This is a genomic window from Plasticicumulans acidivorans, from assembly GCF_003182095.1.
GTDB classification, from domain to species: Bacteria; Pseudomonadota; Gammaproteobacteria; order Competibacterales; family Competibacteraceae; genus Plasticicumulans; species Plasticicumulans acidivorans.
The window spans coordinates 1-57671 of sequence record NZ_QGTJ01000001.1; the positions used below are offsets into that span (position 1 = coordinate 1).

Sequence of the window (57671 nt, forward strand, 5' to 3'; positions counted from 1 at the left end):
CACAAACCACTCAGCCATGCTGTTAATGATCTTCGCTGACCCGTTCCGTTCAGCGAGGCGCGCATTATACTCGCCTTTTCCTGCTACGCAAGCACTTTGTTATCCTCAGTGCTCGCTCTCAATCCGCTTCGACAAACCGCCAACTCACCGGCGCCGCCGAGGGGTGCGCATTATCCCGATTCCTTCGACAGTTGCAAGCCCTATCTTTCCAGACTCGCTATCGACCTCAACATCAAGACCTTTAACACCCCGCTCAATCAGCCTTTCAGCAGGACCAACCAAGCAAGAGCCGCGCATTTTACGAATCGATTAATCCACGTCAAGTGCTAAATAAGGAATCGACACACAATCAAATATTTTTAAACACAAACTAATTTTTGATAATGGTTTTTTATGTAACAAATTCAAGTGGTTCATAAATCATAAAGCCGACTGTCAATCATCTATTGGATTCAGGCATGCTGAACGTGTGCGCAAACCCTCAGCCAAAGCTTCGTTGAGCGCGCGGATACGGGGTGTATGACGAATGTCGGCATGCACTGCAAGCCACAGCTCGCGCTTTGGCGCAACGCGCCCGGTTTTCAGTCGCACCAGCCCCTTGCCATCGGCCAGATAACGGGCAAGACACGCGATCCCCATGCCTGCCTGCACCGCAGCAAGGCAGGCAAAACGGCTGTTACTGCGCAGAGCGACGCCTGCCCGCCGACTCAAATCGCCAAACCAGGCCATTTCCGGCAACCCCATCGCCTCTTCATGGGGCAAGACCAGCCGATGTCCTGCGGCGCCAGCGGTGAAGTCAGGCTGACCATGCTGTTCAAGGTACTCCGAGCTGGCATAAATGCCGAAACCAAGCTCAGCCAGTTTGCGCACGACTAGATCCTGCTGGGTGAACCGCGCCAGACGCAGTGCAACATCCGCCTCCCGCTTGTTCAGACTCAGGCTGCGCTGCTCAGCGAGCATTTCCAGCGTGATACCCGGATAACGTGAACAAAACTCGGCAAAGACCGGCGTCAGCACTTCTACGGCCAAGGTCTCGATCGTGGTGATGCGGATCGAACCTTCAAGGCGCAGATCAGCCCCGGTGATCGTACGCTCTACGGCCTGCGCTTCGACTTCAATACGCTCGACATGAGCGAGGATGGCCTCGCCTGCCACCGTGAGCACATATCCATCCGGGGTTTTCTGCAGCAGTTGCGCACCGGCACGCTGCTCAAGTGAGTCAAGCCGCCGACTCATCGTCGACTGCTGGACCGCAAGCGTCCGCGCTGCACCGGACAACGTGCCATGACGGGCAATGGCGAGGAAATAACGCAGATCGTCCCAGTCGAATCGTTTCATAGCACTCATGACTATGCGTTTTTGCAAAAATGATGCGCGGTATTTGCGTATTCTAATGCAAAAACGCCAAGGTTATCGTGCTTCCCACAGACCGTTAGCGCAGTGCTACCGGCTCAATCAGGAGAAGCACATCATGATCGACACTCGCACCGCCCCCTACGCTGCCCTGCTGTTGCGTGTCAGCCTCGGCATTCTTTTTCTGGCACATGCCGGAATGAAATTCTTCGTCTTCACGCCTGCTGGCACTGCGAAGTTCTTTGAGTCTCTCGGTCTGCCCGGGCCGCTCGCCTACGCAACGATGCTCGTCGAAACGCTGGCCGGCATCGCCTTGATCCTCGGCGTCTATGCACGTATCGCTGCACTGGTGACGATTCCGGTGCTGCTCGGCGCCATCTTCACCGTACATCTGCAGAATGGCTTTTTCTTCACCAATGCCAATGGTGGCTGGGAATACCCTGCTTTCTGGGCCGTCGCGCTGGCTGTGCAGGCCTTACTCGGTGACGGTGCCTACGCTCTCAAGCCGTCCGCGCGTTCCTGAGCTGAACACTGCCTGCGTGGCGGAACCCAAGTTCCGCCACGCCAGAGACTCGACACATATATATGTATCCGGAGACAACCATGCTCCCGACTTTATTCATCAGTCACGGTTCACCGATGCTGCCCCTGCTGGACACGCCAGCACGCCACTTCCTCGAAGGGCTCGCTGTCACGCTGCCACGCCCGCGCGCCATCCTCGTTGCGTCGGCACACTGGGAAACCCTGCAGCCAACAGTCAACGCTGTCAGCGTCAACCAGACGATTCACGATTTCTACGGCTTTCCGCAGGCACTGTTCGAGATGCAGTACCCGGCGCCGGGATCGTCCGAACTTGCGGACCAGATCAGTGACCTGCTGTGTGCAGCCGGGCTCCCCTGCCGTACTGATACACGGCGTGGCCTCGACCACGGCGCGTGGTCAATCCTGCGTCTGATCTATCCGCAGGCCGATATTCCGGTCGTTCAGATTTCGCTGCAGCGCGGTCCCGGCCCGGCCCACCATCTGCAGCTCGGTCGCGCCCTGGCATCACTGCGCGAACGCGACGTGCTGGTGATCGGCTCTGGCAGCTTCACGCATGATCTATCGCGCTTCCGTGGTCAGAATCTCAATGCACCGAGCGATCCCGACATCGCGCCTTTCTGCGACTGGATGGACGCCGCACTGCGTGAAGGTCGCACCGCCGACTTGCTGACCTATCGCCACAAGGCACCCTTTGCGGTCGACAACCACCCGACCGAAGAGCATCTGCTGCCACTGTTCGTGGCTCTCGGTGCCGCCGGCGAAGGTGCCAAGGCTGAGCGCATCCATAACAGCAACACCTACGGCATGCTGCGCATGGATGCCTACGCCTTTCAGTGAGGGGCCTGGCAGGTCGAAAAAATTTTTCAGGACAGCGCAGGAAATCGGACAGCTCAACGTTCAAGGGACATGCGAGATCATCGCAGTCACCTTTTCTGTCCAAGGAGAGCCTCCATGTCCAAGCGCCCCCTGCTGTTTGTCATCGCACTTGCCGCCGGCCTGTCGACCATCGCCATCGACGCCGGCGCCCGCGAATTCACCCGCCAGGGCAGCGTCACCGGTGCCAATGGCAACACCTGGTCGCGCTCGATCAACCGCAGCGTCGATCCGGCCACCGGCAGCGCCAGCCGCAGCGTCACCGGCCCCGGCGGGCGCACGCGCAGCGCCAACAGCCAGTGGAACTCCGCCACGCACGGCTTCGATACCACGGTCACCGGCCCGAACGGCAACACCGCGAGCCGCAGTGCCAGTACCAGCGTCAGTCAGGGTAGCGTTTCACGCAATATCACCGGCTTCGGCGGCCGCAGCCGCTCGGTCAATGTGACGACGCAGCCCTGAACCTGCCCGCGCACGACGACGCCCGCGACGCCGCCGACATGCGCGCGCTGGCCGCTGGCGATCAGACGGCGCTCGGACGACTCGCCGAGCGCCATCTGAACTGGGCGCTGCGTTTCGTCGAGCGCATGGTCGGCGAAAGAGCACACGCCGAGGATCTGGTCCAGCAGGCGTTTATGCGCGTATGGCAGGCAGCCGAGCGCTGGCAACCCGACGCGCGCTTCCGCACCTGGTTTTATCGAGTGCTGCACAACCTCTGTCTCGATCATTTCCGCGCCAGCGGCCGCATGGAAACCGAGGCACTCGACGAAAACCTCACCGACGGCACGCCCAACGCCGAAGCCCACTGGTTACGTGCCGAGCAACAGGCCGACATACGCGAGGCCCTGCAGGCGCTCGCGCCGCGCCAACGTGCCGCCGTGGTACTGCGCTATTACGAGGAACTGAGCCAGGCTGAAGCGGCGGCGCTGCTCGGCATCAGCGAGAGCGCGCTCGAATCTCTGCTGACGCGAGCCCGCAGCCGTCTGCGCCAGCGCTTGCTGCCCACGCTGCACTGAGGGAGCAATACAGAATGACGACCGATGATTCCTTCGAGCGCTTTCGCGCCTGCGCGCAGGCCTACGGCCATGCCATGCACCGTTGGCCGGCGGACGATCAAGCCCTGCACACCCGTTATGCCGACACCGCTGCAGGTCGTCACCTGCTCCGCGAAGCTGCCAGACTCGATGAGCTGCTCGACCGCGACGCACCGGCGCCCGCCCGCCCGGAACTGCTGGCCGCCATCCTCAGGCAGTCCGCACCGCACGCGATGATGCGTACGCCACCGCGTCACCGTCGCTCCTGGCTCACAGCGGCTGCCGTCACGCTGACGTTGATCGTCGGTTTCGCTCTCGGCTGGCAGCAGCAAGCCGCCGATGAACCGGAAACCGCTTTACTGCTCGGTGCCATCGGCCCGCTGGCCATGCTGCCATGAGTACGCGCATCACGAGTCCACGCTGGCTGTGGCTGGTGCTGATCCTGTCACTGCTGGTCAACGTCTTCTGCGTCGGCCTGATCGCCGGCCGCTTCGGTCACCGCCTGGCAGGTTTTTTGGAAATCCACCGCCAGGTCAATGACGTACTGGCGCCGCTCCCGGCCCCCACCCAGCAACGTTTACGCGCGGAACTGCGCTCCGCGCTGATCGACAGCCGCGCACAGTTCGCTGCCCTGCACACAGGACGACAACAGCTGCTCGATCATCTGGCCGCCCCGACGCTCGATCCGACGGCGATCGAAGCCGATTTCAGCCGTAACCGCCAGCAGTTGCAGGCATTACAGACAGCCTTACAGCAGCACCTGCTGCAGACCGTCAGCACACTCGATCCCAACGAGCGCCAGCTGTTGATCGAAAGCCTGCGGCGACGTCTGCCCGCTTCCGGCATCGGCCAGCTGGATCGACTCGCCCACTGAGCGAGCACAAGCCGATACCGCACGGCCCCCGCTGCGGCGATGGCGCACATTGCCGCACAAGCAAGTGCAGCACCCTGGCAATCCGGACCGACGGTCAAATCCGCTCGGCTCCCGGCGACGTGTGCACGTCAACCCCGCTCGACAACCACCACACCGTGCGACGTCGTGCCCCACGGCCGGCTCGGAGCCGGGCAGCCGGTGATGGCTTAACTCGCAGGCGCCCCCACTGCAACAGCCAGCCAAGCATCACGCCGACACCACGCCGAGTGATGCGGCATCGCCATCGAACCGGGCAACTCCCGAATGCAATACACCGCCTTGCGCGTCGCCGTGTCCAACGGCGTCGCCCGGTGAACACTGCTGCCATTCACAGAAGCCATATGACGAAAATGGTTTTCACACACTAGAATGCAGCTAAGCGCATGCACCATCAGACGAACCGACCCTTCGATACAGACGGGCGGCGTGCGCACCACCAAGGAGTAGAGCATCGCGATGGTTGAACCGATTTTGCGCCTGGCGCGCGCGTCGGAGCCGCATCATCACCGCAAGGTGATGGAGGCTTGGCAGCGCTTCGTCACCGATGGCGTGCTGCCGCCACGCAGCATCCGTACCCTGGTCGAGGAATCCTGGAGCCGTTGTGCCGGCCAGGGTGTCGATCCCACCCGCCGTGCCGCACCGGTGCAGCCCACGGAGGACGCGCTGTCCCGGCTGTGCGAGCGCAATCGCGATTTCATCGTTGCCGCGCGTCAGGTCTGTGCTCAGGCCCGCGAGTTCCTCGCCGAATCCGGCACGATCATGGTCGTCACCGATGCCGAAGGCGTGATTCTGCATGTCGAAGGCGACCCGAGCACGGTCGATGCCGCCCAGGAAATCCAGCTCGCCCCCGGTGGTAACTGGGATGAAGGCGTCGCCGGCACCAATGCGATTGGCACGGCACTGGCCGCCCGCCAGCCGGTGCAGATCCACGCCGCCGAACATTTCTGCGAGGGCATCAAGCGCTGGACCTGCTCGGCAACGGTGATCGAAGACCCCTTCGATCGCGGTGTGCTCGGCGCCATCGACATCTCCGGCCTGCGCAGCACCTACGATCCGCACTGCCTGGCGCTGGCGGTCACCACCGCCTCGCGCATCGCCGAGCGACTGATGCGCCTGGCGCTGGAGCGGCGCGCCAAGCTGCTCGACGCCACACTGCTGCGCTTCGTCGGGGGTACGCGCGATGGCCTGATCGTGTTCGACGACCGCGGCCGTCTGGTCAAGGTCAACGAGTATGCCGGCCCCGCTCTGCTCGCCCGCGGCGTGCAGGCCGAAGGCCCGGAAGGGCCGATCATCGCCAGCCTGCGCGACAACCGCCTGGTCGACGCCGCCGGTCGCCCGCTCGACACCGTGCGCCCGGAATGGACCGAGACGGTGCTCGATGGCCGCGAGGCGCTCGGTACGTTAGTCATCATTCCGCAACCCGGTCCGCCCCGACGCACCACCACCAGCCCACCGGCACAGACACCGCGGCATCCCGGTTTCGAGGCGATCCTCGCCGCTAGCCCGGCAATGGCCGAACAGGTCGAGCGCGCCCGCCGCCTCGCCGGGCTGCCGGTGCCGGTGCTGCTGCTCGGTGAAACCGGCACCGGCAAGGAAGTTTTCGCCCGCGCCATCCACGCCGCCAGTGCCTTCCGCGACGGGCCGTTCATCGCCCTCAACTGCGGTGGCCTGCCCCGCGAGCTGCTGGCGAGCGAGCTGTTCGGCTACGCCGAAGGCGCGTTCACCGGCGCGCGGCGCGGCGGCCTCAGCGGCAAGATCGAAGCCGCTGATGGCGGCACGCTGTTTCTCGATGAGATCGGCGAGATGCCGGCCGACCTGCAGCCGCACTTTCTGCGCGTGCTGCAGGAGGGCGAGTTCTACCGCCTCGGCGAGACCACACCGCGCAAGGTACGCTTTCGCCTACTGGCGGCGACCCACCGCGATCTGCGCCGCGAAGTCGCCGAAGAACGCTTCCGCATGGACCTGTTCTACCGGCTGTCGGTGATGACCCTGACCCTGCCGGCGCTGCGCGAACGGCGCGCCGATATCGTGCCGCTGGCGCGGCATTTCATGCAGCAGGCGGCGATTACCTACGGCATTGCCCCCAAGCCGCTCGCCGCCGAATTATGTACGGCACTGGTCGAGCACGACTGGCCCGGCAATGCCCGCGAGCTGCGCAATGCTGTCGAGGCAATGCTGCTGATGAGCAGCGGGCCTGCGCTGACGCTGGCCGACCTGCCCGCCGAATATCACAGCCACCCCACCCTCCCCGCAGTCGGGCACGATGCCGTGCCGGCACCGGCCAACGACGCGGTGCGCCTGGAAGACGCAGAACGTCAGGCGATCGTCGCCGCCATCGAACGCGCCGGCGGCAACCTGACGCAGGTCGCCCGCACGCTCGGCATCGCCAAGAGCACGCTCTACGTCAAGCTGAAGAAGTTCGACATCGGTCGCTGAGCGCAACGCTCAACTGCGTTGCCGCAATGCCAGCGCCAATGCCGGCAGCACCTGCAACAGTTGCGCGCACAGTTCGCGGAACGCTGCGAGCGCACTCGCATCGACGCTGTGCTCGGCCGCCGGCACCAGTGCCATGACGCGCTCGTGCAACCCTCTGAAAGCCTGGAATACCTCCAGCGTGCCGCACAGCTGCTGACCTTCGCCGTCCAGCCAGCGACCAAGGCGGTCCTGCCAGACCTGCAGCGGCGGCAGGTACGTGACGGTATCGGTCGCCGCGTCGAGCAGGTGCAGCCAGTGGCGCACTTGCGCCTCGGCATAGACCAGCGGCAGCTCCTCGTGCACCGGCGGTAACTCACGCAGCGCCTCCCAGGACGCCGCCGGCTGCCAACTCGCCGCCCAGGCCGGCAGATCCTGCGCTGGCATCGGTCGGGCGATGCCGTACCCCTGCGCCAGCTCGCAGCCCAGGCGCAGCAGCAGCTCGCCGTGCTCCGCGGTTTCGACGCCCTCGGCGATGACCTCGCGATGGAAGGTGCGCGCCAGGCCGACCACACCCTCGACGATCGCCAGATCCTCGGCGTCCCAGAGCATGTCGCGCACAAAGCTCTGATCGATTTTCAGCACCGTCGCCGGCAGCCGCTTGAGGTAGGTCAGCGAGGCATAGCCGGTACCGAAATCGTCGAGTGAGAAACTCACACCGAGCGCACGGCAACCATGGATGAACTGCGAAATGCGGCCGATGTCATCGAGCGCCGCGGTTTCCAGCACTTCCAGCTCCAGACTGTGATGCGGCAGTGTCGGATGACGGGCGAGCTTTTCGCGCAGGCGCGGCAGGAAGTCCTCCTGCTGCAGATGGGCGGCCGCGATGTTGACGCTGACGCTCAGTTCGAGACCGCTGGCGTGCCAGCGGTCGAGCTGCTCCAGCGCGGTGTCGAGCACCCAGTCGCCAACGCGGGCGATCAGCGGCGTGTTTTCGATGACCGGCAGGAACGCCAGCGGCGGCAGCAGGCCGCGCTGCGGATGCTGCCAGCGAATCAGCGCCTCGGCGCCGACCACCTCGCCGCTGCGCATGTTGACCTTCGGCTGGTAATAGAGCACGAACTCGCGCCGCTCCAGCGCCTCGGCGATACGCTGCAGGTTCTCGCGCTGCGTGCGCGTCTGCCGGTCACTTTCCGGATCGAACAGGTGATAGCGGTTCTTGCCGGCAAGCTTGGCCTGGTACATCGCCTGATCGGCGTGCCGCAGCAGCGTATCAGCATCGCCGTTGTCCTCCGGAAACAGTGTGACGCCGCAGCTCGCCGACAGCTGCAGACGCAGACCGTCGATGTCGACCAGTCCGGCGGCCGCCTGCAGCAGACGTTCGAGGATGCCCACATACTCCTCGGGCGTGGTCAGATCGTTGAGCACGGCGACGAATTCATCGCCGCCGAGTCGCGCCAGCGTATCGGCGGCGCGCAGTGTTTCATGCAGGCGCTGAGAAATGGCGATCAGCAGCCGATCACCGACCTCATGCCCGTAACTGTCGTTGACCGCCTTGAAACCGTCGAGGTCGAGATACACCAGCGCCATGCAGGTATTGCGGCGGCGGGCGTGGGCGATGCCCTGCTGCAGACGGTCGGCGAGCAGGAAGCGGTTGGGCAGCCCGGTGAGGATGTCGAAATGCGCGATGTGCTCCAGCTGGCGCTGATGCTCCTTCTGCTCGGAGATATCGGCGAACAGCGCCACGTAGTAGCGGCAGTCACCGCCACCATCGCGCACCGCCGCGATATTGAGCGCCTGCGGGTAGACGTCACCGTTCTTGCGCCGGTTCCAGATCTCGCCCTGCCAGCGCCCCTCGGCGATCAGCGCGCTCCACATCGCCGTGTAGAAATCCTCGCCGTGACGCCCCGAGCACAACAGGTTGGCATTGCGGCCGACCGCCTCGTCACGCGTATAGCCGGTGATGCGGGTGAAGGTCGCGTTGACATCGAGCATCACGCCGTCATCGTCGGTGATCATGATGCCTTCCTGGGCATGCGTGAACACGCTGGCCGCCAGACCGAGCCGGGCCTCGACGCGCTTGTGCTCGGTGATGTCGGTGGAAATACCGCACAGCGCGTAGATTTCGCCGCTCTGGCGGCGCAGCGGCAGCTTGATCGACAGGAAAGTGCGCTGCAGGCCATCGTCGGCCTGGAAGTGGGTTTCCTCGATTTCGACGCGCTCACCGTCCTCGATCACCCGCCGGTCGTTGGCGCGCAGCCCGGCCACCGTCGCCGCATCGAAGAACGCCGTATCGTCGCAGCCGAGGATGCGATCGGCCGACATCCCGGTCAGTTCACTGACCGCCGTATTGACGTAGGTGTAGCGGTAGTCTCGATCCTTGATGTAAATGCAGGCACCGACGTTATCGAGAATCGCCGATACCCGCGCCTCGGACTCGCGGGCGCGTTCGAGCTCCAGCTCACGCTGACGGGTGATGTCGATATGGCAGCCGACCATGCGCAGCGGCTCACCCTGCTCGCCCCACTGCACGACGCGACCGGCACAGATCACCCACACCGTCGAACCGCCTTTGTGCCGATAGCGCACCTCGCCGTAGTAGCGCTCGCGGCCGCGGCTGCGCACATGGCGCTCGAACAGCGTTTCGAGCTTCACCCGATCCTCAGGAAAGATCAGCGCCTGCAGCGCCTGCGGGCGATGCTCCAGCTCGTCATCGGCGTAGCCGAGCATGCGCTTGAAGGTCGGGCTGAAATACTCGGTGTCGGCAGTGAGATTCCAGTCCCAGTAGCCGGCGAGCGTGCTGTCGAGCAGCTCGTGCAGCAGGCCGAGTTCGGCAGCCAGCGCCTCGCTGCGCTGGCGACGCTCGGCGGCGAGCTTGCGCTCGGAAATATCGAGGACGATGCCGAGGTAGCGATCCAGTCGGCCGGACTCATCGAACAGCGCCCGGCCGCGCGCGAACAGCCAGCGCTCCGGATGACCCGGCGGCAAATTGACCCGCCAGTCGATCTCCAGATCACGCCCGGCCTGCGTCGCGTCGAGCACTTCGGTGGTAACGCGCTCACGGTCGCGCGGATCGAGCGTCTCGCACCAGTCGGCGAAACTCGGTTGCGGCAGCGGCTGCTCCAGGCCGTACATCGACCACAGGCGCTCTGACCAGAACAGATCGCCACTGGCCAGCTCCCACTGCCAGTAGCCGGCATGGGCGGCGTCGAGCGCCAGGCGCAGACGCATCTCGCTGTCGCGCAGCGCCAGCTCGGCGGCACGCCGTTCACTGATGTCACTGACCGAGGCCAGCGCGTAGCCCACGCCCTCGAAGCTGAAGCGGCTCAGACCCACCTCGACCGGGAAGGTGCTGCCGTCCGCCCGCCGGCCACGGATGTTGTTCAGCTGCCCCATCGGCCGGGCCAGCGCCGGACCGTGCATGTACTGCAGGCGGTGACGGCCGTGCTGTGCGCCGAGATCCTCCGGCACCAGCCGTTCGATACCGAGACCGGGCAGTTCGTCGGGGCCGTAGCCGAACATGCGCTGCGCCGCCGGATTGACCAGCACGATGCGCCCCTGAGCGTCGACGACGACCAGCCCCTCCAGACAGGCATCCCAGACGTGGTGGAAACGCGCCTCGCTGCTGCGGTGGGCTTCCTCGGCGCGCTGCAGCTCCGAGACATCGGTGAAGCTCAGCAGCGCTCCCGCGCGCTCGCCGAGCTCATCGATGTACGGCGCCACCTGCATCAGATAGTGGAATTCGCCGGCATGCACGCGCTCGACACTGGCACTGCCGCCGGCGACCACCGCGGCAATGCGCGCGCGCAGCTGCGGCAGCTCGATACGGCTCGGAATGCCATAGATGAACTGGCCGATGTCCTTGTCGACCAGCCCGAACACGCGCACCGCCAGGGTGTTGAAGCGGGTGACGCGGCCATCGCGATCCACCACCACCAGCCCCATCTGGATCGAGTTCTGCACGTTGGCGAGCACGGCATTGAGCTGCATGGCCTCGATCGACTTGGCGCGCAGCTCGTCATTGAGCGTACTCAGCTCCTCGTTCGAGGACTGCAGCTCCTCATTCGAGGACTGCAGCTCCTCGCTGGAGGACTGGATCTCCTCGTTCAGCGACTGCAGTTCCTCGTTGGAGGCTTCGAGTTCCTCGATTACCGCCTGCAGATGCTCACGGGTATCGGCCAGCTCCTTGCGCAGTGCCGCCCGTTCATCGTCGGCGTCGATTTCAGCTTCGGTGAGGCAGCCCAAGCCGCTGGGGGTCTCCTCGAAACAGATCAGGAAGGCCTCGCCGGTCCCCGGCGTCGCGAGCGTCACCCGGCGCAGCACCGGACGCACGCGGACCTCCTCCTCGCCGTGACGCACCACCGACACACAACCGCGAATCTCGCTGACGGTCTCCTGCATCCAGCGGTAGGCCATCGCCTTGAGTTCGGCGCGCAGCTCGGGGATGCACAGCGCGAACACCGAAAAATCGGCGCCATCGGTCGGCAGTGCGAAATAGCGCTGTGAACGGCCAAAAAAATGCAGCGGCTCGAACGCCGAATTGACCAGCACACCGGGCGGACCGTATTCGCGCACGATCATGGCCTGCGCCGCCTCGCCGAGCGTCTGCTGGCGCGCGGCTCCGGCATGCTTGGGCGAAATCACCGCGTTGCCGAGCGGCACCATGCCGAAGCGGGCCAGCTTGCCGGCCTGCGGACTCGGACCCGGCCGCCGCCGGTACAGCTTCAATGCCGGGTCGAGCGTCTCGAACAGCCGCGAGCCGAAGCCGGTGGATTCCGACTTGCCGAGCAGCAGCAGACCGTCACCGTTGAGCGCATGGTGGAAGGTGCCGAGCAGCTCCTCCTGCTGCTGGGGCTTGAAGTAGATCAGCAGGTTGCGGCAGCTGATCAGATCCATATGAATGAACGGCGGATGACGGAGCACGTCATGGGCCGAGAACACGCACAGATCGCGCACCGTCTTCACCACCCGCCAGTGGCGATCCTGCTGCACGAACCAGCGCTGCCGGCGCTGCGGATCGAGCATCGCCACCGCTTCCGCCGGATAGCGGCCGCTGCGCGCGAAATCGAGTGCCTCGCGGTCGATGTCGGTCGCGAACACGCGCACGTCGAACTGCCCGAGACGTTCACCGAGCAGCTCGGCGAGCACGATCGCGATCGAGTACGCCTCCTCGCCGCTGGCACAGGCCGGCACCCAGACGCGGATGGAGTCGCCGTGATGGCGCTGCATCACCAGCGGGCGCAGAGCCAGCTCCAGCGCCGCGAACACGCCAGCATCGCGAAAGAACGACGACACCGAGATCATGAAGCACTGCTGCAGCTGCACCAGCTCCTGCGGCTCACGGCGCACGTGCTCCAGGTATTGCGCCAGCGTGTCGTAGCCGAGACCGCGCAAACGCCGCAGCGTCTGCCGGCGCAAGGTGTTCTCCTTGTACTGGCCGACGTCGAGCCCGGTCTCCTGCGCCACGCGGTGCAGCAACTCCTGAAATACGCCGCCGTCATCGCCGCCGCGATGGCGGGTGCTGGCGATGGCATTGAGCCAGCCGGCAATCTCGGCGATACCGCCGCACAGATCGGCCTGCGCCGCCGCCAGCACCGCGCTCGGCATGCCGCGCTGCAGCGCCTCGTCCGGCTGCTGCACGATGACGGTGCCGCCGGCGGCACGCACCGCCGCGACGCCGGCGCTGCCGTCATTACCGGCACCGGAGAGCACCACCGCCACCACCGCGGCGCCGTGGCTGGCGGCGGCCGACGCAAACAGGCGATCGATGCTCGGTACGCTGTAAGCGCTGTCAGTGGGGGCCACCAGCAGCACGCGCTCGCCATCGATGCAGATATCGACGCCGGGCGGGCACACCAGCAGACATTTGTCGCGCAGGGGCATGCCGTCTTCGGCGGCCAGCACATCCAGCCGCGACTGCGCCGCCAGCAGCTGCACCAGCAGGCTCGGCTGCGTCGGCGACAGATGCTGCGCCAGCACCCAGGCGATGCCCGCCTGCGGTTCGAGCCGCGCCACCAGCGGGCGCAAAGCCTGCAACCCTCCAGCCGAGGCCCCGATGACGACCAGACGTGTCGCCGGCGTCTCGGTGGATGGCGGGATCGGCTCATCCGTTACCGCCATCATCCACCTCGCCCATGCGCAGCTCCTCTCCCTGTGCTCCTTTGCGATTGCCTGTCAGTCCGCAGTCTTATCGCCGCGGTCGGGCCGGCGCCGGATTATCTGTCGCGACCGTCAGGCGGCCGTACCACCATCAGATCGCAGGCCGAGACATCGCCCTCACAGCAATGCTCGGTCAGGTAGCTCAGCAGCGCATTCACGCGCTGGTAATTGGGGGCATAGATCAGCGAACGCCCGTCGCGCCGCTGCGTCAGCAGCCCCCCCTGACGCAGGGTCTTCAAGTGAAATGACAAGGTCGCGGGTGCCAGGCCCAGACGCTCCCCGATCTGGCCGGCAGCCAGCCCTTCGGGACCAGCGCATACCAGCAGGCGGAAGATATCGAGGCGTGAGCCCTGTGCGAGTGCTGAAAGTGCAATGACGGCGTCTTCGGAATCCATGGCCGCGAGCATAGCGGAGCACACCCCGCTTGGGTTCATCGACGTAGCCCGACATGGCCACCGCCATCACATCGCGTGATCCAGCGCACCCATATTCGACAAAAAAAAGCCCCCATGCGGGGGCTGATGTGTCACGAACGCCTTACACGCCTCAGTAGGTCTTGTACGGCAGGAACTTGCCGGAGAGCACCACATGCACGCGATCGCCCTTCGGATCGGGCTCGCGCTGGATGTCCATCGAGAAGTCGATGGCACTCATGATGCCGTCGCCGAACTCCTCGTGGATCAGCTCCTTGATCGTCGAGCCGTAGACATTGACCACCTCATACCAGCGATAGATCAGCGGGTCGGTCGGCACCGCCGTCGGCAGTGAGCCCTTGTACGGCACGATCTGCAGCCAGGCGACCGCCTCGTCAGACAGGCCGAAGATGCCGCCGACGGTCTCGGCCTGCGCCTTGTCGAAGGTCATCTGCCCGAGGCAGGCGGCCGTCGTCCATTCCTTGCTCTTGCCGAGCTGCTCGGCGACGTCCTTCCACTTGATGCCTTTGAGCACCTTGGCGGAGAGGATCATCTTGGTGACTTCACTGCGATCGGAAATCATGGCGTTTACTCCGGGGGCTGGGACAAACATCAGGAATGGACACGGCCTGCCGCACTGACCATGCGCCTCGCCGGCACCGGCATGCGCACGGGACCGGGCTCTGCGGATGCATCGCCCGTGCCTTCGCCAGCGAACTGCACCAGCCGCGGTAGCGTGGCGCTGCGTGCTTCGGCACCGGCGGCGCGATGCACCAGGAAGTCCACCAGGTGATTGCGCAGGCCGTAGAACAGCGGGTCGTGATGCAGGGTTTCGCGCTGGCGCGTGCGCGGCAGCGGGTTGACGACGATCTCGGCGATGCGTGCGCGCGGGCCGTCGCTCATCAGCAGAATCTTGTCGGCGAGCAGGATCGCCTCGTCGACATCGTGGGTAATCATGAACACCGTCTGTCGCGTCGCCGCACAGATACGCAGCAGCTCGTCCTGAATGGTGCCGCGCGTGAGTGCATCGAGCGCACCGAACGGCTCGTCGAGCAGCAGCATCCGCGGCTCGACGGCAAAGGCACGGGCGATGCCGACCCGCTGCTTCATGCCGCCGGACAGCTCCGCCGGCTTGCGCCGCGCCGCGTGCGCCAGGCCGACCATCTCGATGAAACGCGCGCCGTGCTCGCGCACCTGACGCCGCGACCAGTCCGCATGGCGGGCGCGCACGGCGAAGGCGATGTTGTCCTCGACGCTCAGCCACGGCAGCAGCGCATGGCCCTGGAACACCACGCCGCGGTCGAGACCGGGGCCGGTGAGCTGGCGGTTGGCCATGAACACATAGCCCTCGCCCGGCGCTTCGAGGCCGGCCAGCACGTTGAGGATCGTGGTCTTGCCGCAGCCGGAGTGGCCGATGATGCAGACGAACTCACCGCGGGCGATGCTGAAACTGACACCCTCGAACACCGGCGGCTGATCCGCCCGGTAACGCTTGCCGAGGCCTTCGATCTTGACGAAGTGCGCATCCACGCAGGTTTCAGTCGCCATAACTCACCCTCCGCTGCAGGCCGGCGAGCAGCAGATCGAGCGCCATGCCGACCAGGCCGATCAGCAGCACCGCGAACAGCACATTGCTCAATTTGAGGTTGTTCCACTCGTTCCAGACGAAGTAACCGATGCCGGTACCGCCGACCAGCATCTCGGCGGCGACGATCACCAGCCAGGCGATGCCCATCGAAATGCGCATGCCGGTGAGGATCGTCGGCGCCGCCGCCGGCAGGATCACGGTGAAGGCCGTGCGCAGGCGGCCGAGCTCCAGCGTGCGGGCGACGTTGAGCCACTCGCGGCGTACCGTGGCCACGCCGAAGGCGGTGTTGAGCAGCATCGGCCAGGCCGAGCAGATGAAGATCACGAACACGCCGGAGATCGTCGAATCGCGGATCGTGTACAGCGCGATCGGCATCCAGGCCAGCGGCGAAATCGGCTTGAGCACCTGAATGAACGGATCGAGCGCGCGCTGCAGCAGCGGCGACATGCCGACGACGAAGCCGAGCGGCACCGCCACCGCCAGCGCCAGCAGATAGCCGACGGCGACGCGGCCGAGCGAATGCGCGAGCTGGATGCCGATGCCCTTGTCGTTCGGGCCGCGGTCGTAGAACGGATCGGCGAGCTGCCCGGCCACCGTCGCGGCGAACTGCCACGGCGTCGGGAAGCCATTGCTCTTTTCGGCCTCGCCGGTGGCCGCTGTCTGCCCCATCAGTTCGGCGTATTCGGCCTCGGCAGCGCTGAGCGGCCGGGCGGCGGTGTCGGCCACCGGGCGCGTGGCAAGCTGCCAGATGCCGAGCAGCACGCCGAACAACAGCAGCGAAAGGAGCGCCGCCTGTATGCGTGGAGGTGCCTGCATGGTCATCGCCTCCCGCCTCAGCTGCGCCGGATGGCGAAGCCATCGACATAGGCCTGCGGCTGCGCCGGATCGAACTCGCGGCCCATCACGCGGATCTTGCGATAGCCGATCTGTGCCTGCGGCGGCAGCGGCTCGCCGAGTTCCTGCATCAGCCGGCGCGCGTCGGTGAGCAGGAACACCTGCTCGGCCAGCCCGCGGTAGTCGAGCTCGCCCTTGACGTAACCCCAGCGCTGCATCTGCGTCAGCATCCACACCGCCATCGAATACCACGGCAGCGGCGCGAAGTCGGCGCGATCGGGCACGTCGCAAACATTGCCGAGACCGTCGGCGTAGCGCCCGGTCAGCGCCTGGCGGATCACCACCTCCGGCTGGTTGAGGTAGTTCTGCGGCGCGATCGCCTTGGCGATCATCGGCCGGTTGGCCGGATCGCTGGCCATCGCCGCTGCCTTGAGCACCGCACGGTACAGCGCCGCATAGGTGTTCGGATTGGCGCGGATGAACTCCGCCGACAGGCCGAAGGCGCAGCACGGGTGCCCGTCCCAGATGTCTTTCGAGAGGATGTGGATGAAGCCGATCTCGTCATACACCGCCCGCTGGTTGAACGGATCGGGCCCGAGAAAGCCGTCGATGTTGCCGGCGCGCAGATTGGCGATCATCTCCGGCGGCGGCGTCACCCGCAGCTGCACGTCGCGGTCGGGATCGAGACCGTGCTCGGCGAGGTAGTAGCGCAGCAGGAAGTTGTGCATCGAGAACTCGAACGGAATCGCGAACTTGAAGCCCTTCCAGTTGCGCGGATCGCGATTGTTCCGGTGCTTGAGCGCCAGCGTGATCGCCTGACCGTTGACGTTCTGAATGGTCGCCACGCGCATCGGCTGCGGCGCCGAACCGAGCCCCATCGAGATCGCCAGCGGCATCGGCGAGAGGAAGTGCGAGGCGTCGAGTTCACCGTTGAGGACGCGGTCGCGCACCAGCGCCCAGCCGGCGGTCTTCTGCAGCGTCACCTCCAGCCCCTGCTCGCGGTACAGGCCGAGCGGATCGGCCATGATCAGCGGCGTCGCGCAGTTGATCGGAATGAAGCCGATGTTCAGGTGCTTTTTCTCCAGCGCCCCGCCGCTCTCCTGCGCCATCGCCTGCAGCGCCGGCAGCGGCAGCACGCTGGCAATCGCCGCCATCGCCGTCGCCTTGCCGACGGCGGCGAGAAAACGCCGCCGCGTCGCATCGTGCGGGAACAGGGCACGCACGGCGGCGGCCTCGACGAAGTCCTGCGACAGCGTGTCGGCGGCGCGCGCCCGCTGCTGACGGCGGGCGGCGGCCGCCGCGTCGTGCTCGTGCTGACTGGCGTGCTGGCCGCAGCTGCAGCCGCCGAGCGCGACCTCGGCATCGTAGGGACGGTAGAGATTGTCGTCTGGCATGGTCATCTCTCGACTGAGGCGGGCGGAAGAAAAAGCGGGCGGGATTCAGGCGGCGCTGGCGAGCGGGGCCGGGCCGAGCGTCAGGCGGGCGATGCGCTCGCCGTCGCGCCACTGCTGCATCACCAGGCGCAGCGGACCGTCCTCGACGGTGCGCCACTCGCCGTCGGCGCAGGGCGCACCTTCGAGCGTCACTGGCAGGGCGCGGGTCTTCAGGCGGATCACCGGCGGGCGGTGGCGGTAACCGGCGTGGGCGCGGCCGAGCACGGCGTGCGCCAGTGCTTCGGCCTGCAGCGCGATCGGCTCGATGAAACGGCAGGGCCGGCCGTCGAGGCTGATGCAGTCACCGAGCGCGTAGACGTCTTCGGCACTGCTGCGCAGCGTCTGCGGGTCGACGACGATGCCGCGCTCGAAGGCGAGCCCGCCGCTGCGTGCCAGCCGCGCTTCGGTCTGCAGCCCGGTGGCGGCCAGCAGCAGATCGGCGGCCACGCGGCGGCCGTCGGCGAGCTGCAGCACGCGCGGTGCCGCAGCGTCGGTGAGCAGCTCGCGGATCTGCGCGCCACCGATGAAACGGATGCCGAGCCCGGCCCAGGCCTGTTGCAGGCGTGTCGCGGCCGGCGGCGGCAGCAGCGCGGCGAGCGGGCGCTCGGCACAGTCGAGCACGCTGACTTCATGGCCGCAGCGCGCCAGGTCCTCGGCCAGCTCGCAGCCGACCATGCCGGCACCGACGATGGCCACGCGCTGCGGCCCCTGCGCCAGCTGCGCGCGCAGCCCGCTCCACGCCGCCAGATCATTGACCCGCCAGCACAGCCCGGGCGTCAGCGGCGCCGGCAAAGCCGGCCGCGCACCCTGCGCCAGCACCAGCTGGCGGTAGCGCAGACTGCCGCGGGTGGTGCGCAGCTGGTGCAGCGCCGGACTCAGGCCGACGGCGAACGTCTCGCTGAGCAATTGCACGCCGAGGCGCCCGGCCGCGGCGGCGGCGGTTTCGCGCACCAGCGTCTGTGCGCTCTGGCCGCGGCTGAGCGCCAGCGACAGCTCCGGCTTGTGATAAACATCGCCGCTGCAGCCGGTGACCAGCGTGATCGGCAGCCCGGCATCGAGTTCGCGCAGCGCCGCCGCCGCCGCCCAGCCGGCCGCGCCGGCACCGACGATGACCACGCCGGCCTCGCGCCGGCGCGCCACCGCGGCCGGGCGCGCCACCGCGCGCGGAGCGCAGACTTCGAAGTCGGCTTTGCCGACGCCGCACAGCGGGCAGACCCAGTCGTCCGGGATGTCCTCGAAGCGGGTGCCGGCGGCGATGCCGCTGTCGGCATCGCCGAGCGCTTCGTCGTAGATCAGGCCGCAGGCGCGGCAGATGTAACGCTTCCAGTCGCCGCCCTGCGCGCTCATGCCGGCAGCTCCTCGCGCGACAGCCGCGCCATCTCCCAGCGCAGGTGCTTGATCGCCGGCGTGACGATGGCAACGAAGTGCGATTCACGCACCCGCCGCTGCGCCGCCGCGCTCAGCAGGTAGCCGCGCGCGCCCTGATGCAGCAGGGCCGACTGCGCCGCGCGCAAGGCCAGCTCCGCGCCCTGCGTGCGCGCATCGAGCACGTCGAGCAGGTAATCGCGGCTGCCGTCGAAGGGCGTGCAGGCCAGCCGGCCGGCGCGCTGCGCCAGCTCGTCGAATTCGGCCTGCAGCTCGGCGGCGCCGTCGTGCAGGTAGCGGTTGACGTGGCCGAGCATCGGTTCGACCTCGTCGATACTGTCCAGACTGCCCTGCACCACGCCGAGCGCCATGCCCAGCTGCAGCAGGATGAAAGCGGCGCGGATGCGGGCGATGAACGGCCGCGCCGGATCGGCGATCAGCACGTCCTCGCCGACGAACAGATCGTTGACGCGCACGCCCCAGGTGCTGGTGCCCTCCATCGCCGAGAACGCCGGGCACGGCCGCAGCTCCACCGGCTCACGGCAGTGCAGCAGGAACATGATCTCGTGCGACACCGAGCCGTCGTCGCGCAGCACGCTGGCGACCGCACCGCAGTACTGGCCGACGTTGATGTGGCTGACCCACGGCAGCGCGCCGCTGACCCGGTAGCCGCCGGCGACGCGGCGGGCACGCAGCAGCATCGGCTCGATGCCGCTCAGCGCCTTCATCGGATTCGACAGCGCCGTGCCGCCGAAGCTGAGTCCGGCGGCATGCTGCTGCAGGCAGGCACCGCCAAGCGCCGGATTGCCGGACTGCTCCATGTACAGGCCGCAGACGGCGTGACACCACATCAGGAAGCCGGTCGCGCCACAGACGCGACTGACCTCCTGCGCAGCGGTGAGCGCGCGCTCATACCGCCGCCCGCCGAGCTCCAGGTGCGCACCGAGGGCACCGGCCTCGCCGAGCGCCGCCATCACGCCGAGGGGATACAGACCCTCGCGGTCGATGCGCTGCACCGCGGCGGCGAGCGGGCCACGGGCAATGTCGGTCACGCGCTGCAGCCAGGCGGCGTCGCACTCGGGCGAAGCCACGGTCGCGGACGGCTGTTCGAGGTGGTTCACGGGCGTGTCTCCTGTGTCGGGCGGGCGGCGCGTGGGGTCAGTCCATCAGGCTGACGGTCATCGGCACCGGGTTGCGCAGGGTGTTGGCGACCGGCGAGAAGTAGTTGGCGCGGCGCACGATCTCTGCGAGCTCCTCGCGGCTGGCATCGCCCTCGACCAGCACCTTGACGCGGATTTCCTGAAAGCCCATCTGCGCCGGCTCGCGCTCAGCGCCGCCGGCACCCCAGGCGGCGCTGTTGCCAATGTCGGCTTCGAGGAACACCTCCAGCCGCGTCAGCCGCACCTGCTTCCAGGTGGCGACGGCGGTAACGCCGACGGCCAGGCAGCCGCCCAGGCCGGAGAGCACGATCTCGCCCGGCGCCGGCGCGGTGTCCTCGCCGAACAGATGCGGCGGCTCGTCGACGACCACCGCCTGGTGCTGGCCGACGTAGCTCAGCGTGCGGTACTGCCCTTCACAGACGGTGTGGACGACATTGGTGCCGCGAAACTCCGGGTTGGCGCGGCCCTTGTCGGCGAAGCCCATCAGGCCGTCGCGATCGATCGGACGCAGATAGACTCTGGCGGTGGTCGGGGTGGCGGTTGCGGTGCTCATGGTGTGACTCCTGCGGGTGGTAATGCCGCTGCGACGCGGCGCGGCGGCGGATGAAAAAGCGCTGACAGACCCCGGCCGGGCGGAGGCCGGGCAAGCCGCCCCCGTCGACGCCATCGGCATGGCATCGCGGCCGATACGATCCGTGGGAAAAGCGTGGCGGTGCAGGCGGGCGCCGGGCCCGCGCCGCTTACGCCGGCTGCGCCAGCGGCAGGCCGGTCTCGATCGGCAGCGCGGGATCGCGCGACCATTCGTTCCAGGAACCGAAGTACATGCGCACGCGCTCGAAACCGGCCTGGCGCAGCGCCAGGAAGGTGTTGGAAGCGCGGGCGCCCTTGAAGCAGTAGAGGTAAACGGTGTCATCGGCGCTGATGCCGGCCGAGGCGCACTCGGCGCGGATCTCGTCCGGCGTCTTGAACACCGGCCCGACCGCCGACGGCTTCATGAAGCGGTACCACTCGATCCAGCGCGCACCGGGCAGCCGCCCCTTGCGCGGCGCGAAGTCCTTGCCATACGGCGAGGAGCTTTCACCGATCCATTCCTCGACATCGCGCACGTCGAGCAGCACCACGTCGCTGCCGAGCGCCGCGGCGACTTCGTGCTTGGTCAGCATGATCTCGGCCGGCTGCAGCGCGCTCGGGAAGCTCGCTGCCTGCGGCGTGAGCGCACCGCTCTCCAGCGCCCGCCCCTGCGCCACCCAGGCACTCAGCCCGCCGTCGAGCACCCGCACCTGCGGATAACCGAGCCAGCTGAGCAGGAAGTAGCCGCGGCAGGACTGGCCGTAGCCGGAATGCATCGAGTCCTCATAGAACACCGCGATCTCGCGGCCGGACAGGCCGACGGCCCCGAAGGCCGCGCTGAAGGTCTCGCGCAGCTCGCTCAGGCCCTCGGCGGTCGAGGTGGCAAGGTAGGTGAATATCTCGCGCAGATTGACGGCGCCCGGCAGATGGCCGGCGGCGTAGGCCTCGGGCTCGCGGGTATCGATCAGCACCACGGCTTGCGTGGCCATCAGCTCGGCGAGCGCCTGCGGGCTGACGAGGGCGGACGGAATGGACTGTGCGTTCATGGCCTTACCTGCGAGTTGGCGGGGGGTTGCGGGCCATTGAGCTATCGCAACGGGCGTGCCAGAACGCAGAAAAACGCACAAAAAACGCCGCAAAGCGTTTTTTATTGATTCACATCATTGCCTTACCGCTGATCACCGATCCGCAGACAGCGCTGCCGAGGCGGACATCAGCAGCGGATCGGGGCAGGACAAAGTTGGACATTGTCGACAATGTTCAACTTTGTCCTGCCTGGCATCAGCGGCCGCCATCGGCGAGGCCGAGTTTTTTCCAGCGGTAATGGAACTGGCGGGCCGTCATGCCGAGCGCCTGCGCCGCGCGCGTCTTGTTGCCGCCACAGCGCGCCAGCGCATCGAGCAACGTGGCGGCCGGATGCGAATCGGCCGCGGCATACGGCCGCAGCCCTGCACTGCCCAGCTCGGCCGGCGGCGCGCGGCGCGGCGACTCGGCGGCCGGCAGGCCGTCGGCCGGCGCCTCCGGCAGAAAGCGGTCGAGATCGGCGGCGTCGAGCACCGGCTTGCCGGCGAGCAGCACGATGCGTTCGATCAGATTGGCCAGCTCGCGGATGTTGCCGGGCCAGGGGTGTTGCTCCAGGCGCGCGATCGCCGCGGCGCTGAGGCTGACGTTGCGCTGGTTGGCCTGGTTGGTGCGGCTGAGGAAATGCAGCACCAGGGCGTGGATGTCGTCGCGCCGCTCGGCCAGCGACGGCAGGCGGATGGGGATGACGTTGAGCCGGTAATACAGATCCTGGCGGAAGCGCCCGGCCGCTACCTCCTGTTCCAGCTCGCGGTTGGTGGCGGCGACCAGGCGCACGTCGACCGCCAGCTCGCGCTTGGCGCCGAGGCGGATGATCGTGCCCTCCTGCAGCGTGCGCAGCAGCTTGGTCTGCATCGTCAGCGGCAGCTCGCCGATCTCGTCGAGAAAGATCGTGCCGCCGCTGGCCTGCTCGAACCAGCCGGCGCGCGGCGCATGCGCGCCGGTGAAGGCGCCACGCTCGTAGCCGAACAGCTCGGACTCGAACAGCGTCTCCGGGATCGCGGCGCAGTTGACCTTGATGAACGGCTGGTCGCGGCGCGGACTGGCGAGGTGCAGCGCACGCGCGAACAGCTCCTTGCCGGTGCCGGATTCACCGAGCAGCAGCACGCTCGCCGTGGTGTCGGACACGCGCTCCAGCTCTGAGATCGCCTGCAGCAGCACCGGCGACGTGCCGATGATGCCGTAGCGCGCGTTGCCGGTTTCCAGCGCCCGCGTGAGCATCGCGTTCTGCCGCTCCAGCGCCCCGGTACGCGCCTGCACCGCCGCCTGCAGCGCCAGCACCTGTGCCGCCAGCGTCGACAGGATGCGCAGGATGGCGACGTCGTCGGCCAGCGCGCGATCGCGGCTGCGGATACGGTGGCAGGCCAGCACGCCGACGTTGCGCTGCTCAATGCGCAGCGGCAGTGCGATGAACGACACCGGCTCGCGCGGCAGGCTGGCGCGCGCCACCGCGCGGGCGAGGAAGTTCGGATCGGAATCGATGTCCTGGACGATGATCAGCTGGCCCTGACTCAGCACCCGGCCGGTGATGCCCTCGCCGAGCGCGTAGCAGCCGCGCGCGATCTCCTCCTGCGTCAGGCCGTAGGCATAGCGGATGCGGCAGTGAGTCGGCAGGCGGCCGTCCTGCGGCTCGTCGAGCAGCACGATGCGGCCGCGGTTGAGCCCGAGCAGTTCGGAGAGCAGATGCAGCATCTCGCGCAGCACCACATCGACCGCCAGGCTGCGCCCGAGCAGGCCGAACACCTGCTGCAGCAGGAGAAATTCCTGGGCCCGCCAGAACGCGGGCGAGGTGCTTTCGACGGCTTTCGACATGACGGACACGCTGGCAGGCGGCGGATGATCGGCTAGCCTGCATGCGCCGGCAGCGCGACGCCAGACCGGCGGCTCATGCCCGCGCTTCGTCCTCGTCCAGATGAAAACGCTGATGCAGCGCCTGCCGGCAGCCGGCCAGCAGCGCATCGGACTGCTCACCCGTGCCGAGTGCCCGAGCCAGTGCCACGGCGCCGGTTATTTCGGCGAGCAGCGAACCGGCCTGCACCGCCAGCGCCGCCCCGCCATGGGCTTCGAGCAGGCGGGCGAGCGCCTGCTCGAAGCGGCCGACACCGGCGGCGAAGGCCGCATGCGCGGCGGTATCGAGGCGCGGCAGATCGGCCGACAGCGCCGGCAGCGGGCAGCCGCATTCGGGAGAATCGCGGTGCTCGCTCGAAATGTAGAGATCGAGAAAGTCGCGCAGCGCCTGGCGCGGCGGCTTGTCGGCGGTGACGCCGAGCAGGCGCTCGCGGCCCTGCGCGAACATGGTTTCGATCGCCTCGGCCACCAGCGCGCTCTTTGACGGGAAATGCGCGTAGAAGCCACCGTGCGTCAGCCCGGCACGGGCCATGATGCCGGCGACGCCGACACGGTGCGGGCCGTCGCAGCGGATCGCCTGTGCGGCCTCCTCCAGCACGCGGTTGCGCACGCGGGCCTTGTGGGTAGCGTCATAACGCATCGTGGTTTTACTCCCAGCGCCGCAGCAGCAGCGCGGCATTGACGCCGCCGAAGCCGAAGCCATTGACCATGGCATAGTCGACCTGCGCCTGCCGCGCCTGCAGGCCGATCAGATCGAGCCCGGCGGCCAGTTCGTCGGGCTGCTGCAAGTTTAGCGTCGGCGGCAGCCAGCCCTCACGCAGCGCGCAGACCGCGAATACCGCGGCCAGCGCGCCGGCCGCGCCGAGCAGATGCCCGGTGGCTGATTTGGTCGAGGAAATCGCCGGGCTGTGGCGACCGAACACCGCATGCAGCGCCGCCAGCTCGCCGCGATCGCCGACCGGCGTCGAGGTCGCATGGGCGTTGAGGTAACCGACGGCATCCGCCGGCACGCCGGCCTGCGCCAGCGCCACCCGCATCGCCTGCTGGGCACCGGCGCCGTCTTCCGGCGCGGCGGTGATGTGCCAGGCATCGGCGCTGGTGCCGTAGCCGACCAGTTCGGCCAGCGGCTCGGCACCGCGGGCGCGGGCGTGATCGAGGCGTTCGAGCACCAGCACCGCAGCGCCCTCGCCCATCACGAAGCCGTCACGCGCGCGGTCGAACGGCCGCGAGGCCTGTTCCGGTGTGTCGTTGAAGCCGGTCGACAGCGCCCGCGCGGCGGCGAAGCCGCCAAGGGCGACACGATCGATGCAGGCCTCGGTGCCGCCGGCGACGACGACATCGGCCTCGCCGGCGCGGATCAGACGCGCCGCATCGCCGAGCGCCTGCACGCCGGCGGCACAGGCGGTGACCGGCGCACCGAGCGGTCCGCGCAAACCGTGGCGGATCGAGACCTGACCGGCGGCGAGATTGACCAGGAACGACGGCACGGTGAACGGCGACAGCCGCCGCGGCCCGCGCGTGGCGACGGTCTGCGCCGCCTCGACGATCGCCGGAAAACCGCCGATGCCGGACGCGATGACGGTGCCGGTACGCGCCCGCGCCGCGGCATCGGCCGGCGCCCAGCCGGCCTGCGCCAGCGCCGCATCGGCGGCCGCCAGTGCAAACGGAATGAAGCGGTCCATCTTGCGCTGTTCCTTGGCGGCCACCACGCGGTCGAGGTCGAAGCCGCCCTCGGCATCTTCCCGGATGTCCGGCACGCGGCCGCCGATGCGGCACGGCAGCTCGGCAACGACGGCGGCATCGAGCGCACGGATGCCGGAGCGGCCGGCGAGCAGCCGCGACCAGACCAGCGGCACGCCACAGCCGAGCGGTGAAACGGCACCGAGGCCGGTGATGACGATGCGTTGCGACTCTTGCAAGACAGGCTCCTCGGCGGCCAGTCCGGCCGCGTGGATGACGGTGAAGATCAATAAATGATAGCCATCATCCCATAAGCCATGATCATTGTCATATCAAACCAAACCCGGCGCCGGCTCAGGTCTGCGCCCACATGCGCAGCAGGTTGTGATAGCTGCCGGTCAGCGAGACGATCGCTTCGCTGTCGGCGCCCTGCGCGCGCAGGCGCTGGATCGCCAGATCCATGTCGAACAGCAGCGTGCGCCGGGCGTCGTCGCGCACCAGGCTCTGCGTCCAGAAAAACGCGGCGATGCGCGCACCGCGCGTCACCGGCGTCACCCGGTGCAGGCTGGTCGAGGGGTAGATCACCATGTCGCCGGCCGGCAGCTTCACCGTGTGCGCGCCGTAGCAGTCGTCGACCGTCAGCTCGCCGCCGTCGTAATCCTGCGGATCACTGAGGAACAGCGTCGCCGAAACGTCGGTGCGCACGCGGGTATTGCTGCCGGTGATGGTGCGGATGGCGTTGTCGACGTGGTTGCCGAAGTCCATGCCGCCCTGGTAGCAGTTGAACAGCGGCGGGAACACCCGCTGCGGCAGCGCCGCGGTGATGAACAGCGCGTTGCGCTCCAGCGCCGCCAGGACCAGTTCGCCCAGCTCGCGCGCCGCCGGCGAGCCCTCCGGCAGTTGCAGATTGCGCTTGACCTGCGCCGACTGGTGACCGGCGGTGGCGCGACCGTCGACCCATTCGGCACCCGCCATCAGCGCCCGGCAGTGGGCGACCTGCGCGCGGCTCAACACCTCGGGAATATGCAGCAGCATCGGTTTTCTCTCTCGCGGACCATGCAGAAAAAAGCGCGCGCCCCTGGCCATGAGACGCGCGCAAAAGGTGGACATCAGAAGCGGTAATCGACGCTCAGCAGCGCGGTGCGGCCGATGCCGGGCACGGCGTGGCCGCCGTAGACCGATTCGTAATAGAGCTTGTCGGTCAGGTTGTAGACGTTGACGCGGATGTCGTAGTCGGCCTGCTTGTAGGCGAACTCGGCATCCCAGATGTGATAGCCGGGCGCGGCGACGGTGTTGGTGTTGTTGCCGTAGCGTTTGCCGACGCCCTGCACGCCGCCGCCGACTTCCCAGCCGCCGCCGAGCTGATAGGTGGACCACAGGCTGTAGGTATGCTTCGGCGCATTGGCCGGCACCTTGCCTTTCTCCGCCGGGTTGTTCGACTCGGTGATCTCCGGGTCCATGAACGCCGCGCTGGCGGCGATCTCCCAGCCCGGCGCCAGACGGCCGGTGACTTCGAACTCGACACCGTCGGTCACCCAGCGGCCATCGAGCACGTTGACGTTGAGCTGGTCGGGATCGACGGTGCGGGCGTTGGTCTTGTCGGTGCGGAAGATCGCCGCGCGCAGGCCGAGCTTGCCGTCGTTGAGATCCCACTTGGCGCCGAGCTCGTAGTTGATGTTCTTCTCCGGATCGAGCCCGTTGTTGGCATCGGAGATGGTCAGCGTCTCGGCGCTCGGGTTGAACGAGGAGCCGATGCCGATGTAGTACGACTGCACCGCATCCGGCTGATAAATGATGCCGAAGCGGCCGCTGGTCATCTTGTCGACGCGGTCCTTGTCGCTGCTCGACGTCAGCACGCCGGTCGTTGCGTTGTAGCTGTCGGCCAGCGAATGCGCCGAGAAGCGATCCCAGCGCAGGCCGGCGACCACCTTCCAGTTCGGCGCCACCTGCATTTCATCGAGCGTGTAGAGGCTGAAGGTGTTGGCCGACGCATCGGTGTACGAGGAACGGCCGAGCACGCGCAGGTTCGGCGCCGCCTGATCCGGGTCGGGATTTTCCAGGTTGGTCTGCGGCGCACCGCTGACGCTGTAGCGCGTGACCTTGCTGGTTTCGCGGCTGATCTCGATGCCGCTGACCAGCGTGTGCCTGATGTCGCCGGTATCGAAGCGGGCGGTCAGATCGGTCTGGTTGGCGAGCACGGTATCGGTGCCGTCGCGATACGGCTTGCTGCGATTGACGCTGATGCGGTCATACGGCGTGCCGGCCGGCGGATTGTTGGCGATGCGCGGCGCGCTCGGTGAGATCTCGCGATCGTAGTGGCTGTAGCGGGTGTGGTTGGTCAGGCTCAGCCTGTCGTTGAAGCGGTGCTCGAAGGTGATGCTGGCGATGTCGGTGGTGGTCTTTTCGAAGTCCTCATCGGCGAGGCCGTAGAAATTGTCCTTGTCGACGCTGACCGGCTTGCCGAAGCGGTACGGCACGCCATAGAAGGGGACGTTGTCCTCCTTCTGGCGGAAGTAGCTGAAGTTGACCTCGGTATCGGTGCCGATGCCGAAGGTGAACGACGGCGCGATGCCGTAGCGCTTGAATTCGACGTCCTCGCGGGTGAAGTCGGCGTCATGCCACATGGCGTTGAGGCGCGCCGCCGAGGTGTCGTCGAGCTGCTGGTTGACGTCGAGCGTCATGCGCCGGTCGTTGTTGGTGCCGATGGTGGCACCGATGCTGCGAAAGTCGTCGAGCTGCGGACGCTTGCTCTGCTGGTTGATCGCACCGCCGGTGGTACCGCGGCCGAACACCATCGACGACGGTCCCTTGAGCACCTCGACCGCCTCGATATTGAAGGTGTCGCGCGTGTACTGGCCGTTGTCGCGCACGCCATCGAGGAACAGATCGTTGCGCGCGCTGAAGCCGCGCAGATTGATGTTGTCGCCGGAAAAACCGCCCTCGCCCGCCGTGAAGCTGATGCCGGCGACGTTGCGCAGGGCCTGGCGCAGCGTCACCGCGCCCTGATCCTCCATCAGCTGCTGCGACACCACGCTGATCGACTGCGGCTGGTCGCGCAGCGAGCCCGGCAGGCGGGTCAGGCCGGTTTCTTCGCGCAGATAGGTCGGCTCGGCGCTGGCGCTGACGTTGACGTCGGGCAGCTGGGTGGCGTCCTCGGCCTGGGCAAAGCCCGGCAGCGAGGCGGCGAGCAGACCGACGACAGTGGGTGAAAACGGCGCGCGGACGGTGGCGCGGATGCCGGCGGAGTGGTTCATGTGCATTCCCCTGAGACAGACGTGAAACGAGGGGCTGGCTACGCACGACCGACCGGCAGGACGGAAACTCAGGCGTTGGCTGGCTGGACAAGGCGCAATGGACACAGCCATCGCGCAAAAACTCACGACGCCGGCCGCCGTGGCGGGCGCCGGGCCGTTGCTCGGTATGGCTTCAGCGTGCGCGGCTTACGGCGCGCGCGGCGGCTCGGTGATGAAGCCGATGCGCTTGAGACCAGCCTGCTGCGCGGCGGCCATGATCTCGGCGAGGCGCTGGTAGCGCGTCTCGCGATCGGCGCGCAGCTGCAACTCCGGCACCGGCTCGCGTGCCGCGGTCTCGGCGAACTTCGCCATCAGCTCATCGTCGCTCAGCGCCCGATTGTCCCAGTACAGGCGGCCCTCGCCGTCGAGCGACAGCGTCACCGCCGGCGGCGGCTCGGGATCGGGCTGCGCGCTCGCCTGCGGCAGGTCGAGCTTGACCGTGTGTGTGAACAGCGGCGCGGTGAGGATGAAGATCACCAGCAGCACCAGCATCACATCGACCAGCGGCGTGGTGTTGATCTCGGCATTCGGAGCGTTATGGCCGGGACGGCCGAAGCTGCCCATCGCCATCTCAGCACGCCCCCTGCAGCGCCCGTTCCGGCGCGCGCAGTTCGCCGTGCAGACGGGCATGCAGCGCGTGGCCGAAGGCTTCGAGATCGGCCAGCAGCAGGCGCTGGCTGCGGGTGAAGGCGTTGTAGGCCAGCACCGCCGGAATCGCCACGGCGAGGCCGAAGGCGGTCATGATCAGCGCCTCGCCGACCGGCCCGGCGATGCGGTCGATCTGCGCCTGACCGGCGGCGGCGATCGCGCCGAGCGCGTGGTAGATCCCCCAGACGGTACCGAGCAGGCCGACGAACGGCGCGGTGCTGCCGATCGAGGCCAGCGCGGTCATGCCGGCCTCGCAGCGGGTCGCCGCCCGATTGAGCCCCTGCTGCAGCGCCGCCGCCACCGGATCGCCGACGCCCTCCACCGGCCCGCCGTGGCGGCGCAGCCAGCGCCCGGCTTCGGCGCCGTGCTCGATCAGGTCGAGGAACGGCGCCCCGGCCGACACGCGCGAAAAGCGTGCGCGCACGTCCTCGACGCTCTCGGTATCGCTCCACACCGTCTGCGCCAGGCGGCGCGCGCGGCGCAGGCGCAGCAGCGACCAGCCGCGGGCGAGGATCAGCGTCCAGGCCAGCACCGACATCAGCAGCAGCGCCAGCGCGGTGCCGACGCTGACGGCATCGCCGGCCTGCAGCAGATGCGCCAGCCCCGGCGGCAGTTGCGCGATCAGCGGTTCGAGATTCATCGGTTCTGCTCCAGCTTGAAGTTGATCGGGACGATGACGCTGGCGGCGACGGCCTGCCCGCCGCGATTCGCCGGCACGAAGCGCCAGCGGCGCACCGTCGACAGTGCGGATTCATCGAGCCGCGGATAGCCGCTGCTGCGCATGACGCTGACCGCCTCGGCCAGCCCCGCGGCCGACACCCGCACGCTGAGCAGCACCCGCCCCGCCTCGCCGGCACGGCGCGAGGCCACCGGATACGGCGGCGCCGGGTTGCGCAGGTAGGCGGCATCGAAGCGCACCGCCTGCACCGGCTCGTCGGCCTCGCTGCGCTGCGGCGCGGCGGCAGCCTGCGCCACCGGCGCGCTCTGCGCAGCGCTCGGCAGCGGCCGCGGTTTCGGCGGCGTGCGTGGCTGTGGCTTCGGTTTGGCCTGCGGTTTCGGCCGCGCCGGTGCCGGCTGCGGCTTTGGCGGCGGCAGCGTGGCATTCGGCGTCAGCGCCACCGGCGCGCTTGGCGGCGCCGGCGGCTCCGGTGCCGGTGGCTCGACGGTCTGGGGCGGTTGCGGTGGCTGCGCGGTTTCCACCGGCGGCTCCGGGCTGGTCTCCGGCGTCGGCTGCGGACTGATCAGACGGGCGCTGAACGGCGTCATCGGCAAGGGCTGTGGCGGCAGCGGCGCGTCGAACCACACTGCCAGCGCGCCGGCATGCAGACCGAGGACCAGCAGGCTCCAGCCGGCCGTGGTCGGCCAGGCGACACGCCTGCGCGCACGGGTCTCGCGGCCGGCCGTGCGCCCCGCGCCGCCGGTCGAGGTATCGAGAAATGAATACGCCGCAGGAATCATCATGCGGCGCAGCATAATAAGAATATTTCTCGTTTGTAAATGCGAAGAAGATTAAATTTTACGTCATGGTGACATAAGTCATTGCTCGTTCAGCCTTTGCAAAGCCCCGCGCAGACTCAGCGGCCGGCGAGCAGGTACTGCTCGGTGCGCGCCAGTGCCTCCGGTACGCCGTAGAGCACCAGCACGTCGCCGGCCTGCACGGCGGTGTCGGCGGTCGGGCGTGTCGAGCGGATGCCCTTGCGCTGCAGCGCACGCAGCGCCACGTCGAGCGCGCTGAGGTCCAGCTCGGCGATGGTATGCCCCGCGGCCCAGGCACCGGTCGGCAGCAGCAGCGGCTTGAGGCGGGCCAGGTCCTCGTCGGCATCCTCGGCGGTACCGACGCCGAGATAGCGCTCGTGCAGCAGGCGGTAGCGGGTGACACGCGCCGCGCGCACCTGCCGCATGATGTCGCGCGGCGCCACCTGCAGCAGCGCCAGCAGGTGCTGGATCAGCATCAGGCTGCCTTCGAGGGTCTCCGGGATCACCTCGGTGGCGCCGGCGGCCATCAGTTTTTCCAGCTGCACGTCGTCGCGGGTGCGCACCAGGATCGGCAGATGCTGATAGCGCGCGCGCACCGCTTCGAGGATGCGGAAGGTCGCCTTGGCGTCGTCGTAGCTGACCACCAGGGCCACCGCCCGCTCCAGGCCGGCGGCCTGCAGCAGCTCGAAGCGCGTCGAATCACCGTAGCCGACCAGATCGCCGGCGGCGCGCGCCTCGCGCACGCGCTCGATGTCGAGATCGAGCGCCGCATACTGGAAGCCGGCGCGCTCCAGATAACGGGCGACGTTCTGGCCGACGCGGCCGAAGCCGCAGATCACCACATGGCCGCGCAGGCTGCCGGTTTCCTGAGCGATTTCAGTATTCGCCCGCGCCGCTTCGCGGCGTGCCTCGGCCCCGCTCAGGCGCGCGGCGAGGCGGCCGTTGTAGCGCAGCAGCAGCGGCGCCAGCGCCATGCTCAGCACGATCGTCGCCGACAGCAGATCGAGCAACGTGCGATCGAGCAGGCCGCGGGCGTAGGCCAGTGTCAGCATGACGAAGCCGAATTCACCGCACTGCGCCAGCGCCAGCGCACTGCGCGCCGCCAGCACCGGGTTCAGGCCGAAGCCGCGGGCGAGCGCGAACACCAGCACCGATTTCAGCAGCAGCACGCCGGCCAGCAGCAGCAGCAGCCAGCGCCACTGTGCGAGCAGCGCGTGCGGCTCGATCCACATGCCGGCCTCGACGAAGAACAGCCCGAGCAGCACGTCGCGAAACGGCCGGATCGCCGACTCCACCTGATGGCGGAACTCGGTCTCGCCGAGCATGACACCGGCGATGAAGGCGCCCAGTGCCAGCGACAGGCCGCTGGCGTAGGTCAGCACCGCGGCCGTCAGCGACACCAGCAGCACCGCCAGCGTGAACAGCTCGGAAGAACGGGCGTGGGCGATCTCGGCGAACAGCGGCCGCAGCAGCCAGCGTCCGGCCAGCACCAGCGCGACGAACACCAGCACCGCCTTGCACAGCGCCCACAGCAGCGGCAGCGCCAGCGCACCGTCGGCATTGGCGCCGAGCGCGCCGATCACCACCAGGAACGGCACCACCGCGAGATCCTGGAACAGCAGCACCGCCAGCGCCGCCTGGCCGTGCGGCGCGGCCAGCTCCAGCTGATCGGCGAGCTGGCGCACGACGATCGCCGTCGACGAGGCCGTCAGCACGCCGCCGGTGACGAAGGCCGCCGCCGGCGGTGCGCCGAGCGCGATCGCCACCGCCATCGTCAGCGCGGTGGTCAGCGCCACCTGCGCACCACCCATGCCGAACACCAGCCGGCGCAGCGCCATCAGCTGCGGCAGCGAGAATTCCAGACCGATGGTGAACAGCAGGAACACCACGCCGAACTCGGCCAGCTCGCGGATGCTGGCGTCCTCATGGATCAACCCGAAGCCGCCGGGGCCGATCAACGCACCGACCAGCAGGTAAGCAAGGATCGCCGGCAGGCGCAGGCGCTTGAACAGGGCAACGGCAAAAACGGCGCAACCGAGCAGGCCGATCCATTCGACGAGGACGCTGGTTTCCAAAAAATGGTCTCCGAAAAATAGGGAAATCGGGAACCCTAGCACGTCGCCGTGACGACGGCTGCCCGACGCTGGTGTAAGCGCCTGCGGCGCGCCGTGCACCGGCTGGACGCTGCCGGGCGGTGCACGGCGCAGCGAGTGCCGGCAGTCTCGTTCGCGGCCCGGCTACTCGCTCGGCAGCAGCTCGATGCCCGGCAGCGAGGCGCTGACGGTTTCGCGCACACCGCCCAGGAAATCCTGCACATAGGCGACCTGCGCCATGTGCGGCAGGCTGCTGGCGTAGAGCTCGCCGTGCAGGCCGGCAGCGCCGATCGGCCGGTCGACGACGTAGCCGCGCTCGACGAAGGGCTGCACCGCCCAGGCCGGCAGCGCGGCGACGCCGCGACGGCTGGCGACCAGCTGGACGATGGCCACGGTCAGCTCGCAGTCGCGGCGCGGCGGGAACACCCCGGCCGGGCGCAGCACGTCGCGGATCACGTCGATCATGTCGTCGGGCGCCGGGTAGGTGATCAGGGTTTCATTGGCGAAGTCCACCGGCTCCAGCCACGGCCGCGCCGCCAGCGCATGCGTGCGCGCCAGCAGCGCGCGGATCTCGAAGCGGAACAGCGGATGCAGTACGCAGCCCGGCTCGACGGCGCGCTGGTGCAGGATCACCAGGTCAGCGCGGTCGGTACGCAGCAGCGCGAACGGGTCGGTGTGGAAGCCCGAGACCAGATCGAGCTCGATCTCCGGCCAGCGCTCGCGCAGGCGGTCCATGGCCGGCATCAGCCAGTCGAAGCAGGTGTGGCATTCGACGGCGATGCGCAGCTGCCCGCTGCGACCGCCGACCAGCTGGCGGATGTCGGTTTCGGCATCGCGCAGCTCCGCGGCGACGGTGTCGGCCAGACGCAGCAGGCGCTTGCCGACCGGCGTGAACACCAGCGGCTGCGTCTTGCGCTCGAACAGCGCCGCGCCGTAGTGCTCCTCCAGCACCCGCAGCTGGTGCGACAGCGCCGATTGCGTCAGGCACAGCTGCTGCGCGGCGCGCGAGACGCTGCCGGTTTCGCGCAGCGCGGCCAGCGTGCGCAGGTGACGCAATTCGAGCGGCGAGATCATCATGAACACCATTCATGAGCAAAGCCAAAACTGATCATTTGAATCATATTAACCCGCAGCCAATCATCTCAAGCCCCTCGATCATCGCTTTGGAGCTTCGTGATGAGCCTGACCCATACCCTCGGCTTCCCGCGCATCGGTGCCCGGCGCGAGCTGAAGTTCGCGCTTGAACGCTACTGGCGCGGCGAGTCCGATGCCGCCGAACTGCGCGCCGTCGGCCGCAGCCTGCGCCGCACGCACTGGCAGGCGCAGCGCGAGGCCGGTCTCGACCTGGTCGCCGTTGGCGACTTCGCCTGGTACGACCAGGTGCTGCAGACGCTGGACTGGCTCGGCGGCCTGCCGACGCGCTTCGCCGACGCCGGCGCCGATGCGGACCCCTTCGTGCGCCTGTTCGCCTGTGCCCGCGGCAATGCCGCGCAGCCGGCGATGGAGCTGACCAAGTGGTTCGATACCAACTACCACTATCTGGTCCCCGAGCTGAGTGCCGAGCTGCGCTTCGACGGGGAAGCCGTCGAGCTGCTCGACTGGGTATGCGAAGCGCAGGCGCTCGGCCTGCACGCCAAGCCGGTGCTGATCGGCCCGCTGACCCTGCTGCGCCTGGCCAAGGTGCGCGGTGACAGCGGCGCGCTGGCGCAGCCGCTCGACTGGCTGCCGCGGCTGCTGCCGGCCTACCGGCGGGTGCTGCGCGCACTCGGCGAGCTCGGTGTCGACTGGGTGCAGCTCGACGAGCCGGCACTGGCGCTCGACCTCGACGCCGACTGGCTGGCCGCCTACCGCGAAGCCTACGCCGCCCTCGCCGGCCACGGTCCGCGCCTGCTGCTGGCGAGCTATTTCGGCGGCATCGGCGAGCACGCCGCGCTGCTGCGCGAGCTGCCGATCGACGGCGTGCACCTCGATCTGGTGCGCGCGCCCGGGCAGCTCGACGGCTTCCTCGCCGACTGGCCGCAGCCGCGCGTGCTCTCCGCCGGCATCATCGACGGCCGCAACATCTGGCGCGCCGACCTCGAAACCCTACTGGCGCACCTGAGCCCGCTGCACGCCGCGCTCGGCGAGCGCCTGTGGCTGGCGCCGTCGTGCTCGCTGCTGCACGTGCCGGTCGACCTGGCGCACGAAAACACGCTGCCGGCGGCGCTGCAGGGCGCGCTGGCCTTCGCCGTGCAAAAGCTCGGCGAGCTGACCACGCTGGCCCGCGGCCTGCGTGACGGCCGCGAGGCCGTCAGCGCCGCGCTCCTCGAAGCCAGTGCCGGCCGCGCCGCGCTGGCCGGCCTGCCGAACCGGCGGCACCCGCTGGTCGAGCAGCGCCTGGCCGAACTCGACGCCGACGCCGGCGAGCGCGCTCTGCCCTTCGCCGAGCGCGCACAGCGCCAGCAGGCGGTGCTCGGCCTGCCGCTGCTGCCAACGACGACGATCGGCTCCTTCCCGCAGACCGCCGCCCTGCGCGCCGCCCGCCGCGACTACCGCGAGCAGCGCATCGGCCACCTCGAATACCTGGAGCGCATGCGCGCCGAGATCCGCGAAGTCATCACCCGCCAGGAGGCGCTCGGCCTCGACGTGCTGGTGCACGGTGAGCCGGAGCGCAACGACATGGTCGAGTACTTCGGCGAGCTGCTCGGCGGCGTGGCGACCAGCGCCAACGGCTGGGTGCAGAGCTACGGCTCGCGCTGCGTCAAGCCACCGCTGATCTACGGCGACGTCTACCGCCGCGAGGCGATGACCGTCGGCTGGAGCCGCTACGCGCAGTCGCTCAGCGAACGCCCGGTCAAAGGCATGCTCACCGGCCCGGTGACGCTGTGGAAATGGTCGTTCTGCCGCGACGACCGCGACAGCGCCACGGTGATGACGCAGCTCGCACTGGCGCTGCGCGAGGAGGTCGCCGAACTTGAAGCCGCCGGCATCCGCATCGTGCAGATCGACGAGCCGGCCTTCCGCGAGGGCCTGCCGCTGCGCGCCGCCGCCCGCGCCGACTGGCTGGCCGCCGCGGTCCTCGCATTTCGCATCGCCGCCGCCGGCGCCGGCCCGGCGACGCAGATCCACACCCACATGTGCTACTCGGAGTTCAACGAGATCCTGCCGGCGATCGCCGCCCTCGACGCCGACGTCATCACCATCGAGACCGCGCGCTCGGACATGGAGCTGCTCGAAGCCTTCCATGACTTCCACTACCCCAATGCCATCGGCCCCGGCGTTTACGACATCCATTCGCCGCGCGTGCCCGGCAGCGCCGCGATGCTGCGCCTGCTGCGCCGCGCCGTGGAGCTGATCCCGGCCGAGCGGCTGTGGGTCAACCCGGACTGCGGCCTGAAGACCCGCGACTGGCCCGAGGTCGACGCCGCACTGGCGCAGATGGTCGAGGCCGCGCGCACGCTGCGCACCGAACTGGCGAGCGTCGCCGCCTGAGCCAGCGGCGCCGCGCGGGCCGCCAAAAATGCCGGCGCGCGCGGCGCAGCGATGGTGTTGAGCTTTCATATCGCCCGGGCGGAAGGTGCGTGCACGGCGACGCCAGGACGTCGTCCGCATCATCAATCCATAGAGGGATCAACATCATGAAGCTCAGCGCACGCAACCAGTTCTCCGGCACCGTCAAGGCCATCGAAGTCGGCGCCGTCAATGACGAAGTCGTCGTTGCCATCGGTGACGAGACGCTGACCGCCACGCTGACCAAGGACGCCGTCACCAGCCTCGGCCTCGCCGCCGGCGCCCCGGTGACCGCCCTGTTCAAAGCCAGCGCCGTGATCCTCGGCGCCGGCGCCCCGGGCAAGCTCAGCGCCCGCAACGTGTTCGCCGGCAGCGTCAGTGCGATCAAGGAAGGCGCCGTCAACGCCGAAGTCACGCTGACCACTCCGGCCGGCCTGACCGTCACCGCGATCCTCACCGAAGACGCCATCAAAGACCTCGGCCTCGCCGCTGGCAGCCCGGCTTACGCTTTGGTCAAGGCCACCAGCATCATCATCGCTGCCTGATCGCAGTCAGCGCTTAATGTTGAAAAACCCCGGCTGCGTCGGCAGTCGGGGTTTTATTTTGGGGGATGTTGGTTTGAGTGATGGTGGATGGGATGGAGAAATTATGATGATATAAAAAACGGTAGACAAAGCCTCATCAGCACTGCGAACTGCGGGAATACAGCATCGAAACGCCACCCGGCGGCGCAGCACATCCCCGCACCTGCGGGGAACTTGTCGCAATTCATGCTGCGATCTCATGGCGGAACGGTTCATCCCCGCGCCTGCGGGGAACGCGAACGCGAATACATGTCAGGTCCCGGACGGTTCTATAGTAAACCGCAGCTACCCGCTGTTCCTCGCCCGCGCAGTGCTGCAGTCGCTGTGTAACCCCCGTGCGGAGTCCAATCGATGCTGATGCGCCTGCACAAGAACGCCCGCACCACCCCGGCGATCCGCGCCGAGTTACGGGCGGCGACGGAACCGGTAGCGGTGCTGGCGCAGCGCTACCGGATCAGTGAGATGACGGTGCGCAAGTGGCAAGCGCGTGAAGACCCGCTGGACCGCTCCCATACCGCGCACCGGCTGCAGACGACGCTCAGCACAGCCCAGGAAGCGATCGTGGTGGAGCTGCGCCGCACCCTGCTGCTGGCGCTTGATGACCTGCCGGTCGTCACCCGCGCTTTCATCAACGCCCGGGTCAGCCGCTCGGGCCTGGATCGCTGCCTGCGCCGCTACGGCGTGGCGCGGCTTGAGGACGTGCGCCCGGCGGCATCCGAATCGGACACCCCGCCCAGCGGCTTCAGGCCCTATGACCCGGGCTACCTGCACGTCGACATCAAATACCTGCCGCAGATGCCCGATGAGCCGGCCCGGCGCTACCTGTACGTCGCCATCGACCGGGCCACGCGCTGGGTGCACCTGGAAGTGCTCGATGACCAGAAGGCCGCCACGGCCGCTGGCTTTCTCACGCGCGTACACGAGCGCGCCCCCTTCCACGTGCGCACCGTGCTCACCGACAACGCCAAGGCCTTCACCGACCGCTTCTGCGCCACCGGCGAGCGCGACCCCAGCGGCACGCATGTCTTCGACAAGGTTTGTCGCCAGCAACAGATCGAACACCGTCTGATCCCGCCACGGCATCCGCAGACCAACGGTATGCTCGAACGCTTCAACGGGCGTATCAGCGAGGTACTCGCCGGCACGCGCTTTGTCAGCGGCGCGGATCTGCACAGCACGTTGACGCGTTATCTGTGGCTCTACAATTACCGCATTCCACAGAAAGCGCTGGGTCATGTGACACCGCTCGAGGCGCTGAAGCAGTGGCAGAAAAACAGGCCGGAATTATTCAGAAAGCAGGTCAGGAATCAGCCGGGACCTGACAAATACATGAAATTCATTGAATTCGGCGGTTCATCCCCGCGCCTGCGGGGAACGCGTTTTCTTTGGAAATCGTCACGATTACTCAGGACGGTTCATCCCCGCGCCTGCGGGGAACGCATCCGGAATCAATTCAACCCTAATAGCACGGGCGGTTCATCCCCGCGCCTGCGGGGAACGCTCTGCTGGTATGACCTACGCCACCGCCCCCGACGGTTCATCCCCGCGCCTGCGGGGAACGCCGAAACACCCGCTTCTATCGGCTCAATTCCAGCGGTTCATCCCCGCGCCTGCGGGGAACGCTCCCCTGGAGATGGTGGTGGCGGTGTATTCCGCGGTTCATCCCCGCGCCTGCGGGGAACGCTGGGCGTCGGGCCTGCACACCGCAGGAAACTCCGGTTCATCCCCGCGCCTGCGGGGAACGCACGCTTTTGGAGGCGGCGTCGACGCAATCAAAACGGTTCATCCCCGCGCCTGCGGGGAACGCTGTCGATCCAGTCGTCCATGTACTCGACCAGACGGTTCATCCCCGCGCCTGCGGGGAACGCGAGCGCCAGCGCCCAGAATCGGTCCGCATGGCCGGTTCATCCCCGCGCCTGCGGGGAACGCGCGAGCGCGTCCAGCGTCTCGTTGTCCTCGACCGGTTCATCCCCGCGCCTGCGGGGAACGCCGAACGGTCGGTAGTCGACAGCTCGGGTCTCCCGGTTCATCCCCGCGCCTGCGGGGAACGCAGCCCGTCGTGCTGAGTCAACGCGCTAAACAACGGTTCATCCCCGCGCCTGCGGGGAACGCTGCGATTTGCGTTCGATTTGGCCGGATTCGATCGGTTCATCCCCGCGCCTGCGGGGAACGCAAGACCGGCCTTAATAGCCCTATTCACAGGGCCGGTTCATCCCCGCGCCTGCGGGGAACGCGCATCGGATTTCATCGCTACAGCTGGATTGGCCGGTTCATCCCCGCGCCTGCGGGGAACGCCGCTGTTGCCGGCGCGGCCAGCTGCTCGATGCCGGTTCATCCCCGCGCCTGCGGGGAACGCCAGATTTGGCGCGCGCTGGTTGAGGCTGGAGTCGGTTCATCCCCGCGCCTGCGGGGAACGCATCGCTGCAATTAGGCGGATAAACGATGAGCGCGGTTCATCCCCGCGCCTGCGGGGAACGCTCGTTGAGGATCGCCTCCTTGTTGACCGACTCCGGTTCATCCCCGCGCCTGCGGGGAACGCATAAACGTGAAATACAAAGGCCGCGCAAAAATCGGTTCATCCCCGCGCCTGCGGGGAACGCATTCATCACGAAAACATGAGAGCCCTCCATCCCGGTTCATCCCCGCGCCTGCGGGGAACGCTGCTGTTGTTTCGTTGGGGGGTCATGAATTTGCGGTTCATCCCCGCGCCTGCGGGGAACGCGCACGCCAATCGAAGGGGGGCGCACGGTACAACGGTTCATCCCCGCGCCTGCGGGGAACGCTCAGTTGATTTCAGGCCAGTGTATTGGTGATCCGGTTCATCCCCGCGCCTGCGGGGAACGCGCGTGATTGTCCGCCTACGTCAGATGATTGGCAGGTTCATCCCCGCGCCTGCGGGGAACGCTATCCATCAGGAGCAGCACCAACTGCACCAGGCGGTTCATCCCCGCGCCTGCGGGGAACGCCCGGCTTTTACTGTGAGGTCGTCTGATGTGGCCGGTTCATCCCCGCGCCTGCGGGGAACGCTCCTGTTTTTTATAGTGGTATTGATGGCCTCACGGTTCATCCCCGCGCCTGCGGGGAACGCCCTATGCAGTTCGCTTGTGATCAGGCTTCTATCGGTTCATCCCCGCGCCTGCGGGGAACGCAACGCATCACAAACCCCCCTTATCATCAGAATCGGTTCATCCCCGCGCCTGCGGGGAACGCCCGCCGGCTCCGGCTGGCCCGCCATATGCTCACGGTTCATCCCCGCGCCTGCGGGGAACGCCCTACCTGATCAGCGAGCGGATCGCGCCGAAGCGGTTCATCCCCGCGCCTGCGGGGAACGCGGAGAAATGCCACCGCAGGAGACGTTCGGCGTCGGTTCATCCCCGCGCCTGCGGGGAACGCCTCGCCCGCTCTGTTGATTCTGTTTCCACTGTCGGTTCATCCCCGCGCCTGCGGGGAACGCGAGTTAAAATTCGTGCGATAAGAGTTGAGTTGCGGTTCATCCCCGCGCCTGCGGGGAACGCTTTTTTGATTTAGATCCCTCTTTTGTTTCTGACGGTTCATCCCCGCGCCTGCGGGGAACGCTTTTTTGATTTAGATCCCTCTTTTGTTTCTGACGGTTCATCCCCGCGCCTGCGGGGAACGCGTAGTTCGCCTTTGGCGGCTGCTCTCGATCGGCGGTTCATCCCCGCGCCTGCGGGGAACGCAAAAAAATCCAGATCAATACCGTCTCAATGTCCGGTTCATCCCCGCGCCTGCGGGGAACGCTCGACCACTACCACCGATTCCCCACCCTCGCCAGGTTCATCCCCGCGCCTGCGGGGAACGCCCGCTAATTGCTGCTGAGCGGTAGACTCACGCGCGGTTCATCCCCGCGCCTGCGGGGAACGCTGACTGATCTGTGGCGTTATGCTCTGAATGTTCGGTTCATCCCCGCGCCTGCGGGGAACGCCGGTGGAGGGGGAAAGACCTAAACCCCTCCACCGGTTCATCCCCGCGCCTGCGGGGAACGCGATTGATAGAGCTTTGCGTGACCGAAATGCTTCGGTTCATCCCCGCGCCTGCGGGGAACGCGATACCGAGGCGGTCGTCAACGGGCTGGTCAGCGGTTCATCCCCGCGCCTGCGGGGAACGCTAGTTCTGCTAGCCGTGATTTGTCGGATGGATCGGTTCATCCCCGCGCCTGCGGGGAACGCTATTTTTTTTTCATCCTGCGAAGGGCGATAAACGGTTCATCCCCGCGCCTGCGGGGAACGCGCAATTACAGCACGCGTGGTGTTTATAGAGTTCGGTTCATCCCCGCGCCTGCGGGGAACGCTGCTGCCCGCGCCTCAGAAATAGCACCGGACTCGGTTCATCCCCGCGCCTGCGGGGAACGCGCGTGCTGCCGCATACGCGATCGCTCGCTGCGCGGTTCATCCCCGCGCCTGCGGGGAACGCGGCAATCCAATTAATGCCAGATATTAAAGCGTCCGGTTCATCCCCGCGCCTGCGGGGAACGCTTCCGCAGCCTCAGAACGAACTTGCGAAATAGCGGTTCATCCCCGCGCCTGCGGGGAACGCGGGTCTGATGTCCACCGCGGGTGGACTGCTCTCGGTTCATCCCCGCGCCTGCGGGGAACGCCTATACTCAGCAGGGGACTAGAGTTGATGTTCCGGTTCATCCCCGCGCCTGCGGGGAACGCACTCTTGAGGCCAAGAAGCGCGATAAGGTTGACGGTTCATCCCCGCGCCTGCGGGGAACGCGCGTGGTCGCACAGTTTGATTTTTTTTGCTATCGGTTCATCCCCGCGCCTGCGGGGAACGCGCAGCCATTTTGACCAGCAGCCGCATACTTAACGGTTCATCCCCGCGCCTGCGGGGAACGCAACAACAGGGATATAACCCCGATTCATCCAGCCGGTTCATCCCCGCGCCTGCGGGGAACGCGCGGAGATGGGGGATGGGGGAACGATTCACGGCCGGTTCATCCCCGCGCCTGCGGGGAACGCTCCAGCGTCTTTTGATTTGATTCATATCGATACGGTTCATCCCCGCGCCTGCGGGGAACGCATCGCACGCACCTCTGTACTAAGCTGTCAGCGCGGTTCATCCCCGCGCCTGCGGGGAACGCGATCAGGCGCAGTGGACGCTCCTGTAACACGTCGGTTCATCCCCGCGCCTGCGGGGAACGCACTTCCTCCATCTCATTGAAAAACAAGGCGGAAAAAGCGGGTAAAAAATCCACCGAACAAAAGCCGGAACCGGCGGCGTTCATGCGGTGGCCGGGAGTTTATACAACAGGCTGATTTTTAAAGAAATACACCTTGAGCACCAGAACGGTGCCGCGGTGGCCACCGGAGCACGGGGCGCTTAGCCGGGGTCGGCGGCGGGTGGTGGCAGGAATTCGACCAGTTTGAGGCCGTCGAGCTCGACCGGGATGCGGCGGTTGCTGCCGAGGGTGAGGAAGTCGAAGCCCGATTCGTTGTTGCTGCTCCAGACCATCACCGCGTTGCCGTCTTCGAGGCCGCTCTCGACCTGGTTCCAGATCATCTCGCGCACGCGCCGCGAGAAGTCGCCGACGTAGACGCCGGCGCGCACTTCGAGCAGCCACAGCGCCAGCCGACCGCGCAGGCGCGGCGGGGCGTTTTCAAGCACGATGACCAGCATCGCCGATGGACTCCGGGTTGGGGATGGCGATCGGCACGGTGTCGTCCGCCGGCGCCGGCAGCGGCAGTTCGCCGGCGGCGAGCACCTCCTCGATCAGCGGGATCAGGCGACCGAGCACCTTGTTCTGGCGGAAGGCGTCGCGGCAGGCCAGCCGCACCTCGCGCTCGGGGTCACGGGGGTCGCGGCGGGCGATCTGGAAGGCGATCGGGATCACCGTGTCGAATTTGACGATGTCGGCCACGTCATAGACGAAGCTCAGCGGCTTGCCGGTGTGGATGAAGCCGACCGCCGGCGCGTAGCCGGCGGCCAGCACCGCAGCCTCGCTGATGCCATAGAGGCAGGCGGTCGCCGCACTCAGGCATTTGTTGACGGTGTTGGACATATCCCAGGCGTGCGGATCGTAGCGGCGGCCGTCCCAGGCAACGCCGTACTGCGCGGCCATCGTCTGGTAGATCTTGCGCACGCGCACGCCCTCGATGCCGCGCAGCTGCTCGACGCTGCGCCGCGTCGGCGGCTCCTCGCCGAAGCGCAGCGCGTACATCTTGCGCACGACCTTGAGCCGCGCCGCCTCATCGAGCGCCAGCCGCGCCTGATACAGCAGGCGATCGGCGCGCGCCCCGCCCGGCTGGCCGCTGGCGTACAGCCGCACCCCGCCTTCGCCGATCCACACCAGCAGCGTGCCGACCCGCGCGGCCAGCGCCGCCGCCGCGTGCGACACCCGCGTACCGGGTTCGAGCATGACGCAGGCGATCGCGCCGATCGGAATCTGCTTGCGCACGCCGTTGGCGTCGATCAGCACGAAGGCGCCGTCGATGACGTCGAGCTCGCCGTAGCGCAGAAACACCAGCGACACGCGCTCTTTCATCGGCAGGGGTTTGAGTGGCGGCAGCATCGCTCATCCCTCCCGGCTACAGCCGCCGCACCAGCAGCAGGCCACAGCCAAAGCCCTTGGCCGGACCGATGCCGTGCAGCAGTGCATGCTGCAGACGCTCGGCATCGGTCACGCGCAGTACGCCGCGGTAGTCGAGCGTGCTGAAGGTGATGGCACGCGGCGCGCCCGGCTTGTGCAGCCGGTGCTGGGTGTAGGCGTCGGCGATCACGCTGTCGAGCGCGAAGCCATGCTCGGCCGCGCGCTGGCCGTCGCGACCGTTCAGCCACTGGCTGCCGGCGCGCGCGACGCGCTCGGCCTCGCCGGCCTCGGGCAGGCTGCGGCGGGCATCCATCACCACGTCGTGGCGCACCGCCCGTCCCTTGCCATCCGCCTCGCGGCCGCGGGCGACCGTCGGATTGGCGCGCAGCGTAAAGCCCAGGCGCTCGCCGACGCGCAACTGCGGCAGATACGGCTTGCTGCGCACCCGCCATCCGGCCACGTCGCTGCGCGGCGCGCGCGCCGAGACGACGTAAAACGCCAGCCGCCCGTCGGCCAGGCGGTGATAGAGAAAATCGCGGTGCGCCGGCGGCTCGGTGCGCTCGAACAACTGCCACATGGCCTGATGCAGGCCATAACCGCCACCGGCGAGCAGCCGGCGCAGCGCCGGCGCGTCGCCCTGCTGCGGCTGCCATTCGACCTGGCTGAAATAGGCGCTCATGACGACGCTCCCGGCCCGGCCATCCGCGCCTGCGCCTCGCTGCGTTCGCCGAACTGCCAGCGCCGCCGGCTGCGCGGCTGATCGCGGCGCAGCACCGTCATCTGCGCCGCCAGGGCCGTCGGTGCATCGAGCTCCCAGCACAGCAGCGGCGTCGATGCGGGATCGAACGGCCCGGCCTCGTCCAGCCATTCATCAGGAAAACGCGCGGCGGCGAAGGCGGCTTCCAGCGTCGCCGCGTCGAGGCACTGCGCGCACAGCGGCAGCGCCGGCGGGCAGGACTTGCGGCCGAGATACAGCGCGAAACGCGGCCGCCGCAGGGCCGCGGCCAGCGCGGCGAGCGGCTGCGGCGCCCCGCTGCGCGCCCACAGCGCGACGCGGGCGAGCGCGTCGCAGCGGTATTCGCGAAACGACAGGATGGTGTTGAGATCGGCCCGCGCCGGCGCCAGCTCGTCGCGGCGGGTCAGCAGCGGCCGGCCCTTGAGCGCCACCCGCGAGGGCACCTGCGCAGTGTGGTAGTCGCGCAGCAGCGCGCCTTCCTGATCGATGCACAGCGCGCAGCCGTAGCCCTCGGCCAGCGCCGCCAGCGCGGCTTCTTCTTCACGGCGGATGCCGAGGGCGGCGGCGAGCAGACCGACGATCGCCGACTTGCTCGGATACGGATCGGACGGCCGCTCCTGGCCGACGGCCACGCGGCCCCAGGCGGCGAGCGGCGCATACAGGCGAAAGACGAGAAACTCCATCGCCTCAGTCCTCGACGGCGAACGTCTGCAAGTCCGCCAGGCTGCCTTCGCCGCTCAGCGCATCGAGTTCGGCGCTGGCGGCCGCGCAGGGGCCGTAGACCTGATCCATGCGCGCGCGGGCAGTGCGCAGCGCCGCGATCGCGTCAGTCAGCAGATCGCTGCCGGCGATCGCCTTGAGGAAAGCCACCGACAGCTGCCGCGGCTGATCATCGCCCTTCTCCGCCAGCACGTAGGAGGCGCGAGCGCGTGAGGCAAAGCTGTTCTGCTTGCCGGTCGGCGCCACCTTGGCGGCGGCTTCGAGCAGCGCCGCCAGCGCCTGCCCGGCCAGCGCCCGATCGCCACCGAGGTTGTCGAGCAGCAGTTCGCGGTCGATGCACAGGTAGAGGTAGAACACCGCCGCGCCGAATTCGGTCTCGCCGACATGGCCGGCGCCGGCGTCCTCATCGTGGCGGTTGAGATCGTCGACAGCGGTGAAGTAGTCGTCCTCGACCGTGCACTTGTGCACGGCGATGGCGTGCGCCACCTGGGCGGCGGCTTCGACGTTGGCCGCCGGCGTATCGGCGAGCATGCGACCGAACAGCGCGATGTCGACGGCGCTGCGCGGGGCGCGCAGCGGCGCCAGATCGGCCTCCTGCGGCGCGCGCTGTTCGGCGATCAGCACCTCCAGCAAGGCGTTGATCGCCGCGCGCTCCTCGGGGCTGAAATGCGCGAGCTGTTCGATTTCGAGCTCCGCGAGCGGCTTTTCCTTGTCGGCTTTTTTCAGCTTGCCGAAACGCGCGGCGATGTCCGCGGCCCACTCCAGCGCCCGCTTCTCGGCGATGCCGCCGGCGCGCAGGCGCTGGTAGATCTCGACGCCCATGCGCTTGGTACGGGTGCCCGTATGCGCACCGTCGGCGGCGGCCTCCTGCAGGCCGAGCGGCCGGCCGAAGGCGGCGGCGAACACGTCCGAGGTGCGCCAGGCACGCTTGAGGCTCTGCGACGACACGCGCAGCCGCGTGCTGCCGCCCATCAGCACCGTCTTCGGTCGCCCGGAATCGTCGCGGTTGAGGTTGGCCGGACCGTAGTGCGTCAGCAGATGCAGTTGCAGAAAGCGGTTCATGGAAACAGCTCCTTGTTGCGGAGAACGGCGGCAGACCGCCGCAAAACGGATGGCATTACTCGCTCGCCGGCGCCGCCGGCTGCGCGAAATAGGCGTAGGCCCAGGCTTTGCGCCGGCGCTCGTCCCAGCGCCACAGGGCGTTGGCCAGGTCGAAGACATCGACGCTCAGCCCGGCCTGCTCCAGCAGCGCCAGCGCGCGGCGCAGCGGCCGCAGCAGCTCGGTCGGCGTATCGAGGTTGAGCAGGCGCTTGAAGCGCTGTTCGGAGATGCAGGCTTCGCGCTGGGCGACGCTCTTGCGCATGCTGCGCGGCAGCGCCTCGGCCGTGCCGCTGCCGGCGCCGTGATTGCGCTCCGGGCGCACCTCGGCGAGCAGCACGGCGATCGGCCACAAGCGGTCGCGATCGCTGTAGGTGCGCCCGGCGGTATCGAAAAAAGCCATGTCCGCCGCGCGCGCCGCTGCGGCGACGGCATCGCCGAGGCGGTAAAAAGCGCGCAGCGCCTCGATGTCACCGCTGCACACGGCCTCCTCCAGACTGAAGGCGCGACGCAGCGCCGCGCGCTCGCCACGGCGCTGCTCGTGCAGATCGCGCCACCACGCTTCCAGCGCGACGCCGACGGCGTTATCCGGCGCGAAGCGTAACCAGGTCTGTTTCTCGCTCATGCCTTGCGCTCCTTGCGGCCCGCTTTGGGAGATTTGGCGGCGACGCTCAGGCCGAGCGCGGTTTGCAGCTTCGGACCGTAGAGCTGACCGCGCAGCTGGCCCTGGGCCGCAGCCAGCCGCTCGGGTTTGCGCGCATCGAAGCCGCCGCCATCGGCCCAGCGTTCGAACAGCTGCTGGGCGGTCGTGCGTAACTGCTGCAGCCAGGTTTCGCGCGCCGTGCGCCGCTGGGCGTCGCTGCTGTCCTGATGCAGCGGCAGCGCGCTCAGCGACTCGATCAGCGCGAAAAAGCCGGGCTCGGTGGCATCCCAGAAGGCGCGGTCGAGAAAGCCGAAATCGCCCTTGGCGTCGGCCGGACGCTCGAACCAGGCCGCACGCACCGCGCTCGCCAGATAACTGCGCGCCAGGCCGGCGGCCTCGACGCAGTGAGCGGCCAGGTCGCGCAACACGGACTGCGCCTCGACGTCACCGGGCGCGAACACCGGCATCCGCGCTTCGTACCAGCAGCGCGCCTTCATGTTGTCCATGTCGTAGCCGTTGGCCCACAGCCGCAACGGCCGCGCCGCGTCCCAGCACGCCGGGTCGAGCGCCTGCAACCGCGAGCGGTTCAGTTCGGCGCTGATGACGGTCGCCGGGCGCACCGTCTGCGCAGCATCGCCGTACAGCAGCGCCGGCCAGTGGCGATAACCGATGCCACCTGGCTGCGGATGCTGCGGCAGCCACTCGGTCGCGCTGGCCTTGGGCCGGTAATACGGCGACAGCGGGTGCAGCCAGACGGTGTAGTTGGCGCCGCGCGGCCGGCTGGCGTAACGCTGCAGCAGACGCTCAGCCTCGGCGCCGCACAGATCACAGCGCCCGGCCACGGTATCGTCCCAGTCGAAGCGGATGCGCCGCGGCGTCGCCCAGTACACCAGCGCCGGATGCGCATCGGCCGCGGTGATCTGCTGGTTCTGCTCGCTGGTACGCGTCGGCGACAGCCACGGAAACCACGCCCGCGCATCATCGCCGCCACGCCAGTCGCCGAGAAAGCGCCGCTTGGTCAGCACGTTGAGCCACAGCTCGTGCCACAGCAGCAGCGGCTGGCCGTCGCGGCGTGCGTGCGGATCGAACAGCAGTAGCGTGGTCAGCGGTCCACCGCCGCGCAGCGAGGTGCGAATGCCGGCGCCACCCGCCGGTGCATTGGTCTGCAGGGTGAACAGCGCCTGCGCCGCACAGGCCGGACACAGGGCGTTGACCTGGCCACCGTGAACGAAATGATCGGCGTTGTTGCGCAGCGTCTGGCCGCCGGGCGCTTCGATCAGCAGGCTGTCGATGTCGTTGTCGGCCGGCCCGAGGCGGGCGTCGAAATCCTGCATGAAGCGCGGCCCGTCGCCGTCGAGCGCGAAGGTTGCGGCCAGCGGTGCCAGCAGCGCGCGCAGCGCTTCGACCGGCGGCGGCTGCAGGCGCTCGGCCCACTCGTATTCATCGTCCGGCGCGTACAGCGTCTGCAGCAGGCCGACCAGAAACTGAAACAGCGCCGCATCGAAATCCGCCCGCCCGCTGTCGATCGCCACCACCGGATCGTCCAGCTCGGCGAGCTGCCAGGGCGCGACCAGCGCCCGCCCGCCGCCATGGCGGCGCACCGGAATCCACGCAGCTTCGATCAAGTTCATGATGTTTCGTCCTTTTCCTGCTCCTCATCACGCCACAAGCCGAGGCGGACGTCGTAGTGCAGCGTGCGCCGGCGGCCGGCGGCGTCGAGCACTTCACCGTGCCAGCGGCCGGCGGCGCCCGGATACAGCGGCAGCAGCACACTCCAGCGGCCGCGGTCCGGCAGTGCGGCTTCCGCTTGCTGCGCGGCGGTTTCGTCGGCGCCGTCGAGCGCGGCACGTGCCTTGGCGTACCGCGCCAGCACGCGGACTTGTGAACGCTCCCAGCCGGCGACGCCGGCGTGCAGCGGGCACCATTCGCCGTCGCGCAGGACTGCCAGCCGCAGCAGGGTTTCGGCCTCGCCGAGGCGGGTCGGCGTCAGGCGCTCGTCGGCCCAGGTGAAACCGTCGTGCTGATAGCCCTGCCCGGGATCGAGGGCGTTGAGCTGGGCCTGCGTGGTCGCCGCATGGCGCGCGCCGTCGGCGTCGATGTCGCTTTGATCGAGCACGCCCGGCGCCTCGGCGCCGTCGCCGTAGACGGTTTCGATCAGCGCCCGGGCGTCGTCGGGCATCGCAAAGCCGCCACGCCGTTCGAGCTCGTGCGCGCCGAGCCAGAGCTGGCGATGGTTGGGATAGACACGCGCAGCGCGTGGCAGCAGGCGCCGCAGCCAGTCGGCGTCGACGTCGCTGCGCGGCGCCGGGCCGTACAGCCACAGGCACGGCTCGCCGCGGGCATCGGGCTGCGGATCGGCGGCGGCACGCAGCGCACCGTGTTCATCACGGCGGTGGCGGCACAAACGCCCGGCGCGCTGGATCAGAGCATCGATCGGCGCCAGATCGCTGACCAGCACGTCGAAATCCAGATCGAGCGACTGCTCGACGACCTGCGTGGCGATGACGATCTGCCCTGCCCGTCCAGCGGCGGCGCCGTCGTAACCGAAGCGGGCGACCACCGCCTGCTCGATGCGCTGGCGGTCGGCGACGCTGAAGCGGGCGTGGAACAGCGTCAGCGACTCGACGCCGGCCGCGGCCAGCGCGGCAAAGGCTTCGCGCGCATCGGCGACGCTGTTGCGAATCCAGCAGGCGCAGCGCCCGGCCGCGGCCGCCGCGCGCAGGCTGGCGATGACTTGTTCGATGCTGTCGAGCCGGCGCACCGCAACGCGCCGGGCGACAGCGGCGCGGGTCGCAAGCGCACGCTCACCGACGCCGGCCTGCGTCAGCAGCGGATACGCGCCGGGCTGCGTCGGCAATCTCAGCTCGCGCCCGCCACCCTCGGCCCAGGCCCGCATCAGCTCGGCGCGCATCTGCGTCGGCAGGGTCGCCGACAGCAGGATCGCACTGCCGCCGGCGGCGGCGTGAAAGCGCAGCAGGCTCTGCAGCAGGCGGTGCACATACGGCTCACTGGCGTGCACCTCGTCGCAGATCAGCACCTTGCCGAACAGGCCGAGCAGGCGCAGCGACTGATGGCGCGTCGGCAGCACGCCGAGCAGCCCCTGATCAATGGTGCCGGCGCCGACTTGCGCCAGCAGCGCCTTCTTGCGGCTGTCGGCGAGCCAGGCCCGGCAGCGCACGCTGGCCGCTTCCAGTGCGCCGGCGCCGTAATCGTCCTCGGCGGCGGCCGGAGCGAGGATCGAGGCGCGAAACTGCGGATCGAGATCGCGCATGCCGTGGGCGAGCACCAGCGAGGGCCGCTCGCCGGGCGCGAACAGCCGCGCGTAAACGCGACCGAGGCGTGCATACATTGCCGTCGCCGTCGCCATCGTCGGCAGCGCGAAATACAGGCCGTCGGCGCGACCGGCCGCCATCAGCCGCTGCGCCAGCAGCAGCGCGGCCTCGGTCTTGCCGGCCCCGGTGACGTCTTCGAGCACGAACAGCTGCGGCCCGTCACCGAGCGTGAGCGTCGCCGCGCACTGCTGCAGCGGCGAGGCGCCGGCGGCCGGCAGCTGCGGAAACAGCGTGGCCAGCGTCTGCTCGGCCGCACTCGCTGCCGGCAGCACGCCGCATTCCGCCACCGCCTCGGCGGCCTGCCGGCAGGCGCGCTGCCAGTAGCGCGCTAGGCCGTAGGCCGGATCGTCGCAGAAATCGAACCAGCGGGTATTCGAGCCGATCCAGTCGGCCAGCACCGTGATGCCGGCCAGCCACCACGACAGGCGCCGCGACGCGTCGGCAAACGCTTTGGCATCGGCCACCTCGACGGCGTCGAGCCCGGCGAGCAGCAGCGCCGCCAGCTCATCGACGAAGGCCAGCGCGGCCTGCTGGTCGGCCTCGCTGAAGGCATCGACCCGCGCACCGGCAACCTGCGGCGGCTGGCCGTGATGGCCGGTCACCGCGGCCGCCCAGGCATCGAGCCCGTTGACGATGCGTCCGCGCTGCGTCGACGCCGTCAGCTGCAGCCAGTCGCCGCGGCGCAGGCGCGCACGCAGCAGATCCGACCACAGCAGATAACCAAGGCTGTCATGGCGCTGCGGCGAGGTCTTGCTCAGCGGCGGCCGCTCGGCCTGCAACTGCCGCAGCACATCGCTGCGCTGCGCCTGGAAGGTCTCAGCGAACTTGCCGATGTCGTGCAGCGCCAGGAAAAAGCTGAACCAGGCGATGAATACCGGCTCCGGCAGACCGAGCGCCTGTGCCAGAAAGCGGCACAGCCGCGGGTGACGTAGCAGGTACTCGCGCCCGACCGCGGCCACATCCAGGCAGTGATACGGCAGCAGATGCCACGCTGCCCGCGTCTTGCCCCAGTACCCCGCTCCCGCCGTGTACATGCCACGCGCTCCCGACATTTTCATGCCGCCATGCTGCCGCCTTCCCACGATCCGCGATGTGAGCCATGCGATTGCGGATTTCGGCACGCTCGCGTAGCGCCGGCGGGTGGCGGCTTGCGTGGTGCGGAAACGCAGCGAGGATCAAGCGCTTGCGCATTCCATATATGGATGTTTTGCGGCGCATATAACACTACATCTTGTGTTCATGGTTTGACGCTGCATTGCAGCGCTGGCTATAGTCGCGGCGCGCTGGTTCCTCCGCGATGGCGGAGGATGAAAAGGGAAGCCGGTCGAATACCGGCACTGCCCCCGCAACTGTAGGCGGCGAGTCGCTTGCCCCGTCGGGCCACTGGGAAACCGGGAAGGCCGGCAGGCGATGTCTGAGCCGCGAGTCAGGAGACCTGCCCGCGCACGCTTTTCGTTCCCTGGCGCGGGGTGTCGCCGCGGGCGAACCGGATCGAGTGTGCCGGGGGCTGCCCATGCCCTGCGCCGATCCGCGTCCGTCCGGTTTCCCCCGCGCTGCCGCCGCCGAGGAAGCCCACGATGATCCACTCTCCGCCCGCGCTGCAGCCGCCCCAGGCCGCGCTGAGCGCCGTCGACGCCCTGCTCGCCGCCACCGAAGCGGCAACGCTCGCGCTCGACCTGCCACTGCTGCGCGAACTGGCGATCAGCCACGGCGCGGCACAGGCCGGTGCGGAGGTACACAGTGCGCTGCTGCTCGCCGCGCGCACGCTGATCGAGCGCGATCCGGCTTACGACGCGCTCGCCGTGCGCCTGCAGCTGCTCGCGCTGGGTCATGAGGTGCTCGGCGCCGAGGCGCTGACGCTGAGCGCGCTGGCCGCGCACTATCCGGCGGCGCTGCCGGCCTTCGTCACTGAAGGCATCGCCGCCGAACAGCTCGATCCGCGGCTGGGCGAATTCGACCTGGCACGGCTGGCGGCGGCGCTGCGCCCCGAGCGCGACCGGCAGTTCGGCTACCTCGGTCTGCAGACGCTCTACGACCGCTACTTCCTGCACATCGATGGCCGCCGCATCGAGCTGCCGCAGGTGTTTTTCATGCGCGTGGCGATGGGGCTGGCGCTCAACGAGGCCGAGCGCGAGGCGCGGGCGATCGAGTTCTACGAGCTGCTGTCGAGCTTCGCGTTCATGTGCTCGACGCCGACGCTGTTCAACGCCGGCACCTGCCACCCGCAGCTGTCCTCCTGCTACCTGACCACGGTCGACGATGATCTCGAAGCGATCTTCCAGGCGGTCAAGGAAAACGCGCTGCTGCAGAAATACGCCGGCGGCCTCGGCAACGACTGGACGCCGGTGCGCGCCCTCGGCAGCCGCATCCGCGGCACCAACGGCATCAGCCAGGGTGTGATCCCCTTCCTCAAAGTGGTCAACGACACCGCGGTCGCGGTGAATCAGTGCTTCGCACCGGACACCGTGGTGTTCACCGCCGACGGCCCCCGGCCGATCCGCGAGGTCATCGCCGGTGATCTGGTGCTCGGCTGCAGCGGCCGCTATCGCGAGGTCACGCAGAAGTTCACCTACAACCAGCGCGAGCCGATGCTGCGGCTCGACGTCACGCATGCGCTGGCGCCGCTCCATGTCACGACCGGGCACCCGTTCTATGCCATCCGCGGCGTGCCGCCGCAGCAGACCGGCGCGCACACGCGGCACGGGCTGGAGCAAGGCACGCTCAGACCGCAGTGGGTCGAGGCCGGCGCGCTGCAGCGCGGCGACTACGTGGCGCAGGTGATTCCGCGTGAAATCGTGCCGGTGGCGGCGTTTGACGCCGACGATGCGCGGCTGTACGGCATCCTGCTCGGCGCCGGCCAGCTGTCGGACGATGTGCACTGGCACGTCAGCGGCGACCCGCAGCGCGACACGCATCTGGCCTTCGTGCGCACATACCTGCAGGCGCGCGGCATCCCCTGCCGGGAAATCCATCACGGCGAAGACGAATTGCAGATCCACTGGGCGATCGAGCGCTGCCTCCTGCGCGAAGCCAGCGGCGGCAGCCTCAGCGCCGGCAGTGCCGCGCTGTCGGTGACGCAGGCCGATGTTGTTGACGCCCGCGGCCGCCGGCGCATCGCCCGCCGCTTCGCCCATCTGCCGCTGCCCCAGACCCTGGCGCTGCTCCACGGCCTGCTGGAAGCCGGCGGCAGCATCCGCGGCAAGGTCATCCACTTCAGCAGCGCCTCGCAGCCGCTGGCCGAAGGGCTGCGCTACCAGCTGCTGCGTCTGGGCGTGCCCTGCGCCGGCCGCTACCGCGAGCCGCCGCCAGCACCCGGCACCCAGGCGGCGAGCGCCGAAGCCGACGGCCCGTTACCGAGCTGGGCGCTGCGCATCCCCGCGGTGCCCGAGCTTGCCGAGCGCCTCGGCTGCACGCCGCTGCGCCGGCGCCACTGGCTCAACCACGGCGGCCGCCTGTATTCGCGCGTGCGCCAGGTCAGCGCTCAGGCGCCCTGCCCCTTTGTCATCGATCTCAAGGTCGAGGGCGACGCCTCGTACATGACCAGCGCCGGGCTGGCGCATAACGGCGGCAAGCGCAAGGGCGCGGTCTGCGCCTACCTCGAAACCTGGCATCTCGACATCGAGGACTTCCTCGAACTGCGCAAGAACACCGGCGACGAGCGCCGGCGCACGCATGACATGAATACCGCGAACTGGATTCCGGACCTGTTCATGCAGCGCGTGGCCGCTGATGCCGAGTGGACGCTGTTCTCACCGAGCGACGTGCCGGACCTGCACCAGCGCTACGGCCGCGACTTCGCCCGCGCCTACGAGGCTTACGAAGCGGCGGCGGCGCGGGGCGAGATCCGCCTGTTCCGCCGCCTGCCGGCGCGCCAGCTGTGGCGCAAGATGCTGACGATGCTGTTCGAGACCGGCCACCCGTGGCTGACTTTCAAGGACGCCTGCAATCTGCGCTCGCCGCAGCAGCACGTCGGCGTGGTGCACAGCTCCAACCTGTGCACCGAGATCACGCTGAACACCGCCGCCGACGAAACCGCAGTGTGCAACCTCGGCTCGGTGAATCTGCGCGCGCACCTGCGCGACGGTGCGCTCGATGCCGAGCGCCTGGCGCGCACCGTGAACACGGCGATGCGCATGCTCGACAACGTCATCGACCTCAACTACTACGCCACGCCGAAGGCGCGCAACGCCAACCTGCGTCACCGCCCGGTCGGGCTCGGCATCATGGGCTTTGCCGACTGCCTGCACGCCCTCGGCCTGCCCTACGCCAGTGATGCGGCGGTCGAGTTCGCCGACCGTTCGATGGAGCTGGTCTGCTTCCACGCCTACCGCGCGTCGAGCGAACTGGCCGTCGAACGCGGCTGCTATTCGAGCTTCGCCGGCAGCCTGTGGGCGCAGGGCGTGCTGCCGCCGGACACGCTGGCGCGGCTGCGCGACGAGCGCGGTGGCGACGTCGAACTCGACATGAGCGCCACGCTCGACTGGGCGGCGCTGCGCGCGCAGATCAGCGAGCACGGCATGCGCAATTCCAACTGCGTGGCGATCGCGCCGACTGCGACCATCGCCAACATCGTCGGCGTCAGCGCCTCGATCGAGCCGGAATACCGCAACCTCTACGTCAAATCGAACCTCTCCGGCGAATTCACCGTGGTCAACGCCGATCTGCTGCGCGAGCTGCGCGCGCGCGGGCTGTGGGATGAGGCGATGCTGCACGAGCTCAAGCGCGCCGACGGGGCGCTCGGCCGCATCGCCCGTGTGCCGGCGCCGCTGAAGGCGCTGTACGCGACGGCTTTCGAGATCGACCCGGAATGGCTGGTCGAGGCCGCCGCGCGGCGGCAGAAATGGATCGATCAGGCGCAGTCGCTGAACCTCTACGTCGCCGGCCGCTCCGGGCGCCAGCTCGATGCGCTCTACCAGCTGGCCTGGCGCCGCGGCCTGAAGACCACCTACTACCTGCGCACGCTCGGCGCCACCCACACCGACGCAGCGACGCTCGAAGCGCCGCTGTGCTCCATCGACCAGCCTGACTGCGAGGCCTGCCAATGAACGCCGTCGTCCGTCCCCTCGTCCTCGAACCGGTTGCCGCCGCCGACAAGCGCATCGTCAACGGCCGCGCCGACATCAACCAGCTGGCGCCGTTCAAGTACCCGTGGGCCTGGCAGTTCTTCCTCAACGCCAACCGCAACCACTGGACGCCGCTGGAAATCGGCATGGCGCAGGACGTCGCCGACTATCAGCAGCGGCTGACGCCGGCCGAGCGGCATGTCTTCGAGACCGTGCTCGCCTACCTGACCACCGCCGACATCCTGGCGATGCGCAACATCGGCCTGGCAGTGATGGAAAAGATGAGCGCGCCGGAACTGCAGATCTATCAGGCGCGCCAGGTCTACGAGGAATCGCTGCACACCTGGACTTACCAGCACTGCATCGAGACGCTCGGTCTCGACCAGGGCGAGATCTACAACCGCTACCGCGTGGTGCCGCAGCTGCACGCCAAGATCGCCCTCGCCAACCGCCGCCTCGACGCCGCCCTGCGCAGCGACCTCGACCTCGGCACCCGCGAGGGCCTGCACGAGTTCGCGCTCTCTTATTTATTCTTCGCCGCGGTGTTCGAGGGCTGCTGGTTCTACAACGGCTTCTCGCCGATCTTCGCGCTGCAGCGACGCGGCCTGATGCGCGGCACCGCCGAGCAGTTCCAGTACATCCTGCGCGACGAAGTCATGCACTGCGCCTTCGGCATCCGCGTCGTGCGCGAGCTGCTGCACGAGGAGCAGCTGTCGCTCGACCCCCGCGCCATCGCTCACCTGTGGGAGGAAGCCGACGCCGCCGAAGCCAGCTACGCCGCCTACCTGCTGCCCGAGCCGATCGCCGGCTACAGCGCCGAACTGCACCACGGCCAGTTCCGCTTCGTCGCCAACCGCCGCGCCCGCCAGCTCGGCCTGAGCGAACCCTTCCCCGGCGCCGGCAACGTGCTGCCGTGGCTCGACGAACAGGTCAATCTGCGCAAGGAAAAGAACTTCTTCGAAACCCGCGTCACCGAGTATCAGAGCGGGGGGGCGCTGGAGTGGGATTGAGGGTGCGCGCATAAAGCCTGTTCTCGCGAACGCACCGTATTTAAAAAGAGGTACAGCGTTGGCGCCAGCAATGAACTCAATGAAGCATCCTCAGCGTCGGCTGCTGGCAGCCGCCTGCTGCGTCGGCCTGGCTCTCGGCGGTGTGATGCTCTGGCTCGGCCTGCTGCATGATCCGCAGTCGGAGTTTCATCTGGCTGATGGCGGCGTGGATTATGGGTATTGCCTCCTGGTTTTCGCCTCCTGGGCGTTGAGCGGAGCCTTGTTCACGATGGTCGTGCTCGGGCTGTATCTATTGCTACGGCGCTGGATCGCTGGTCGATAACGACAGACTCAGCAACACACTCCCCGGCCGCAGTCACACACGCATGCCGCAGCGACGGTATTTCCCCCCCAAACGCACCGCGGCCCCTGTCACCGACTGAGTGACAGGGGCCGCGGTCTTGATGATTCAGCGTAGCGGGCGGGAAACGATCAGCTGCTCTGCCCCTGCGCTTTGCCGGATGACTCCGTCTGGCCCGCCGGCGCGGCCTGCGCCGTGGCGTCTGCCGGTGGCTGACCGGACTGCCAGCCGCCGCCGAGGGCGAGGTAGAGGTTGACGGCGGCCTGCAGGCGATCGCGCTGCGAGCTGACTTCGTCGAGCTGGGCCTGGAACAGCGAGCGTTCGGCGTCGAGCACGTCGAGGTAGCTCGAATACCCGGCCTCGTAGCGCTTGCCGGACAGATCCACCGTCTGCTGCAGCGCGCCGACGCGCTGCTGGCGGGCGTTGAGCTGCTCGCCGGTCTTGCGCATCGCCACCAGCGCATCGAGCGTTTCGCGGAAGGCTTTCTGCACGGTGCTGCGATACGCCGCGGTCGCCTGCTGCGTGCGCGCATCGGCGGCTTCGACGCTGGCGGCGATGCGGCCGCCGTCGAACAGCGGCTGGGCCAGCGAGCCGGCCAGCGACCAGGTCGCCGCCGAGCCGGTGAGCAGCAGATCCGACAGCGCCTGGCTCTCGCTGCCGTAGGAGCCGGTCAGCGTGATCGCCGGGAACCACTGCGCCTTGGCCTGACCGATGCGGGCATTGGCGGCGACCAGCTTCTGCTCGGCTTCGCGGACATCGGGCCGGCGTTCCAGCAAATCCGATGGCAGGCCGGACGGCAGCGTCGGCGGCAGGCCGATGGCCCCGACCGAAGTGCCGCGCGCCACCGAGCTTTCCACCAGCTCGCGCGGCGTGCGTCCGAGCAGCGTGGCCAGTGCGTTGGCGGTGCTGGCGACCTGCTGTTCCAGCTGCGGCACGCGCTGCGCGGCGTCGGCGGCTTCGGCCTCGGCCTGGCGCGCCTCCAGCTCGGAGATGGTGCCGGCCTGATAGCGCTTGAGCTGCAGCGCGGCGGTGCGCCGCCGTGACTCCAGCGTCTGCCGGGCGATGTCGAGCTGGCGATCGAGCGCGCGCAGGTCGAAGTAGCCGTTGGCGACGCTGGCGGCGAGCGACAGGCGCACGCCGTCGCGCGCTGCTTCGCTGGCCGACAGCTCCGCCGCCGCCGCTTCGCGACCGCGGGCCAGCCGGCCCCACAGATCGAGCTCCCAGGAGGCGTTGGCCTGCACCTGCCGGTCGCTCAGCGTGCGGTTATCCGGCGAGATCTGGCTCAGCCCCTCGGTGCTGTAGCCGCCCCGCGCATTGCTGGCGTTGAGGTTGAGCTGT

At 68.2% G+C, this 57671-nt stretch carries 42 protein-coding genes, 1 pseudogene, 1 CRISPR repeat array and 1 riboswitch (1 of these 45 running past the window's edge); of the genes and pseudogenes, 13 read left to right on the forward strand and 30 right to left on the reverse strand.

What is annotated here, in order from left to right:
* Positions 1 to 435: 435 nt before the first annotated feature.
* A complete protein-coding gene (locus tag C7443_RS00005; RefSeq protein WP_170123418.1) occupies positions 436 to 1338 on the reverse strand; it encodes a LysR family transcriptional regulator in 903 nt (300 codons plus the stop codon).
* Between the two features lie 133 nt (positions 1339 to 1471).
* Here C7443_RS00005 and C7443_RS00010 point away from each other — a divergent pair, with 133 nt between their 5' ends.
* The 7 genes from C7443_RS00010 (at position 1472) to C7443_RS00040 (ending at position 7152) form a co-directional block, all read left to right on the forward strand.
* Positions 1472 to 1876: a DoxX family protein gene (locus C7443_RS00010; RefSeq protein WP_110016530.1), complete on the forward strand. Its 405-nt coding sequence runs from the start codon at positions 1472 to 1474 to the stop codon at positions 1874 to 1876.
* An 80-nt stretch (positions 1877 to 1956) separates the two neighbouring features.
* Positions 1957 to 2733: a DODA-type extradiol aromatic ring-opening family dioxygenase gene (locus tag C7443_RS00015; protein ID WP_110016531.1), complete on the forward strand. Its 777-nt coding sequence runs from the start codon at positions 1957 to 1959 to the stop codon at positions 2731 to 2733.
* Between the two features lie 114 nt (positions 2734 to 2847).
* Positions 2848 to 3231 (forward strand): hypothetical protein, encoded by a 384-nt coding sequence (locus C7443_RS00020; RefSeq protein ID WP_110016532.1) that lies wholly within the window; start codon positions 2848 to 2850, stop codon positions 3229 to 3231.
* A 38-nt stretch (positions 3232 to 3269) separates the two neighbouring features.
* A complete protein-coding gene (locus C7443_RS00025; RefSeq protein ID WP_110016533.1) occupies positions 3270 to 3785 on the forward strand; it encodes an RNA polymerase sigma factor in 516 nt (171 codons plus the stop codon).
* Positions 3786 to 3799: 14 nt separating this feature from the next.
* Positions 3800 to 4201: a hypothetical protein gene (locus tag C7443_RS00030; protein WP_110016534.1), complete on the forward strand. Its 402-nt coding sequence runs from the start codon at positions 3800 to 3802 to the stop codon at positions 4199 to 4201.
* Positions 4198 to 4677: a periplasmic heavy metal sensor gene (locus C7443_RS00035; protein ID WP_110016535.1), complete on the forward strand. Its 480-nt coding sequence runs from the start codon at positions 4198 to 4200 to the stop codon at positions 4675 to 4677. Before C7443_RS00030 ends, C7443_RS00035 begins: the two co-directional genes overlap by 4 nt.
* A 495-nt stretch (positions 4678 to 5172) precedes the next feature.
* Positions 5173 to 7152, forward strand: coding sequence for a sigma-54-dependent Fis family transcriptional regulator (locus tag C7443_RS00040; protein WP_246004477.1), 1980 nt, complete (start codon positions 5173 to 5175; stop codon positions 7150 to 7152).
* A 9-nt stretch (positions 7153 to 7161) separates the two neighbouring features.
* Here C7443_RS00040 and C7443_RS00045 read toward each other — a convergent pair whose 3' ends face one another.
* The 20 genes from C7443_RS00045 to C7443_RS00140 form a co-directional block, all read right to left on the reverse strand.
* Positions 7162 to 13248, reverse strand: coding sequence for a PAS domain S-box protein (locus C7443_RS00045; protein WP_170123419.1), 6087 nt, complete (start codon positions 13246 to 13248; stop codon positions 7162 to 7164).
* Between the two features lie 95 nt (positions 13249 to 13343).
* Positions 13344 to 13682, reverse strand: a complete 339-nt coding sequence (locus C7443_RS00050) for an ArsR/SmtB family transcription factor (protein ID WP_110017000.1) — start codon at positions 13680 to 13682, stop codon at positions 13344 to 13346.
* 151 nt (positions 13683 to 13833) lie between these two features.
* On the reverse strand, positions 13834 to 14283 hold the full coding sequence (gene cynS, locus C7443_RS00055; protein ID WP_110016537.1) for a cyanase: 450 nt from the start codon (positions 14281 to 14283) through the stop codon (positions 13834 to 13836).
* A 29-nt stretch (positions 14284 to 14312) separates the two neighbouring features.
* Entirely contained in the window at positions 14313 to 15248 is a 936-nt protein-coding gene (locus C7443_RS00060) for an ABC transporter ATP-binding protein (RefSeq protein ID WP_110016538.1), read from the reverse strand.
* Positions 15238 to 16104: a nitrate ABC transporter permease gene (gene ntrB, locus C7443_RS00065; protein WP_110017001.1), complete on the reverse strand. Its 867-nt coding sequence runs from the start codon at positions 16102 to 16104 to the stop codon at positions 15238 to 15240. Before ntrB ends, C7443_RS00060 begins: the two co-directional genes overlap by 11 nt.
* A gap of 17 nt (positions 16105 to 16121) precedes the next feature.
* A complete protein-coding gene (locus C7443_RS00070; protein WP_110016539.1) occupies positions 16122 to 17516 on the reverse strand; it encodes a CmpA/NrtA family ABC transporter substrate-binding protein in 1395 nt (464 codons plus the stop codon).
* Between the two features lie 45 nt (positions 17517 to 17561).
* Positions 17562 to 18902, reverse strand: a complete 1341-nt coding sequence (locus C7443_RS00075; protein ID WP_110016540.1) for an FAD-dependent oxidoreductase — start codon at positions 18900 to 18902, stop codon at positions 17562 to 17564.
* Positions 18899 to 20041, reverse strand: a complete 1143-nt coding sequence (locus C7443_RS00080) for an acyl-CoA dehydrogenase family protein (RefSeq protein ID WP_110016541.1) — start codon at positions 20039 to 20041, stop codon at positions 18899 to 18901. Before C7443_RS00080 ends, C7443_RS00075 begins: the two co-directional genes overlap by 4 nt.
* Positions 20042 to 20078: 37 nt before the next feature.
* A complete protein-coding gene (locus tag C7443_RS00085; RefSeq protein ID WP_110016542.1) occupies positions 20079 to 20633 on the reverse strand; it encodes an OsmC family protein in 555 nt (184 codons plus the stop codon).
* A gap of 187 nt (positions 20634 to 20820) precedes the next feature.
* The gene (locus C7443_RS00090) at positions 20821 to 21681 is read right to left on the reverse strand and encodes a sulfurtransferase (RefSeq protein WP_170123460.1); all 861 of its coding nucleotides are present in this window, start codon (positions 21679 to 21681) and stop codon (positions 20821 to 20823) included.
* Between the two features lie 250 nt (positions 21682 to 21931).
* Positions 21932 to 23542 (reverse strand): sigma-54 interaction domain-containing protein, encoded by a 1611-nt coding sequence (locus C7443_RS00095; RefSeq protein WP_110016544.1) that lies wholly within the window; start codon positions 23540 to 23542, stop codon positions 21932 to 21934.
* Positions 23543 to 23615: 73 nt separating this feature from the next.
* On the reverse strand, positions 23616 to 24218 hold the full coding sequence (locus tag C7443_RS00100; RefSeq protein WP_110016545.1) for a TetR/AcrR family transcriptional regulator: 603 nt from the start codon (positions 24216 to 24218) through the stop codon (positions 23616 to 23618).
* 7 nt (positions 24219 to 24225) lie between these two features.
* Complete coding sequence (gene fabF, locus C7443_RS00105) at positions 24226 to 25497, reverse strand: beta-ketoacyl-ACP synthase II (RefSeq protein ID WP_110017002.1); 1272 nt, start codon at positions 25495 to 25497, stop codon at positions 24226 to 24228.
* A gap of 115 nt (positions 25498 to 25612) precedes the next feature.
* Positions 25613 to 26293: a Fe2+-dependent dioxygenase gene (locus tag C7443_RS00110; RefSeq protein WP_110016546.1), complete on the reverse strand. Its 681-nt coding sequence runs from the start codon at positions 26291 to 26293 to the stop codon at positions 25613 to 25615.
* Between the two features lie 74 nt (positions 26294 to 26367).
* Positions 26368 to 28512, reverse strand: a complete 2145-nt coding sequence (locus C7443_RS00115) for a TonB-dependent receptor (protein ID WP_170123420.1) — start codon at positions 28510 to 28512, stop codon at positions 26368 to 26370.
* Between the two features lie 186 nt (positions 28513 to 28698).
* Entirely contained in the window at positions 28699 to 29121 is a 423-nt protein-coding gene (locus C7443_RS00120; protein ID WP_110016548.1) for an ExbD/TolR family protein, read from the reverse strand.
* Between the two features lies 1 nt (position 29122).
* Positions 29123 to 29839 (reverse strand): MotA/TolQ/ExbB proton channel family protein, encoded by a 717-nt coding sequence (locus C7443_RS00125; RefSeq protein ID WP_110016549.1) that lies wholly within the window; start codon positions 29837 to 29839, stop codon positions 29123 to 29125.
* Entirely contained in the window at positions 29836 to 30660 is an 825-nt protein-coding gene (locus C7443_RS20505) for an energy transducer TonB (protein ID WP_146213196.1), read from the reverse strand. The genes C7443_RS00125 and C7443_RS20505 overlap by 4 nt, the downstream gene beginning before the upstream one ends.
* A gap of 113 nt (positions 30661 to 30773) precedes the next feature.
* Entirely contained in the window at positions 30774 to 32750 is a 1977-nt protein-coding gene (locus C7443_RS00135) for a monovalent cation:proton antiporter family protein (protein ID WP_146213197.1), read from the reverse strand.
* Between the two features lie 162 nt (positions 32751 to 32912).
* Positions 32913 to 33845: a LysR family transcriptional regulator gene (locus C7443_RS00140; RefSeq protein WP_110017003.1), complete on the reverse strand. Its 933-nt coding sequence runs from the start codon at positions 33843 to 33845 to the stop codon at positions 32913 to 32915.
* Between the two features lie 99 nt (positions 33846 to 33944).
* Here C7443_RS00140 and metE point away from each other — a divergent pair, with 99 nt between their 5' ends.
* The 3 genes and pseudogenes from metE to C7443_RS20585 form a co-directional block, all read left to right on the forward strand.
* Positions 33945 to 36239, forward strand: a complete 2295-nt coding sequence (metE, locus tag C7443_RS00145; protein ID WP_110016552.1) for a 5-methyltetrahydropteroyltriglutamate--homocysteine S-methyltransferase — start codon at positions 33945 to 33947, stop codon at positions 36237 to 36239.
* Between the two features lie 146 nt (positions 36240 to 36385).
* Positions 36386 to 36802, forward strand: a complete 417-nt coding sequence (locus tag C7443_RS00150) for a TOBE domain-containing protein (protein WP_110016553.1) — start codon at positions 36386 to 36388, stop codon at positions 36800 to 36802.
* A 501-nt stretch (positions 36803 to 37303) separates the two neighbouring features.
* Positions 37304 to 38035, forward strand: a pseudogene (locus tag C7443_RS20585) (DDE-type integrase/transposase/recombinase); the annotation flags it as partial.
* A gap of 155 nt (positions 38036 to 38190) precedes the next feature.
* Positions 38191 to 42006: a CRISPR direct-repeat array (repeat unit 29 nt; unit sequence CGGTTCATCCCCGCGCCTGCGGGGAACGC).
* 178 nt (positions 42007 to 42184) lie between these two features.
* On the opposite strand, the gene cas2e reads toward C7443_RS20585, so the two are convergent.
* The 8 genes from cas2e to cas3 are packed head-to-tail and all read right to left on the reverse strand — an operon-like array spanning position 42185 to position 50954.
* The gene (gene cas2e / locus C7443_RS00160; RefSeq protein ID WP_110016554.1) at positions 42185 to 42481 is read right to left on the reverse strand and encodes a type I-E CRISPR-associated endoribonuclease Cas2e; all 297 of its coding nucleotides are present in this window, start codon (positions 42479 to 42481) and stop codon (positions 42185 to 42187) included.
* Positions 42462 to 43373 (reverse strand): type I-E CRISPR-associated endonuclease Cas1e, encoded by a 912-nt coding sequence (gene cas1e, locus C7443_RS00165; RefSeq protein ID WP_110016555.1) that lies wholly within the window; start codon positions 43371 to 43373, stop codon positions 42462 to 42464. The genes cas2e and cas1e overlap by 20 nt, the downstream gene beginning before the upstream one ends.
* Before the next feature lie 16 nt (positions 43374 to 43389).
* Positions 43390 to 44070, reverse strand: coding sequence for a type I-E CRISPR-associated protein Cas6/Cse3/CasE (cas6e, locus tag C7443_RS00170; RefSeq protein WP_110016556.1), 681 nt, complete (start codon positions 44068 to 44070; stop codon positions 43390 to 43392).
* Positions 44067 to 44810 carry a type I-E CRISPR-associated protein Cas5/CasD gene (cas5e, locus tag C7443_RS00175; RefSeq protein WP_110016557.1) on the reverse strand — a complete coding sequence of 248 codons (744 nt, stop codon included), beginning with the start codon at positions 44808 to 44810 and terminating at the stop codon, positions 44067 to 44069. The genes cas6e and cas5e overlap by 4 nt, the downstream gene beginning before the upstream one ends.
* Before the next feature lie 4 nt (positions 44811 to 44814).
* Positions 44815 to 45909, reverse strand: a complete 1095-nt coding sequence (gene cas7e / locus C7443_RS00180; RefSeq protein WP_110016558.1) for a type I-E CRISPR-associated protein Cas7/Cse4/CasC — start codon at positions 45907 to 45909, stop codon at positions 44815 to 44817.
* Between the two features lie 55 nt (positions 45910 to 45964).
* A complete protein-coding gene (gene casB / locus C7443_RS00185; RefSeq protein WP_110016559.1) occupies positions 45965 to 46570 on the reverse strand; it encodes a type I-E CRISPR-associated protein Cse2/CasB in 606 nt (201 codons plus the stop codon).
* Positions 46567 to 48219 carry a type I-E CRISPR-associated protein Cse1/CasA gene (gene casA, locus C7443_RS00190; RefSeq protein WP_110016560.1) on the reverse strand — a complete coding sequence of 551 codons (1653 nt, stop codon included), beginning with the start codon at positions 48217 to 48219 and terminating at the stop codon, positions 46567 to 46569. Before casA ends, casB begins: the two co-directional genes overlap by 4 nt.
* Positions 48216 to 50954, reverse strand: a complete 2739-nt coding sequence (cas3, locus tag C7443_RS00195) for a CRISPR-associated helicase Cas3' (protein WP_170123421.1) — start codon at positions 50952 to 50954, stop codon at positions 48216 to 48218. The genes casA and cas3 overlap by 4 nt, the downstream gene beginning before the upstream one ends.
* 233 nt (positions 50955 to 51187) lie before the next feature.
* Positions 51188 to 51377: riboswitch (cobalamin riboswitch) on the forward strand.
* A 120-nt stretch (positions 51378 to 51497) separates the two neighbouring features.
* Here cas3 and C7443_RS00200 point away from each other — a divergent pair.
* The 3 genes from C7443_RS00200 (at position 51498) to C7443_RS00210 (ending at position 56315) form a co-directional block, all read left to right on the forward strand.
* Positions 51498 to 54965, forward strand: coding sequence for a ribonucleoside-diphosphate reductase subunit alpha (locus tag C7443_RS00200; RefSeq protein ID WP_110016562.1), 3468 nt, complete (start codon positions 51498 to 51500; stop codon positions 54963 to 54965).
* Positions 54962 to 55993 (forward strand): ribonucleotide-diphosphate reductase subunit beta, encoded by a 1032-nt coding sequence (locus tag C7443_RS00205; protein ID WP_110016563.1) that lies wholly within the window; start codon positions 54962 to 54964, stop codon positions 55991 to 55993. The genes C7443_RS00200 and C7443_RS00205 overlap by 4 nt, the downstream gene beginning before the upstream one ends.
* A 70-nt stretch (positions 55994 to 56063) precedes the next feature.
* Complete coding sequence (locus C7443_RS00210) at positions 56064 to 56315, forward strand: hypothetical protein (protein WP_146213198.1); 252 nt, start codon at positions 56064 to 56066, stop codon at positions 56313 to 56315.
* Between the two features lie 149 nt (positions 56316 to 56464).
* Here the strand turns inward: C7443_RS00210 and C7443_RS00215 are convergent, their stop codons facing one another.
* Positions 56465 to 57671, reverse strand: the 3' portion of a protein-coding gene (locus C7443_RS00215; protein ID WP_110016565.1) for an efflux transporter outer membrane subunit. It continues 272 nt past the right edge of the window; only the last 1207 of its 1479 coding nucleotides appear in the window; the start codon falls outside the window, past its right edge; it ends in the stop codon at positions 56465 to 56467.

Excerpts from the sequence above, each read along its gene's own strand:
- metE (WP_110016552.1), top strand. The coding sequence starts at position 33,945 with ATGAGCCTGACCCATACCCTCGGCTTCCCGCGCATCGGTGCCCGGCGC.
- cas6e (WP_110016556.1), bottom strand. The coding sequence starts at position 44,070 with ATGAGCGCCTATTTCAGCCAGGTCGAATGGCAGCCGCAGCAGGGCGAC.
- C7443_RS00100 (WP_110016545.1), bottom strand. The coding sequence starts at position 24,218 with ATGCGTTATGACGCTACCCACAAGGCCCGCGTGCGCAACCGCGTGCTG.
- C7443_RS00035 (WP_110016535.1), top strand. The coding sequence starts at position 4,198 with ATGAGTACGCGCATCACGAGTCCACGCTGGCTGTGGCTGGTGCTGATC.
- C7443_RS00075 (WP_110016540.1), bottom strand. The coding sequence starts at position 18,902 with ATGAGCGCGCAGGGCGGCGACTGGAAGCGTTACATCTGCCGCGCCTGC.
- C7443_RS00040 (WP_246004477.1), top strand. The coding sequence starts at position 5,173 with ATGGTTGAACCGATTTTGCGCCTGGCGCGCGCGTCGGAGCCGCATCAT.
- C7443_RS00005 (WP_170123418.1), bottom strand. The coding sequence starts at position 1,338 with ATGAAACGATTCGACTGGGACGATCTGCGTTATTTCCTCGCCATTGCC.
- C7443_RS00200 (WP_110016562.1), top strand. The coding sequence starts at position 51,498 with ATGATCCACTCTCCGCCCGCGCTGCAGCCGCCCCAGGCCGCGCTGAGC.
- C7443_RS00025 (WP_110016533.1), top strand. The coding sequence starts at position 3,270 with ATGCGCGCGCTGGCCGCTGGCGATCAGACGGCGCTCGGACGACTCGCC.
- C7443_RS00020 (WP_110016532.1), top strand. The coding sequence starts at position 2,848 with ATGTCCAAGCGCCCCCTGCTGTTTGTCATCGCACTTGCCGCCGGCCTG.
- C7443_RS00015 (WP_110016531.1), top strand. The coding sequence starts at position 1,957 with ATGCTCCCGACTTTATTCATCAGTCACGGTTCACCGATGCTGCCCCTG.
- C7443_RS00045 (WP_170123419.1), bottom strand. The coding sequence starts at position 13,248 with ATGGCGGTAACGGATGAGCCGATCCCGCCATCCACCGAGACGCCGGCG.
- C7443_RS00060 (WP_110016538.1), bottom strand. The coding sequence starts at position 15,248 with ATGGCGACTGAAACCTGCGTGGATGCGCACTTCGTCAAGATCGAAGGC.
- C7443_RS00210 (WP_146213198.1), top strand. The coding sequence starts at position 56,064 with ATGAACTCAATGAAGCATCCTCAGCGTCGGCTGCTGGCAGCCGCCTGC.
- cas2e (WP_110016554.1), bottom strand. The coding sequence starts at position 42,481 with ATGCTGGTCATCGTGCTTGAAAACGCCCCGCCGCGCCTGCGCGGTCGG.
- C7443_RS00110 (WP_110016546.1), bottom strand. The coding sequence starts at position 26,293 with ATGCTGCTGCATATTCCCGAGGTGTTGAGCCGCGCGCAGGTCGCCCAC.
- C7443_RS00125 (WP_110016549.1), bottom strand. The coding sequence starts at position 29,839 with ATGAATCTCGAACCGCTGATCGCGCAACTGCCGCCGGGGCTGGCGCAT.
- cas3 (WP_170123421.1), bottom strand. The coding sequence starts at position 50,954 with ATGTACACGGCGGGAGCGGGGTACTGGGGCAAGACGCGGGCAGCGTGG.
- C7443_RS20505 (WP_146213196.1), bottom strand. The coding sequence starts at position 30,660 with ATGATGATTCCTGCGGCGTATTCATTTCTCGATACCTCGACCGGCGGC.
- cynS (WP_110016537.1), bottom strand. The coding sequence starts at position 14,283 with ATGATTTCCGATCGCAGTGAAGTCACCAAGATGATCCTCTCCGCCAAG.
- C7443_RS00150 (WP_110016553.1), top strand. The coding sequence starts at position 36,386 with ATGAAGCTCAGCGCACGCAACCAGTTCTCCGGCACCGTCAAGGCCATC.
- C7443_RS00010 (WP_110016530.1), top strand. The coding sequence starts at position 1,472 with ATGATCGACACTCGCACCGCCCCCTACGCTGCCCTGCTGTTGCGTGTC.
- cas7e (WP_110016558.1), bottom strand. The coding sequence starts at position 45,909 with ATGAACCGCTTTCTGCAACTGCATCTGCTGACGCACTACGGTCCGGCC.
- ntrB (WP_110017001.1), bottom strand. The coding sequence starts at position 16,104 with ATGCAGGCACCTCCACGCATACAGGCGGCGCTCCTTTCGCTGCTGTTG.
- C7443_RS00115 (WP_170123420.1), bottom strand. The coding sequence starts at position 28,512 with ATGAACCACTCCGCCGGCATCCGCGCCACCGTCCGCGCGCCGTTTTCA.
- C7443_RS00120 (WP_110016548.1), bottom strand. The coding sequence starts at position 29,121 with ATGGCGATGGGCAGCTTCGGCCGTCCCGGCCATAACGCTCCGAATGCC.
- cas5e (WP_110016557.1), bottom strand. The coding sequence starts at position 44,810 with ATGGAGTTTCTCGTCTTTCGCCTGTATGCGCCGCTCGCCGCCTGGGGC.
- C7443_RS00030 (WP_110016534.1), top strand. The coding sequence starts at position 3,800 with ATGACGACCGATGATTCCTTCGAGCGCTTTCGCGCCTGCGCGCAGGCC.
- C7443_RS00070 (WP_110016539.1), bottom strand. The coding sequence starts at position 17,516 with ATGCCAGACGACAATCTCTACCGTCCCTACGATGCCGAGGTCGCGCTC.
- casA (WP_110016560.1), bottom strand. The coding sequence starts at position 48,219 with ATGAACTTGATCGAAGCTGCGTGGATTCCGGTGCGCCGCCATGGCGGC.
- C7443_RS00205 (WP_110016563.1), top strand. The coding sequence starts at position 54,962 with ATGAACGCCGTCGTCCGTCCCCTCGTCCTCGAACCGGTTGCCGCCGCC.
- cas1e (WP_110016555.1), bottom strand. The coding sequence starts at position 43,373 with ATGCTGCCGCCACTCAAACCCCTGCCGATGAAAGAGCGCGTGTCGCTG.
- C7443_RS00095 (WP_110016544.1), bottom strand. The coding sequence starts at position 23,542 with ATGTCGAAAGCCGTCGAAAGCACCTCGCCCGCGTTCTGGCGGGCCCAG.
- C7443_RS00140 (WP_110017003.1), bottom strand. The coding sequence starts at position 33,845 with ATGATGATCTCGCCGCTCGAATTGCGTCACCTGCGCACGCTGGCCGCG.
- casB (WP_110016559.1), bottom strand. The coding sequence starts at position 46,570 with ATGAGCGAGAAACAGACCTGGTTACGCTTCGCGCCGGATAACGCCGTC.
- C7443_RS00050 (WP_110017000.1), bottom strand. The coding sequence starts at position 13,682 with ATGGATTCCGAAGACGCCGTCATTGCACTTTCAGCACTCGCACAGGGC.
- C7443_RS00085 (WP_110016542.1), bottom strand. The coding sequence starts at position 20,633 with ATGAGCACCGCAACCGCCACCCCGACCACCGCCAGAGTCTATCTGCGT.